Below are 41,723 nucleotides of genomic sequence, written 5' to 3' on the forward strand. Positions count from 1 at the left end.
ACAGTGGGGAATCGATGTCGTCGGTGTCGTGTTCTTCTGCGCCCTGATCGTTGTGCACCCGCTTCAGGGAGATTCCCTCTAGGTAAGACGGTACGGGAGGATCCTTCTCTTCATCACTTGTCATGCGCCGAATTCTAGGGGCTCTAGATTCGAACTGGCGCAGTAATGCGTAAGGCAAAAGTTCTCGGACGGCGGCTTGTGGTCGAAGAGTAACCGCCAATCATATGCGATCGCGGCTAACGATATTTCGGCCCCCTGACGCCGGATGTCTCTCTATGACTGATCCCTCACCGGGCACTGCTCACTGAAATGTATACACTCACAAAGGGGCAAGAACTTGACGGCTTAGCACCGCGATGTCTTTTCGCGGGAAAAACCCGGACCCGCACTGCCGTTGCCGTCCAGGCCGCGACGTGCGCTTGCACCAGGTACGCCTGCCAAGGGCAGCGTATCCACACAGCACTTTCCGGGGTTTGGCGGCGACGATAAAGTTGCCGGTACGCTGACTGATTCCCGGATACGAACTCTCGCGGGCGGTTATCGAACCGACGCCAAGAGGGGAAGGCGCTCTCGTCCCGCCAAGCCATTTTTTTGCTGGTCGACTCCGGACTCGGCAGGGCGCAGGGAGGCGATGACATTCTCCAACGCGGTGCGGAGATCCTTATCGGCCAGGCCAGTGGACCGATCGAATTCCTTTTCCTCCGCCTCGAGGATCGACAGGAGATGCCGGCCAACCGCGGTGAGCTCCACCAGGACGACGCGGCGGTCAACATGGTCTCGCACCCGGCGGACGAAACCCCGCAGCTCTAGCCGCTCCACGGTCTTCCCCACGGTCTGGGGTTGGATGTGCAGCACGTCGGCTAAGCGGGCCTGGGCGATCGCCTGCCCGACAGTGAGCACCCGCAACAGAGTCAGACCGGAAAGGGTGATCCCATGAGATCTCAGCCGCTCGTTCTCGTAGCGTTCGTTCAAGCGGGCCGCCGTATTGAGCAGACGCCCGATCGACCATGAGCTGATTTCCACTGTTTTCCAACTTCCCTAGGTGCCCCTGCCCGGGCGGATTGCACACCGGAGGCTGATAGGTAAGCCTACTGACCGTTGTCAGATTTCACCCGGTGTTTATCGCGTAGTTTTCCTCAAGAAACGGTCACCCGTGGATGAGCCGAACCGCGGGGGTGTCCGGTTCCTTCTGCTCAACGTCGCGACGGTCCAGCTCTTCGGTGAGTTCTTCTTTCCGAATCTCTGTCTCGAACGCCGGTATGCCGTCACGGACGTACTCAAGATCGAGCTCACGGTGTACCTTGCTGTTGAGGATCTCGACCTCGGCAAGATCGAGGTGAGAGAGATCTTCGGGGAACGGATCAGAGGGGTCGAGTCTGGTACTCAAGTATTCGCCTATCGAACAGTATTTTCAGGCCTTCTGCTAGACCCCGGCCCTGAGGAAGAAACCCCGTGGCAGTCAGTATCATAACTGTCCACCGCGTCCGGGCGGCTCAGTGACGATTGGAGTCGTTACAGTACTCGGCTTTCGCCGGGATTCGACGAGCCGAGGGCAATGGTGTCCGTGGTGGCGGGGAAGAAGCTCAACGGTGGCTCCATGAAGAAGCAGCTCTTCAAGCAGCTCGCACCGACCCTCCCGGGGCCAGCTACCGCACGTCCAATGCCTGCAACGGCGAGTAGATCGAACACATTGAAAGATGCCATCCGCTTCCGGGCCAGGATCTTGGTACCTGCTGCTTCGTGCAGGTCCGGAAAATTGGTGAGATCCTTGCCCCGCAGGGACCGCAGCTCGGTGGCGTCCTGGACAGCTGACGATGACTATCCGGTAGTCGTCCCATTTCCGGCTGATGTACGCACCCTCCGGGCAAGACATAATGCCGGGATCGACGCACCTCACGCGCCAGCGCCAGTTGCACCGGTGGGGCCAAACCGGGCGGGCACCCTCTCACCAAAAAACCCTTGATGTCAGGGGGATCGTGTCCGTAGGAGTTGCGTTCACCAATGGTCCCGTCGAGGTTCCGGATGACGTGCTCGACCTTTTCGGCTTTAGCAACCTGCCGGCCGCCGCGACTGCTTCCTCTTTGGTGTCCGCGTAACCCCAGGGATGATCGTCGATGGTTTCGCGGCAGTTTCCCCACCGCCCGTCCTCGTGGAATGTTTCGGTGTCCCCTCTAGGCATGTCTGGTTCCTTTCATAGTGGACTATGTGCGGCTCCACCCACCTACGGCCAACACCCTCCGACGCTGGGCGATCCAGGATGGGGTTCGCTCCGAAGCATGAGGAGGGAAATACGTAACCGGAGAGTGTGCAGGGAGTCAGGCAATGTGTTGGGACACTAATTTCTGACCCCCCGCACACACCGGGACCGAGACGTAATGCCCTTCTGCTCTATGGGCGGGTTGTCCCGTGTCGGCAAGACATCGCTGGGATAACCCGGAGCAGATAGCCCGGTCCGCACCAAACAGCGGAGCGGGCTATCTGCTTAACCAGCTTCACTGCTCATTAACAATTCGAGCACGGATGGCAGAACCGTGTAAACCGCCACGAGGTAGCCCAGGCACACCTGACTGGGGCAGGAACTCAGGCTTTCGGTCGCGCATCCAGGCCGTGGTCTGCTGGTTGCCCTCCCGACCGGCCCGGACCTTCTGACGAGTAATTGGAAGCGGTCCGGTCGGGATGGTGATTGCTCGCGGCCGTTGAAACCCGTACCGAGAAGCGTCCGTGAAAGAGGACTGGACCGATCAGGTGCTGGTTATCCAATGATTGGTAGGGCACGAGGAACGCTTTCAATTGTGATCGCCGTTCCTGCACCCGCTGATCTAACTTCCCCGTCGATCTGGTACGGGATCGGCTTCAGCGTAGAGAATTCATACCTCTGTACGCTGGGTTGGTCTCCCAGCCCCTGCGTCGTCGCGCGGACGGCTCTGAGAAGGATGCGCCATTTCGCCATGTGGGGGAACGTGATGACCTCGAACTTCCCGTCTGCCGGGTGATCATCGGCTTCACTCAGTGTTGCGTACTTGGCCATCTGGGAGATATTCGCGAAAATCAGACTGTCGAATTTCCTGCGCACGCCGTCGTTCTGCCTGATCTCGAAAGGCCTGAACTTGCGGAAGGTCCGCACCACGGAGAACATTTCCTTGATCGCTCCCTTGCTTCCCTTCTCCAGATCAATGGCCATGATGGGTGTCAGACCGAAGCCGATGTAGGAGTGGGCGTACACCGGTTCGGTGCCAATACCAGCCGTGATGCGCAGCAAGTCGATGCGGCGAGCGGCTCCTTCGGTGATCGCCTCCGCGAGTGGTTTCCGGCCAACCACCCGGCTGTGGTCGTTCGCGTTCCCCGCTGCCAACACAGCACACGCCGCCTCTGGATTGCCGCTGGCCATGACGCCGTTGATAACCTCGTTGTAGCCACCGTCACCGCTCACCGACACCACGAGTACATGTCCGTCTGACGCAGCTTCACGGGCAAGGTCCACCGCATGTCCTGCTCTTTCGGTAGGTTTCAGGTCAATGACCGCGAGCCGGCCGGCAGGACAGAGGAGAGTTCCTCGCGGAGGCCCTCAGCCAGTTCGGGGGCATCGCCGGTGCTATTCGGGTTGTAAATGATCGTTATCGAATCAAACCGCCGTGGTGAATCCATGGAGGACCTTTCAGGATCGCTACTCATCAGCAGCAGTGGGTGCCCACCAACCATCATAAGCGAGCTGATCTTCTCATGATTTCCGGGTCGATGTCGTCGCCGGGAGCTTCCGTTCGAAGGCTTGGATGACGGTCCGGGCGTGGTCTCGGAGGGTGGTTTCGCGGGAGGCACCGGCTAGTTTGAGCTTCTCGTCGAGTGACTTGCTCTGTTCCAGAAGGTGTCGGCCGTTCGGAGTGATGTCGACGAGTTGGCTTCTTCGGTCCAGCCAGTGACGGGAGCGGGTCACGAAGCCTTTCCGGGCGAGCCCTTCTACCGTTTTGCCCAGCGTTTGGGATTGTATTTTCAGTTCCGCGGCCAGCTCGCTTTGACCGAGTGCCCCGCGGATGGCCAGGACAGACAGGATCGTCAGCCCTGCATAGGTGATTCCGTAGGTGGCCAGGTCTTCGTTGTACGCGTTCTCCACTAGGCGTCCGGCGGTGATTATCAGACGCGCGGTGGGCCATTGATCCAGGTTCGACATGGGTTGCGCTTTCGTGTGATTCCAGGGTCGGGTGAGGGATGCGTGTCCGGCCGGTTAAGAAGCGTCGGCCGGTGCAGGGAACTGGTTGTACCCCATACCGGCCGAAGCAGTCATCTCCCACTCAGTGAGCGGTGTGGGTCCTGTCGCGGTTGCGGCTCAGGAGGAGACCGAGGGCGATCATGCCGATTCCGAGGAACAGGTGCAGCCAGTTATCGGCGTCGTTGACCGGTACGAAGTTCGCGGCCGAGTCGTGGTCGATGATGAGGCCGTAGATCCAGAGGATCAGGTAAACCGCACCCCCGTAGATGAGGTAGCTGCGCGCGCCTGAGATGGTGCGTGCCATCGCGAGGCCGGCGGCACCGAAGAGCAGATGGACGACGTTGTGCAGGACGGAGACCTGGAAGACGCCGAGGAGCAGCGCTTCGGAGTCGTGTCCGGCGAAACTCATCTGGTCGTACTGGCTGGTGACGCCCGGGATAAAGCCCAAAACACCGACGAGAAGGAAAACGGCTCCGACCGCGGTGGCGGCCTTCTGGATGTTCGTCCTCGTTCTGTCGCCTGCGGCTGAGTTGTTTGCTGTTGTCACGATGGTTTTCCCTTTGATGAAAGTGAATGGATCGGCCCCGGTTAGGAGCCGCTGCCCTGGACGTTGTCTTTGGCGTCGCTGGTCTTGTCCTTCAGGTCCGAGGCTGCTTGCGTGCCTTCGTCCTTGACCGTCTGGGCCGAGTCGGTTGCGGTCTGCTTCACCGACTCGACGGCGTCGCTGACCGGTTCCTTCATGTCTTCGACCACCTGCTTTGCAGCGTCCGTGGCCTCAGTGACGAGCGGTTGGGCCTTTTCTTTCAAGGCCGACGCGGCTTCTTTTTCTTTTGCGCTGGCCGGAATGAGGGAGGCCGCAAGCAGGCCGGCACCGAAGGCGATGAGTCCTGCCGCGAGCGGGTTGCCCTGTGCCTTGTTTTTCACGGTGTGGGGTGCGTCGTGGATCGCTTCACCGGCGCTGTGCAGCGCGCCCTGGTCTTGATCGGCTTCATCGGTGCTGACGGTGGGGACGGTTCCGGCTGTCGCGTCGACGGGTAGTCCGAGTTCGGCGCGGGTCCGCTCGACGTCGGCACGGATCTGGTCTGGTGATTGGCTCATGGTGTGTGCTCACCTGGTTTCAGGGTCGGAGGGATTTCTTTGACGGTTGCGACGGTGTCTGGCATGCCGCGGATTGGTTTCATTTCCTTCTTGCCCTGCAGTGCCAGGACGGCGGCCACGATGCCCCAGATGACGGCGACAATTAGTGCTGCCCATCCGAGGCCGACCAGCTCGGCCAGTCCCCACATCAGTGCAAGGGAGAGGAACAGCAGGACGAAATGTCCTGCTACGCCGGCGCCGCCGAGGAGGCCTGCGCCTTTTCCAGCTTTACTGCCGGATTCGCGCAGTTCGGCTTTCGCCAGTTCCAGCTCCAGGCGTATCAGGGCGGACAGGTCCTGCGTTACCTGGCCGAGCAGTGATCCCAGCGACGTCTTGTCGGCGTCGTCGAAAGTCTGTGAACTGGAGGTGGCACTCGGGCCACGGACCGAGGAGCTCATGGCCGCAAGCCCGTTCCGGGCTGATAGGGGTCTACCAGCTGGGGATCGGAATAGGCACTTACAGCTGCGGGCGGCTTGGTGGAAGCCGGTGCCAGTTTTTGAGGTTTCGTGGTGTTCCCGCCGCCTGTGGTTCCGCGGGTGAACCGGCCGGCCAGGACGCCGGTTGCAGCGGCCACGAGCAGGAACGTGCCCGGACGCCGACGGGCGAAGGTGGTTGCCTCGTTCAGGAGCGAACCTGGATCGCGGCCCTCGAGCCAACCGGCCACATTTCCGGTGCGCTGTGCTGCTTGCTGCACCAGGTTCCGGGCGGGGCCTTCATCGGACTTTTCAGCCATGGAGGACAGTTCGTCGCTGAGGGACCGGATGCCCTCGGTGACTTTTTGCTGCTGCGTGCCGGCTTGGCTTTTCAAAGTTGAACCAACCTCACCCAGGAGGTTCTTGGCCTGCGTGCCGGCTTCCTGGGCGACGTTCTTCGCTTCAGCGCCAGCGGTCTGCGCGACGCTCTTCGCGGCGTTGACACCTTCATGGCCTACCTCCGCAGCTTGTTCCTTCGCCGCGGACGTTGTTGAGGATGGTGGCTGATCACTGCCCGTGGCGGTTGTGGGTGCGGGTGTGGCTGGTGCGACCAGTGGGTCGTTCGACCAATCTGTAGTCATCGTTTTCCTTCAATTCTGTCGGGTGCTGAACCGGGGGAACAGCATAATCTGCACGTGCGACCGGCGACCTGAACCGGAAAGTGAAGCTACCTTACTATCTCCAAAGACAAGCATGCTTAGCATCTGTGCACAAGGAGCAGGAGTTAGTCGAAGCGCTTCTGGCTGTGAGGGCTGTGTTTGTGCTTCAAAAACAAGTTGACCGGGGCGAGCGTCGTGCTCCAATCCGGTCAACTATTCAATATGCGCCCAAGTGGACCCGCTCAGACAACATGGCCGATCCGACCCTGACCGCACAATGAGGATGGGTCAGCTCCGGCGAGCCTAATGATTGGCGGGAGCTAGCGCAGCTCTACTTGGAGTCGGTGTAGTGCTCGCGGCTGCCGGACTTCGCCAGGCCACGGGCAATCATGTAGCCGATGGTGAGGTAGGTGATGTACTGCATGGCCTGGTTGGCGTCGAACAGGTCGCTGGCGTCGGAGCCTTCAGTGCCGTCACCGACGACCGCAGCCGTGATGATGACAGTCAGGACGGCCGCGATGTAGACGAAGAACTCGGTGGTTCTCGTGGAAGCCTTGGTTTCGGTGCTGCGCCTGGTGGTGTGATCGGTGGTGGTGGCAGCGTTATTGGAAGTGTTTGTAGACAAGGGGTGTCTCCTGTGAATGGATTTGGCGTCAAAGCCGGTGGCGGGCGCTAGAGATGCGCTCCGGCGGGGAGGTTCAGATTGCCGCAGTTTGCTCCACGGGTAACCTCTGCATTCTCGACAGTACCCGCCGGCACCCTCGAAAGCAAAGCAAGCTTACTATTTGTTTCTTAAGGAGGCGCCGGGATGAGCCTGCCGTCTTGCGCTCATCCCTCACCTTCCAGATGGCACTTATCGGATGGCGGGCTCAGGTGGCACTGCTCCCTAGCATGAGAGGCTGCTGAACACTCCGGGGGCCTGTTCGTTGTCCTCACGCCGGTCCAGTTCCTCGGTGAGTTCTTCCCTTCTGAACTCGGTCTCCATCTCGGCGCCCCCGCGTAGGATCCCGTAGAGCAAAAAGCCTCCGGTGAAGCCCAGCGGCCGACGCGGAGCAAGCAGAAGCCTCGCTTGAAGAACTGTCGAAAACTCCCGCTCTTGAAGAGGACGAAGACAGTCTGGCTAAACCCTACAACAGCTGAAACCACAAGTACCCACACCCTCGGCCCCGCCGGGGGCATCCAGCAGTCACCAGTCTTCAGCCAGTCTGATGAAGACATATCGGTGGATTCCGCCGATTGGTGCAAAATTGTCAGCTGCCGGGGTACTTGGGCTGACGCCTGCGGCGCTGGCTCGTGCCAGGGTAAGTCCTTACCTGAGGTGATGGCTGCGGAGGGTTACATTCCGCTGAACTCCTTGATGAGGAGCGGTAGTAGTGGGCGAAGGTGCGCGGCAGCACGTCTCGGGACCATCGGTACTCCGCAGTGGCATACCATTGGCGCCCGGAGAGTCATCGAAAAGCGCCCGGCAAGGTGATGATGTGTCCCCGGAGCGGGATGCGCTCGCTCGCTTAGAAATGAGGGTGGATTTCAGCCGACATCGTCCTTGGGCCCTGGCTAGCCCGCTTCAGTCTCTAACTCGGACCTGTTTGAGCAGCTGATGTCGGGTGGGTTTCGGTGCGGTGAAGGAGTGCGGTGATGGCGGTGGTCACGAGGTCAGGGGCGCTGTGGTGTGCTGCGTGTGGGGCACCATCGATGGTGCCTGCTTCGCCCTGCAGGGAGGAGCTGGCGAGACGGTCGGACCAGGCGGCGCCGGCGACGGCATCGCGTGAGCCGCGCAGTACGAGGACGGGTTGCTGGGCAAGGGGTAGCCGGTCTTCGAGCGGGTAGCTCATCGCTTGCTTTAGTTGGGCCAGGTACCAGCGCGGTCCACACCGTAGGACGTCGAGGGATTGCAGGAAGTTCAGTAACGGTTTTTCGAGGATGGAATTGAGGCCCAGGGTCAAGACTTGCTGGTGGACGGTGCGGCGTTTCACGTCGACGGCGGCGCCGATCAGGACGAGGTGGGACACAAGGTCGGGGCATTGGATGGCGAGTTCCGTGGCGCTTTGGACTCCCATGGAATGGCCGATGACCACGCAGGAAGACACGCCAGCTTCCTCCAGGAGTAGCCCGAGGATCTCCGCGGTCGCTTTGGTGGTTGTTTCTTGCGCCGGCCGCTTCGTCCACCCGTAGCCGGGCAGGTCGATGAGGTGGACATCGCCGTAGACAGATAGCAGGGCGCCGAGGCGGCGGAAGTATCGGTGGGACATTCCAATGCCGTGGATCAGCACAAAGACCGGAGCCGGGGTTCCATCCACAGGGTTGATCCGATCAGAGGCACCGCCGTGGTCGATGAAGTAGGACCGACATTGCCGGTCCTGGACCGTGATGCTGCGCAGCTCAAGGACCTTCGTCGCAGAGTGCAGCTCTGAAACGGTGGATTTGACCGTGCGATCCGAGTAGGTAGGCGTAGAAGAGGGTGAGGGTAACTCGACCACGCCCACGGAAGCGGGCAACTGCGGCGAGGCCGGATAGTCGCGCATGAGGTGGAGGACTGCTGCCGTGATCGGGGCAGCGCCTCCCCGGTGCGCGGCGTGCGGCTGGCCAGGTATTTCCACGAGGTGGCCGTTTTGGGCGTTGCGGCTGAGCTTCTCGCACCAGTCATGCCCGGCGATGATGTCCCGGGTCCCCCGGATGACCAGGACGGGGCGGGGGATCAGGGGCAGCCTGTCATCCAGGCGATACCCCAGCATGACCGGCAGTTCCTGCAGGTACCAGGGGATCCCGCATTGCGCGTACGCGGTGGCGACCATCAGATTCGTGACGGGTCGTTCGATGAGCGTGTCCGCGGCGAGCATGAGGGTGTGCTTGAGCGCAGACCGGTGCTCGGTGTCAGTGACAGGACCGATCAGCACCACATGCGAGACCAGGTCCGGACGGATGATGGCAACCTCCGCCGCGAACTGCGCACCCATGGAATGGCCGACAAGTACGCACTCCTGCACACCTTCCTCATCGAGAGTGTGCGCGATCAGAGTTGCGTAATCCCCGACGCTGAGTTGGCGGTCGGGTTTGGGTGTTCCTCCAAAACCTGGCAGGTCCAGGATGAGGGTGTCACCGTAGTCAATGAGCGTGCGCTGTAGCTTGTCGTAGTAGCGGTGGGACATCCCGATCCCGTGCACCATCACAAAAACCGGTCTGACCGTCCCCGGGTTCGGAGCTCGCCGGGACCTGTGTGCTCGACAGGACAGACCGTCCTGCGCAGCCTTGTCATCGATTGCGGGAAGGGGTGGCGTGATCTGTGGTTGGCTCATTGTGCTTTCAGGATTGGAGACGCGGTTGATCATGGGGCAGTCGACTGGTTACGGGCGGCGAGGTTCACCCGGTTCAGGTAGGACACCGCGACGCCGTAGGAGGTCGCCACGGCGTGTCTCCGGAGGTTCCCTCAACGCGACGGAGCTCGCTGGCCGTTCGGCTTAGGTGCCATTTCTGGAGATCGCGACACTAGGGTCTGTGTATAGAAGCCGGGGTGCACGTCTGCGGCGGGTGCACTGTTTTGGAGGAGAGGCGTTAGTCCTGCCGCAGGTCGTACACAAATTCCGCCTTTCGGCGCTGAGGCAGGTCATCGATCAGTTCATTGAGTGCCAAAACGACGATGTTCCGCTCTCCTACCGGGAGCGGGTATATGCCATTCAGATAGGCGTCCAGCTCGAAGGCTTTGAGGTTGCCGCCGACACTGAAGTAATGCAGCCAGAGATCATTGGCGGTCAAATTTGCCTCGTGTGCTGCCAGCCAGGTGCTGTGTTGTTGGGTTTGCTGCGTCATAGAAAAGGCCTACTTAGCGTGCGACGGGAAACGATTCATGTCCGTGCTCAGGGAAACTCCACTGGGGAACCGGATTAGCCCCAGGCAGACCCTTATGATAAGCAAGCTTACCTTCTGTTGTGATCATGGGAGAAATCCCGCGACGACACCAAGGATCATGTCAGATTCCAAGCTTCGATCAGCAGCGCACAAGGGGAATTTTCCAGCCTCTGCGTCGCCTGATTGCGCGGGGCAGTGGTTGCCCTTCGGTCGCGGGGATCCCAGATAGAAAGCAGGCTGATGATCAGGCCTTCAGTAGAGGGTCATTCCGAAACCTAAGGAGAGCAATGATTCGTAAGACTGCAGCCACTGCCGCCCTATCCCTGGCCGTACTGATGGGCATGGCAGCTCCTGCCACTGCCGCGGAAGAGACGCCACCCGCCACTGAGCAAACCCAGCAGAGCGACGAAGGCAACGGCGACGCGGGTCTGTGGGGTCTACTTGGCCTTCTGGGCCTGGCGGGCCTGCTCAAGAGGAACAAAAAAGGAACACGTCGATCATGGCACCCGCACTGGGACTACCGGCGTGAACGAACCCACCCGCCCCGGTCACGAAGCCCCAGGTTCCGGAGTCAAGGGCCCACTCGTCCCGAGTGGGCGTTTGCGCTGTCCAAGCTCACCGAACCCGGAACCTGCCCGGGACTCGACCGCAATCCCCGTCGTAGAACTCGTCAAATTATCCCCAACCTTAGCCTTCACCCTGCTCACCACGGACAGTTCGCAGGCGCACCTCAACTGCACGACGTCACCCAGCCGACACCGACGCAGGGCTGATCAGCCTTGTGCGCGGACGTGGGTTTTGTCGCTGAGCGTGAAGCAGCCGGCCGCAGAGACGAGATCAGTCGGCCACTTAGACTGTCACCACCGGTGTGCATGTGGCAGTGCTCGCCTGCGGCAAGCATCGAAGCTCGGCTTGAAGCACGAACGGCACGCTCAATCTCGTGCCCGCCAATGTCCCTTTAGTCGTGGTTTCAGCCTGCCGCCGCGGCCGCTACAGCTGCAGTCCTAATAGCTCGGCGAGATGATTTCAGGTACCGAACCGCTCGAGGATCGTCTTGTCCATGATCTCGGCAAGCTGGTCCTGCTGTGCGCTGGCGCGATCCTTCAGACGTTGCAGGTCCTCCGGATCGAACCGTTCATCCGTCCGGGACGAAGCAATCAATGATGCCCACAGGCCCTCTTTGCCCCGGACAGCTGCCTGTAGGGCCTCGAGTTCGAGTTGGCCGCTCATGCCACCGCTTTTGTGGAACGGATTCAGCGGACCGGCTTTGCTGAGCTGCGCACCGACCCAAGCCAAACCCATTTTGGTTTTACCCGGGCTATAGCCAAGGCGTTGTATCAACGTGGAGAGAGCGTCCCGGTCAGCTGCGATGTCTCGGCGCAGCTGATCGAACACGGACTGGTAGGAACTGTCCTTCCAAGTACGTTCTACCGATTCGAAGAGGCGCACTCCGGATTCGGCGGCCAGCAAATGATCGCCGAGATAGTCGGAGAGCTTATCGTCGTCAATGGGCATCATTGCCTTTCCGCAGTTGCGCTGCCGGTTCCGTCGGCACCTCCCCGGCCCAACAGGTAGAGAGTTTGCGACTCGTGGTCAATCTATCTCGCTGTCGAGTACCTTCCGTGCCTGCGAGTCGACAGGTCCGAACAGGATAGCTGCGTCGGCGAGGCTTTGAATTTGGACCCCTGTCGAACGCTGGTTCACGTCGGAACGAACAATCCAGACTTCGGGCACGTCCTTTCCCATCCGATGCTCAATGGTTAGATCCGGAAGTGCATCCCAGCCGGTCGTAGCAATCCCGCGCTTCACTCTCGTTGTCGAACATGAACGCTACCCGGTGCGACAGATCAATCAGAGGCATGCCCATAGTTTCCCACGGGACCAACCTGTGCAACAGATATGAACGGCGGAGCCGCCAGCCTCTCTTCATGCACCCTGGGGAATCCCACCGAGACGGCGGCGTCTCGCTACGGTCCCGTACATTTGCACACGAGGTCTCACCAGTAACCGATTAACGGGCTTGTTAGCGGGTCCTCACCGGATACTTGCTCGGGATGGTCAATCACGAAAGGGTGGGGGGTCGATCGGGGGTCAAGCAGTGAATTCCGTCCAGAGGGGGTAGTGGTCGGAGATCCGCCAGGACACCTCGTTTTTCGTCAGGTTCGTGAGTATGTGGGGCAGGAAGTCGATGTGCCCGGCGCGGCCGGTGTAGGTGAGGGTTTGGAGCATGCTGGTTCCGTCGGGTTCTGAGAACCAGGCGATCTGGTCGTAGAAGTGCCGGGTCTTGTCGTTGTCGAAGATGGTGCGCGGTACCGTGTCCAGCTCGGTGGGTGGCCACAGTCCGGTGGACACGAACGCCTCGTACAGGGGGTTTCCGATGCGGTCGAGGTTGAAGTCTCCCAGGACGAGGAGGTTCTCGTTCCAGTCGTCAGGGCGTTCGGCCCAGTCCCGCATCCATTGGGCGAATGAGGTCAGTTCGGGCAGCCGGTCAGCGGCCTTGGCACCCCAGAGGACGTGCACACTGGTCAGTACGAACCCTGCCTTGCCGCGGGTGAACCCTGCTGCGTACGGGGTGCGGGCGAATTGCGGGACGGGCCCGTCGGTTCCGGGCGGCAGGACGATCTCGCCGATCAGGCCGGAGGGTTGGACCCGGTCCGTGTCGTACAGGTAGGTCAGGCGTTCACCATTACCGGCATCGCCTTCGGTGACATCGGAGGTGATGAACCGCCATCCAGGCCCCAGCAGGGCCATCAGATGGTGCAGGGCGGTGGTGTTCCGGCGGACCTCCTGCAGGGCCAGCACGTCGAACCGGCACGCCATCTCGGCAATGCACGCCATGGCATGCAGATCCCGTTTGGGCGAATCCCGGGGTCCAGCTGTCCACTTCTCGGTCAGATCCCCGAACGCACGGACGTTCCAGGTCCCAATCAGGAGATTCGACGCATCCTTGCCCGGCACAGTCTTATCCAGTGCCGCCGACAGCCGGGTAACGTCCTGGGCCATACAGCGGTGGACTGGACTCTGGCGTCGCACTAGCTGCCGCCCGGGTTCGGTTGACCTCGGCGAACGGCGGAAAGCAAATCCCAGGCGCATACCCCGGTGGCGCCGTGGGGGGAAGGGCTGCGAGTTCAAGGCTGATGTTTGGCTAGGGAGTAGATAAGCTCGTAGGTGCGGCCTTCGGATTCTGCTCGGGCTGCATTTCGTTGCGGGTCGCATCTGAGAATCGGCTTGTATGCTCGGTCATTGCATTGTCAAGATCCTGAAAGTACGCCGCGTCGTCCTGTGTGTAGCTCGTCAGTCGCTTCATTGCTTCGTCCAATTTTCCGCAATTATTTGTTTGGCATCCCAAACCGGTTTCGTGGCCATGATGTCAACCCGCCACGCTGCGGAGACCGCCTCGTCGTAGTCCGCCTGCGCCTCCACCAGTGCGGCTTGTGCCTCTGCTGAATCCTCGCCAGCCACACGCTCCGTGAGGAAGAAAGATTGCCGGCTTCGTTCCGATTCGGCCGAAATCGTCATCACCGCAGCTTGAAAAGAGAACAGCCCCCCGATCAGCGCCCCTAGTAAAGCTCCGACAGCACCCCAAAGCCCGTTGTTGTCCATCAACCGACTGATGGTCGTACGCCCCTCGGTCTCGAAGGGTCGGTCAGCTTCGCTTGCCATGATCTCGTGGTGAATCTCTTCAAAGTTCGAGCGATCGCGGGGTGACCCTGATTTCGATACCTGCGTTGCGGCCCAGCAAGTCCTGAGACAATTCTGGGACGGCTATGCGGCCAACCCAACGAAATTCTGTGCCGTCTTTGTCTTCCAGCTGATCCTTCTGCGCCGGATTCCAGTCACGGAGGGAGGTTGGAATCGTGGAGTTCCAGGCAGCCCATGCTTTGGGTAGGGGAGCGTTAGCGGAGGGAGGCTCAATGTCCACGAGTAGCGTGTCCTGCCAGTCCTCCGTCTGCTCCAGATGATCGTCGAAGAAGAAGTGCCCTTCTCGTTCTCTGATGGACATGAGCCGCAGCTTGACGGCGTGACGCAGTCGCGGTAACTCTTTTCCTCCCACTCGAGGGCGTGGTGCTGTCGATGAGAGGAAGGTCGTTAGCAAAGGTATAGGGGAGTCGATGGGGTCTCCTTCTTTCCAGCGCTCAATCCGCACGGGACAATAATGGGCTGCGCTTTGCTCGTGGAGGAGGACTGGAAGTCCGCGGATTGCCAAGGCGACATCGAGTTGGAACTCGATGTCCGCCGGAGCTGCCTTTCCTACAGCGAACCCAAAGAGCTCGACTTCGATCTTGAGGTCGCCGAAGAGGAAGCGCTGGAGGTTTTGGTAGCCCTCTTCGGAGTTGACGATGCCGTAGCGTCCGCTGTGGCTGCGGTGCACTATCGCGAGTGGTGCGTCCTGGACTGCTGCATTGTCGATTTGTACCAAGCCGTCGCTGCGGGCCCCTACAGCTGCGGAGGACAATCCGAAGGCGACGTCGTAGTCCTCTGGGTTCGAGCCGATGAGGCAGAACAGTTCACTTACCGGGAATCCGTTTTCTGGCATGACGGTCGGTATGAAGTCTTCACGGGATAATTTCTGCCTCAATGCTGGCGGCGTCAGGTAGTCATACATGCGGTCGGGCCCAAAAACATCTGCTTCGTTGATCCCAGTTGCGTCTCGGATGCGCTCTAACACCCCGAAACCCCCGGAGAAGTGAATTCCGCCGTGTGGGGTGGCGTATGTGAAGACTCTTGCGACGTAACGCGTTCCTGCAGCGGGGTCCAGCTCACTCTGGTTGGCGGTGAGGCTTTCTGGGATTACGCGTTGCAGGAGCGCCCGGCAGATGAGCCCGCCCATGGAGTGGGCAACAAGGAATACTTTGGGTGCGCCTGTCTTATAGAGCACAAGCTTGATCAGTTCGAACAGATCTCGGGCGGCATCCTCAAACGAGAAGCTCTCGGCGTCCTTGGCGAACGTGTCCGCTGAGTCGTCGTAAAATCGGTGAATCCAGACTGATGCGGAATTAACGGTGCCTGGGTTCACTCCGTTCAGAAAAGTCCACTGGTCCCCATGGACTAGTACTTCGTACTTGTGGTCGGTGACAAGCCGGAGCATCGGTGATTCAAACTGGTGAAACGCAGCTCTTCCGCTACTGCTGGCCCGTACGTGAACAGAGCCCTGACTGAAGCCGTAGAACGGATCGTCGACAGCGGAATTGATGGCAGAACTCGTGCCTGCAAATCCTCGGACGTAAATGACTGGAAGCCTGCCATCGTCGCCAGGAATTCCCATTTTCTACACCCCGTCCAAAGCGAAAATCACTTCTTGGACACATGAATATCCTCAGATTCGGTGGGAGTGTCAAGGCCTTCGTCCCCGCGCGACTTGCCTTGGACTCCGTTGGAGTGCACTGATGGATCTTCAGGGTCTTCAACAATTTCGTTCAATGAATCTTGCCCAACTTCTAGCCGATTCTGGCGGCGCGACGGAACCCTACCAACACCTCGAGCGGGCATGCAAGCAACTGATCCGGCGTCCACTCGGTCGGAAGTTTCCGTGCGTCCGACTTCTTGATGGGAAGCGGCCGCTTGATGCCGCACGAGGGAAAAATGAACTAGCCGTCCAGGCAGCCAAGAACGGTGGCAGGAGCATCGCACCTGTGAAGGCACGGACGTCTCGACCCCGAGGGCTGGGAGCTGCCGAATGCGCTCGGACTCTACACCGAAGCCGACAGTCTCCGCCTGGCCGGCCAGCTACGGGACGCGGGCCGCGCTCGACTGTGAAGGGCAGACAAGGCATCGACCAAATAGAACAGTTCAGATCTGGGGCCGCCGTTATCCCGACTCTCGGTTCGGATCTAGAATCGTCACCGCGGGGAAGTCCCCTTGTCTTCCACATCATCTACGAACGCTGCTTGAATCGTGTATTGCTGAAAGAGCGGAATGGCATCTTGCAGGGGCAGGTGTCCGAGGTCCAGCGCCGCTTTCAGCCCCTCAAGTTGGGCATTGCATGCCTCTGCTGCGCTCACCTTTGTGGCCACTGAGTGCGAGTTGGCCAAACCGGTCGATATGGCAGCGACGACGGACATCAGCATCGCTGCGAGACAGAGCGCCTGCCAAACTACGGAGCTTTGTTCCAGCGTCAGCGCTTCTTGAACCCCCGCAGCGAACTCGGTGCCGCCGAAGGCGGGGCCTGCTGTGAGACCGGCAGCTAGCGCGCTACCAATGACGCTTGTCGTGGCCAGCCTGTTCCGGCGAGGTCGTGCATGACGCAGGAACACCCTGATAGCTGACTGCCGCTGCTCGATGTTTGCGATCAGTTTCTGACGAGCCTCTCGTTCCTTCATGACTTTCTCCCTAAGGCGGCGGTTATGGGCGATCTACCCGCCCTGAGAGGATGATCGCCGAATACTCGTGGGCGGCGCCGACACCTCGAAAGCTTACGGCGTCCCCTGTTGAGCTGCATCGGAAACCGCGCCTGAACCATATCCAATCGAGGCCTTGTGGTATTCCCGACGCGTTACTACCAGGACGTTCACACAAGGATGTGGGCTGCCCAGGGATTTCGGACAGTGGGCACCCTTACCCTGGGTGCTACTGAATAAGAGCTTTGCGGGATAACTCGGTGACATCGAGGTAACACCAAGGATGCCCTCTGCAGTTCCGGCGAGCAGTGCCTTACGGACCGAAGATCGGGTACCTTCTGGTTTGCGGATTTGAGGATGTCAGGTTGAGGTTCAACATAGCGCTACCTGACTGGAGGCGCACGAACCGATCGTCTGCTAGTTGGCGGTTTTCGTTATCAAGCCAGCAATCCCATATCTTCTATGGGATCCGGTCCAGGCCTTCCGATGGCATGGATCGGCGTTGTAGTGTGACGGCGTGATCGTCCCTAACATTTCGCAGAACGCCGTGGCGGTAGCGGATCACTACGACGAGCTCGATCCGATTTATCGTCGAGTGTGGGGTGAGCACGTCCATCACGGGCTATGGACGACGGGTCGCGAAACTCCGGTCGAGGCGGTCGAGGCGCTTGTCGACGCGGTCGGCGATCGGCTGCGGCTTATGCCTGGCGAGGCGTGCGTGGACATCGGCTGCGGCTATGGCTCCACCGCGAGGCAGCTCGCGGTGACACGCAGCGCCCGCGTTACCGGCTTCACGCTTTCCTCTGAACAGGCCCACTACGCCGCCGCACATCCCGCACCCGACGTGGACATCCATCTCCGCGACTGGCTCGTCAACGGGCTGACCGATGCTTCGGCCAATGCCGCATGGGCGATCGAGTCGAGCGAGCACATGGTCGACAAGCCCGCGTTCTTCGCCGAGGCGCATCGCGTACTGTCGCCCGGCGGACGCTTCGTCGTCTGCGCGTGGCTCGCCGAGACTGATGCTAGCGGTTGGAAGGTCCGCCACCTGCTCGAACCGATTTGCCGGGAAGGACGGCTGCCCTCGATGGGCACGCGCGAGGAATATGAGGCGATGGCAATGGCTGCGGGTTTTGCGATCGTTGGCTATGAGGATGTCAGCCGCCGCGTCGCGCGCACATGGACGATCTGCGCCCGTCGACTTGTGAAGGCGATGTTCGTCGATCGTGAGATCCGTCGCCTAGCCCTTGGCGGACGCAATCGCATCTCCGTTCTGACCTTCCCCCGCCTGATCCTGGCGTACCGCACCGGTGCGATGCGCTATGGGATATTCACTCTGTCGAAGGCGAGGGAGAACGGGGCGCCAGACGAACCCGGCAGATTTCCTGAGCCGAGGCTTTAGGCAACTACGTCCGCATCAACCCCAAGTCGTGGATGCCTGTAGCCATTCACTTAGAACAATGGCCAGGGCACCGCCGTCATCCCGCTGCCCGGAGCGGGAAACCGCCCTCCCGCGCACAAGCGGGCGCAACGCGCGGCGAGCGCGCCGACCTCTTCGGCTGTGAGCACTTCCGCCAGGTCTCGGCCGAGTTCACCGTGCAAGCCCTCGCTGACGCGATCGACGCCGTCGAGTTCCTCGGCGCTCAGAGGGTCGCCCAGCCACCCCCAGAGCACGGTGCGCAACTTGTGGTCACTGTGGAAGGTGAGCCCGTGGTCGACGCCATACCGGTGTCCGTCCTCCATGGCAAGGACGTGATCGCCTTTGCGGTCGGCGTTGTTGACCACCACGTCGAACACGGCCATGCGTCTCAGTGCCGGCGTGTCCTCGTGAACGAGGGCGACCATCCTACCCTTCTCGTCCTGACCCTCGAGGACCTTTTTCCAACCGGTCTTGGGTACGTCGTCCGTCGGGACTAGGTCCACCGCATGTTGGTCGGGGTCTGTCTCCTGCCAGAGCTGCACCATGCCCTCGCCGAACGGACCGTCGCGCAGCCACGTGCGTGGCACGAGGTTCCAGCCAAGGGCCTCCGAGACCAGATAGGCAGCCATCTCGCGGTGGGCAAGGAAGCCGTCGGGGAAGTCCCACAGTGGACGTTCGCCTGCCATCGGCTTGTACACGACCGTCGTGGCGCCGATGCTGCCCAGAAAGGTGGCGTTCGACGCCGTCGTGATGCGGCCCGTGAGCGTCAGCTCGGCGGTCATCAAATCTGGCGCCGGCATCAGACTTCGGGAATGGCGCAGGTGTGCCCGTCTGCGTCGATCGGCTGACCGCACAGCACGCAGATTGGACGCCCGGCACCCACCACCTCCCGGGTCCGCTTGGCGAATGCGCGGGCGGTACCGACCGGCATGCGCACCCGCAGCACTTCGGAGGCGTCAGTGTCGTCGTCGTCAGGGAATGCGTCTTCCTCGGCATCGACGTCGGTGAGCGGATAGGCCTCGACGACGATCTGCGCCGTCGTCGGGTCCCATCCCAAGCTCATGACGCCGGTTCGGAACTGTTCCTGAACCGGCTCAAGCTGGTCATTGTCGACGAGTTCGATGGGCGTACTCGTGGGAACGCTGAACGGGTTGCCCTCGATCGTGATGAGCTGATCGAGGACCTCGTCGATCTTCTCGGCGAGCTGGGCCGACTGCTGCTTCTCCAGTGCAATACTAACGATCTGCTTCCCTGCACGTACCTGCAGGTAGAACGTGCGCTGCCCCGGAACGCCGATGGTTCCGACGACGACGCGGTCAGGCCAGGCGAACTCGTGAACAGTTGTAGGCATAGGGCTATTTTAGGGTCATCGGGCTGATGGCGCCGTGTGGCCTGCGCCACCACCCACCGGGGCATCGTCGGCGTTGACAGAGTTCGCCAACCACGACAGGTCTCCGGCGTCGGTGTTGGTTGCGTAGACGCTTGGCCGGCTTGTGCCATAACGCACGATCGATACAGAAGCCGGGCCCACGTTGATGCGCTGGAACATATCGAGGTGCATGCCGAGCGCGTCGGCGAGGATCGACTTGATGATGTCACCATGACTTACCGCCACCCACACTGCCTCTGCCCCGTGCTCGGCTTCGAAGGCTGCATCGCGGTGTCGAATCGCTGCCACGGACCGGGCTTGCATCGCGGCCATGGATTCGCCGCCCGGAAAAGTGACAGCGGACGGTTGCGACTGCACGACCGACCACAGATCCTCGGTCGCGAGATCACTGAGCGTACGGCCCTGCCACTGGCCGTAATCGCACTCAGTCAGACAGGAGTCGAGCTTGATATCGATCGGCTCCTGTGCGGTGCCGGCCTGGCGATCGAGGATGAACTGAGCGGTCTGCCGACAACGCTCGAGGGGGCTCGAGACCACTCCGACGATGGGCACGGTCGCAAGCCGGTCAGCGGTCAGTGCCGCTTGGTCGCGGCCGATCTGGTCCAGGCCGACGCCATCGGCTCGCCCGGCCAGCAACCCAGAGGCATTCGCTGTGGTGCGGCCGTGCCGCACGAGAAGAACTGTCGCCATTCACCCAGCGTAACCATCTGCCCGACCCGCAGCCCTCGACCAGATTGAATCGAGCAACGGATATCCCGATCGCAATGGCCTAATAGCTAGTTCTGTCCGCGAACGAGATGCACTTCACCCTGGTGCGAGTCTGTGGCGGCAGGCGCTGTTGGGGAGAAGGATCCATTGGATGCCTGCAAGCTGCTGCTCTTGTTGTTGCTTTCCAGCGGGCAACAATTGGCAGATGGGGACCTCAAGAGAGCAAGCCGAACTTCGCCACTCCAAAGCATTGCTCGCGGAATACAGGGCTAGGGCTGTTGAGAACATGAGCGCTCTGAAGTGGCGGCCAGAACCACGATCGATCAGTGCATAAAACCGCCCTCAGGAGGATGATGTGTGATATGCGCTACCGCAGCGCAGGCACATCAGAACCCAGGGGGCCGTCATGTCACCCAATTCGCAAGCGGCGCGCTGTTGCCTCGCCACGGCTGTTGTACTGTTTGCCAGCTCCTGTACACCGGCGAATAACTCACCGGGTGAAGGTCCGGCCAGCAGCGTTGACGGTGCGGCAACCGTCGGTCCGGCAGCGTCGAGCGAGGCGGAACCGGACCCAGCTGCGAGCGCTCCGGCTACAGGGGATCTACTGCCGGATCTGGCTATGTTGCCGCTTGATTCGTTTCACATGGCCTACGAAGGCGATCGCAGGGTCCTCCGCTTTGATGCGTCCATAGTGAACAAAGGAGACGGCCCCTTGGACGTCATTGGCGTTAGGCCGAGCGTGCTGGCACGCGAACTGCAGGTCACCCAGAACATTCTCCAGGCTGACGGCAGCGTGCGGGAAGTTGAAACGGAAGCCATCATGCAGTACGAAGTCGAAGACGGTCACAACCACTTTCACGTACAGGAATTCCAGCGCTATCAGCTCCGCCCGGCGGACAGCACCGAGTGGCGCGGATCGCGCAAGGAAGGATGGTGCCTGCGCGACGACGGCAACCTCGGTGGCGAGCAGCGAAGGTACGACGACGAGAATTTCGACTGCGGCGCGGAAGAGGAAGCTGAAGCCTTGGAGGTACGCCAAGGGCTCTCCGAGGGGTGGGTCGACGTCTATGACTGGTATTTGGAGGGCCAGTACGTCGAGTTGGACGGGTTCACCCTGCCCGGTGATTTCTGCGTCGCTGCAGATGCGGACCCTGAACAGTTGCTGACTGAAGCATCGAGGGAAAACAACGGTACGTCCACTCTCGTTCACATCACTGAGACCGACGTATCGGTCATTCGGCAAGGCTGCTAACCGGCAGCTGTGCCGATGGCGCCGCCGACGACGGCAACCGAGTCCTCGCGCTGTCACGCCTGCCCGGTAAGCTCGGCACGTGCGAACCACTACCGATCACATCCAACTCAAAGCCCACATGGCCGGGCTGTTTGAGTGGAAATCGTCACGCACGTCTGATTACCGCTACTACGACCTTTTCCCGTGGTGGCGGGACTCAACGGTGCTCGCAGGGGTCGGCTCGCTACTCGCCGAACCGTTTCGATCGAACGACATCACACTGGTGATCGGCCCATCCGCTAGTGGCTACCTGGCAGGAGGCCTCGCTGCTAGTCACCTCGGCGTCGGTTTCTGTCCGATCCGCAAGGACCCGAGCCAGCTCTTCGACGAGGACGCGTGGATCACATCGACGAGCCCGCCCGACTACCTCGACCGCCACATCGTGTTCGGTATCCGAAAGGGACTCATCAAAGCCGGGGACAAAGTGCTGGCGGTCGACGACATCGTGGATACGGGTGGTCAGTTGTTTGCCCTCCAGTCGCTGGTACACAAGCTCGGTGCGACATGGCTTGGAGCTTCCGTCCTGGTCGATGCGCTGCACGAACACCAAACCCGCCGCAAGCTCAACCTGCGGGCGGTTTTCCATGAACGTGAGCTTTGAGCAAAGTCCTATTGAAGTATGTTCGGACGTGCGCTTGGGTGAGCGGTTACTGCAAGGTAACTTCAAGAGTCTCTCAACTAACTCTCACGAATGGACAAAACCCTTGACGCCTAAACCATTCGACAGGATGCTGAGAGTGTTGCAGCAGAGCGGGACTATCCGGGGGCGGACATGGGAACAATCAAGTGCAAGAGCTGTTCTGGCAAATGGACAGTATCGACGACCAAGACTGAAAAGGTCATCGCTGACAACCACACCTACCTGAACCCCGACCATCGGTTGGTCACGGAGTGGGAGAACGCAGAGCAGGACATGAATGCGTCCTAGCGCTTAGGCAGGTAAGTGCTTCCACGGTCCGGACAAAATGGGCTGTTCAGAGCTCCATCGGCCTTCAGTTGGGCTTGATGTTCTGGTTGAGGGTGAAGAAGTTTGTGGGGTCGTACTTGCGCTTGAGGGCCTTGAGTCGGTCATACTTGGCGGCTCCGTAAGCCTGCCTGACCCGTTCCTCGCCCTCTTCCATAAGGAAGTTGACGTACACGCCGGTGTGGTGGGGCGAAAGGGCGGACCAATAGTCGCGGGCCCATCTGCGCTCAGCGTCGAAGCCCTCGGCGGTCTTACTGTTGCCGTTGATATTGAAGGTGAACCCGGCTTGGCGGCCATTGAACGCGGTGGCACTATTGTCCACTCGCCCCACCGCTCCGCCCATTTGCCATAGAGCCACGCTCGCGACCGGCGAGGTGATACGACGGCCGTGCTCGATAACGATGTCGATGACATCGTCGGTAAGAGTTGCGACATCACAGGACCGGACGTAGTAATACCAGCCGTGAGGGAATGACGGGTCGAACATCTTCTGATGATCCAGAAACGGCTTCGGCTGACAAAGGTCGAGCACAGGGGACCCGAATTCCTTCAAAGGCCGGAGAATTCGTTCACCTTCTTCTACCAACCCCGCGTAACAAGCAGCAATCGCAAGCACGCGCCTTCCGACAAGATCCGGGGGAACAACCGGCAAAGCCGGCGCCCTGCGCTGCACGGCGATCGTCATGAGCTCATCAGGGCAATCCTCAATCCAGTCTCGGTAGAAGCGCAGCACTTCGGAAGCATCCTCCATGGCCCAGAAGACGGGACCCGCCATAACCTGGGGGCCCACATAGTTGAGCCGGAACTCAAACTCCGTGACGATGCCGAAGTTCCCCCCGCCTCCCCGTACGCCCCAGAAAAGGTCAGCGTTCTCGTCCTCGTTCGCCCTGACCAGCTCACCGTCGGCGGTGACCATATCCACGGACACAAGCTGGTCGATTGTGAGTCCGTACTTCCGCATCACCCACCCGATGCCACCACCCAATGTGAGGCCGGCAACGCCGGTATGAGTGACGATTCCAGCGGGAACAGCGAGCCCGTACTCCTGGGTTTCACGATCGAGTTCGCCAAGTAGGACACCCGCCTGGACTCGTGCCGTTCGCGCCTCCGAATCCACTCGGATCCCTTTCATCGGCGCCAGGTCGATGAGGACGCCGTCGTCGCACACTGACAGGCCGGGAAAGCTATGACCACCGCCCCGCACGGCGACCAGCAGATCCTGCGAGCGGGCGAGTCTCAGGGCAGCACGTATATCTGCGACGCCGCTGCAGCGCGCGATAAGCGCGGGGTGACGATCAATCGATCCGTTCCATACCTTGCGATGGTTGTCATAATCGACGTCACCGGGACGGACGAGTTCACCCCGAAAAGATGATTGAATTTCGTCGACAGCGCGACCGTCGACCTCCGCGCCCTGTGCCATGGACCCTCGGATCTCTCTTCTCCGAGCAGGTTCCCACTTTTGTTATGAGCTGGCAAGAGGCCGGCACCAAAGGAGAGACTGCAAGGGCGAAACCGTCTAGTTGATCCCGAACGCGTGCCGGCCAGACGTCTGCTCCAGGAGGCGAGCCGGCTCTCGGAGAGTGATCCCGTTTCGCCTCTCCTGACGGACCGGTCGTTCCGATCAGACCCTCGTGATGCTCAGCTGCATGGCGGCGCACTTGTCCGCCCACTTGATGAGCGCGGCCTTCTCCGCCTTATCGACGGTCATGCTCCAGCGTGCCTTTACGACGGTCCACTGGGCGATGTACGCGCACTGGTTCGCCGGTGGCATCCACTGCTCGGGCCCGGAGGCCTGTTTGGAGGAGTTGAGGCTGCTGGTCTGGGCGTTCAGCGAACCGGCGTAGGCGAGGTCGTTGTAGAAGGCGACCCGACGGGCTTGGGTCCAGTTCCTGGCACCGGATCCCCAGGCTTCGTGGACGGGCACCATGTGGTCGATCTGGACGGTGCTGGCTGAGGTGTGAGTCTTGTTGTCGAAGGTGGTCACCCATTTGCCGCTTGCGACGGCGCAGGGCTTGATGGTCGTGTACTTCGGGGCGACCCTGCTCTCTGTGATGAGAACCTCGGCGCGGGTGTTCTGGCAGTCCTTGTTCTGGTCGATCCACTGGCCGAAGTAACGGTTCCGGTCATAGCCAGCATTGTTCTCCACCGCCAGGGGCAAGGCACGTACCGCGGCCCTGAGATTAGTCGTGTAGGTGGTGGCGGCGTCGACCGGTGCAGCGAGCCCGGTGAAGAGAAGGCCGGTCGTAAGCGCGGCGACAAGCGCGGATTTCAATCTCATAATGTTCCCTGCAGTGCGGCGCGCCCCGAGCGGGCGCTGAAATGAGTGTGGCAGCCGGCGCTTGGGTTTTAGGCGGAACTGCGGGGAAGCTTGGGAAGAATTTCGCTGAAGACCATATGGACCGAAAGTACAATCTCAGAGCTGCCCGCGTGTGGCCTGGAGATGGCCGCTTTTCCGGATTCCGGTCGGACAGTTGTAGACGGCGGCGGTCTCAAACCTTCCGTCTGGCGTGAGGAGCCAACCGTACTCGGACGGCTATCCCCGCGCACAGGATGACCGCAATCCCACCAACGATGGTTGGGATTGTCAGCTTCTCCCCGAGTATGAGCCCGGCCCAGCAGATGCTCAAAACGGGTTGGACGAGTTGGATCTGACTCACCTGCGCCATGGGCCCGATGCCCAGTCCTCGATACCAGGCGAAAAACCCCAGAAACATGCTGACCACGCCCAGGTAGGCGAAAGAAATCCACTGGCTGCTGGTTCCTGTGGGTATTTGCTGTACTACCGAGATGACCGTGAGGAGCACCATGAGCGGTGATGCCAGGACCAGTGCCCACGAGACGGTCTGCCACGCACCTAGTTCCCGAGCGAGGAGACCGCCCTCGGCATATCCGAGGGCAGCCGCCAGGACCGCTCCCAGGAGTAACAGGTCGGCCCAGCTCAAGGGCCCGGGGCCGCCCGACTGGGTGAAGGCGAAGGCAAGAGCCGCGACCGCCCCGGCAGCAGTGGCGACCCAGAACAAGGTTGGTAGCCGTTCCCGACCGCGGAGGACTGCGACCGTAGCTGTGGCTGCCGGCAGCAGGGCGATCACCACGGCGCCGTGACTGGCGTCTGCGGAGGTCAGGGCGAACGACGTCAGAAGTGGAAAGCCCACAACGATTCCACCGGCAATAACTCCGAGCCGAACCCACTGCTGCGGTAGCGGCAGTCGCTGGCGGGTAAGGAGAAGGGCGCCAGCGGCCAGAACCGCGGCGACAACGGCCCGCGCTGAACCAATGAAGAGTGGCGATAGACCCTCCACGGCGATGCGGGTGAACGGAACTGTGAAGGAAAACGCAGCGACACCGAGAAGGCCCCACCATACGCCGGAACCTCGAAATCGCGATATCACTGGCGAATAAACTGCAGTAGCGCTACTCTTGTCTCTCATGTCTGACGATAGCAGTTCACGAATCGCCGTGCGACTCAGGGAATGGATCGCTGGCGCGCCGCCCGGTTCCCGTCTGCCGTCAACGCGTGAGCTGGTGTCCCAGTATCAAGCAAGTCCTGTCACCATTCAGAAGGTCCTGCGAAAGCTCGGCACCGAGGGGCTCATCGAGAGCCGGCCGGGCGTGGGAACGTTTGTCCGGATAGCCCCCTCCGCGCGGCCATCGGATTTCAGTTGGCAGACTGCCGCTTTGGGTTCCTTGCGCTTTCCTGTTCGTCCGACCACTGCTGCGATGCGCACCGCCCCCAACGACGTCGTCGCCTTCCACTCCGGATACCCGGACCGGGAGCTGCTCCCCGAAAGGCTCGTCCGCGCCGCCCTAGCGAGGGCAGCCAGAAGCGACGCGGCCCTCTTCAAACCGTCTACCGCAGGATTGCCCGAACTCCAGTCCTGGTTCGCGAATGAACTACGTAGTGCTACTCCCGCTGGAGTTACGCCTCCTGCCTCCAGCGATGTGATCGTTGTGCCCGGGAGCCAGAGCGGACTGAGCTCTATTTTTGGCGCTTTGGCCGGCAGCGGGCGTCCCGTTCTCATGGAATCGCCCACCTACTGGGGTGCCATCCGAGCAGCAGAACACACCGGCGTCGAGGTGACTCCCATTCCCAGCGATGCAGACGGCCCGAACCCGGAGGAGCTTGGTCGTGCCTTCGAGGAGACCGGCGCGCGCCTGTTTTACGCGCAGCCCAACTATGCCAACCCCACCGGGGCACAATGGTCGCGCCAGCGAAGCGAACAGGTGCTGGAAGTGGTACGTCAGCATGGTGCGTTCATGGTCGAAGACGACTGGGCCCATGACTTCGGCATCACCACGACCTCGGTTCCCGTCGCTGCACGAGACGACGCGGGGCACGTAATTTACCTCCGCTCGCTCACCAAGTCTGTTTCTCCTGCCATCCGTGTCGCCGCGATAATCGCGAGAGGGCCTGCGCGCGATCGTATCCTCGCCGACCAGACAGCCGAATCCATGTACGTCAGCGGCATCATGCAATCGGCTGCCCTCGACGTCGTCACGCAACCAGCCTGGCAAACGCACCTCCGCGGGTTACGGCACCAACTCCAGTCACGCCGCGATCTGCTCGCGACCAGTCTTCGGCAACACGCCCCGCGCCTTCACGTTGCGCACCTGCCCAAAGGCGGCCTCAACCTCTGGGCACAATTGCCCGACGGAACGGACCTCGAGCGATTCACCCGGGACTGCGAGTCTGCTGGTGTGCTCATCTCACCGGGTACTGAATGGTTCCCAACTGAACCACCCGGACCGTACATTCGCCTCAACTACTCCGGACCCAATCCCGCTTCGTTCGCGGACGGCGCGCGCTTCCTCAACCGGGCACTCGAAAGTTCCGCCAACTAGCACCTTGTAACGATGCCTCGTGCAAGCATGGCCCTTTCGTCAGCTCGACACTGGCTGTCCCGCGCGCAGCCCGATACTTTTGGAAGGAAAACCCCTGAGTTGAGGAGTGCACGATGACCCGAGCCAATCAGCAGTCACCCACCATTGCGACGTCGCCGCTTTTCGGCGTCGTATCCACCGCTGTCATGGGGGCACTTACCCTCATCGATCCATCAAAGCTCAACACCACGCAGCGGCGCGATACCCACGTTGCAACAGCGGTCGTGACCGGGGCTTACGTGGCGTTCACGGTTGGCGGTGCCCGTAGAACGAGCGCCCTTCTCAGGACCGTAGCCGGGCTTGCAGCGGCAGGTGTCACTTTGCGCTTCGCAGAGGCTGGGGACTCGATCGACGCGCGTCTGGAGCAGAAGCTGCGTGCGGCCGGAGTGAAGCACCCGCGCCGTTGGATGGCAGCGGGCGCGGCAGCGCTTACTTTCGCCGGGTTCCTCGGTGACCGTATCGCAGCCAGGCAAGACCTGTTCGAAGCCATGCCGCTCGATGAGCTGGAGCAGATGCGGCCTGTCGATCCTACGGTTCGGCGCCTGGTCGAAGGCATTCTAGGAGCAGCGGAGATAGCAGGGGCACCTGAGCTTCTCGCACAACTGCAGACCGCACAGGAGGTCTACTGGGATGAAAGGTTCCCGCAGTCGGTGCAGTTCCAGGTTCCGGATGAGTTGCCGCGCGCAGTCCCACACGATCACGTGTTCCCGATCCGAGGCCGATTCACGGGTAGGAAAGGGATTCCGCTCGAGATCCGGTTACAGGTATTCGACGGCAAGCTCGACCACGTCGCCATAGACGCCGCGGACCCGGAAAACACCGAAGACATCGAGAGTCTCCTGGACGGGTGGCCTGAGCCGCCGGAGGTCACCTACGTCCTTGACGGTCCGGACGGAAAGACGGCGCCCATCGGCCGCTAGGGGAAACTCCGGTCGTTCGGGCGGTCGACGTCCTCTGCCCTGGTGCTACCCAGGGAAGGGCATGAACGGAACGTCCGGCTTCCCGTCGCCATCACTGTCGCCATATGCCCTCATGGCGAGCTCGTCGGCCTTTTTCTCGTTTCCATGGACAAGGACGTACCCCTCACGGAAGTCTTTGTGGCGGGCGGGTGCAGCGTCGGTTTCCTTGTTCTCTGTATCCTTGCCCTTCCGTCGAAAAATGGACATCTCCGGCTCCTTTCCGGTTCCGTATCCCAACGGCGCCGGGCGGACGGCCCATCGCCGACATAATTCCAAAATACGCCCGGCCGATGAGGAAAGCGATAACGAAAAGGCACCGTCTGCACCGCACCACGGCGAGCGCTCGCCGGGAACAATCAGATCACCGTTCCTGTTGTCGATAGGGTGACTGTTTCAACTGCGCCAGCCATCACCCTCGATAATCACTTCGCCCGCCACCTGCCCGAAATGGGCATGTCGTGGCAGGCTGCAGATGTCGCCGATCCGGAGCTGCTTGTGTTCAATGAGCAGCTCGCAACGGAACTTGGCCTTGACGTTGATTTCCTTCGGGGTCCCGACGGCGTTCGTCTGCTGACCGGCAATCTCGTGCCTTCGGGCGCAACCCCCGTCGCACAGGCTTACGCGGGCCACCAGTTCGGCGGGTACAGTCCTCGCCTCGGCGACGGACGCGCACTGCTGCTCGGTGAGGTGACCAACCCCGCGGGTGGGCTCCGGGACATTCACCTCAAAGGCTCGGGCCGCACTCCGTTTGCACGCGGCGGCGACGGTTTGGCCGCTCTTGGCCCCATGCTGCGCGAGTATATTGCTAGCGAAGCGATGCACGCGCTCCACATCCCGACCACCCGCTCACTCGCCGTCGTCGCGACCGGCCGTCCCGTCCAGCGCGAAGAGCTGCTGCCGGGTGCCCTCCTGGCCCGGGTGGCAGCCAGCCATCTTCGCGTCGGTACTTTCCAGTACGCGCGGGCGACCGGCGATATGGCACTGCTGGAACGCGTCGCGGATTACGCCATCACACGTCACTACCCGCAGGCTGCGGAGTTCCCGAATCGCCATCTTGCCCTGCTGGAGTCGGTCATCTCAGCACAGGCGTCACTCGTGGCCCAGTGGATGCTGGTGGGATTCGTCCATGGGGTCATGAACACCGACAACATGACCATTTCCGGTGAAACCATCGACTACGGTCCGTGTGCCTTCACGGACGCCTTCAACCTTTCCGCCGTCTACAGCTCCATCGACACGATGGGCCGTTACGCCTATGCAAACCAGCCTGCAGCCGCCCACTGGAACCTGACCCGCTTCGCCGAAACGCTCCTGCCGCTGCTTCACGAGAACCAGGACGACGCCGTGAAACTCGCCGAAGAGGCGCTGAGCCGGTTCCCGTCCCAATACAGCGGCGCCTGGTCCGACGGCATGCGCGTGAAGCTGGGTCTCAGTGACGACGTCGATGCCTCCGACATCGCAGGCAAGCTCCTGACCCTGCTGGAAGAGGGTCAGATTGACTACACGTCCTTCCTGCGCAGTCTCAGCGCTGCCGCCCGCGGCAACGCTGAGACCGCGCGCGCGTTCTTCACCGACACCGCCCGTATCAATGCCTGGCTGGGGGAGTGGCGTGCGCTGAACCCGTCAGCCGACGTGATGGATCGGGTCAACCCGGTCTATATCCCGCGGAATCACCTCGTGGAGGAAGCACTTGCAGCGGCTACCGACGGAGACCTGGAACCCCTTGGGCAACTCCTTGCCGCCGTTACGGCACCGTTTGAGGAGCGCGAGGGGCTCGAGCGGTACGCCGCCGGGGCGCCCGAGGACTTCGGCTCCTACCGGACATTCTGCGGCACCTGAGAATTTGTCATTGTGCCGCTGGCCCTGCAGCGGGACAATGTGCCTACCGGCTTGGAGCACATGTTCCGACCGGCCAAGCAGCGGAGACACCGACCCAGCCTCCGCACTACCCGATGAGCCCCATCCAGCTAGGGGTTCCCGTCGGCGCAGGCGCGCGGACTGAGGCCCGCGCCACCGAGAACAGGCTTTGGGACCCTTGCTAGTCCCGTTATTCGAAGGATTACGGTCATGGCCGAATTCATGGACGTCCATCACAATATGAAAGGCATTACTGCGGAACAGCTGAAGGCTGCGCACAAGGCCGACCTTGATATTCAGTCCGAAGAGGATGTCGTATTCAAGCAGGCATGGGCAGATCCGGACAGCGGAGTGGTGTACTGCCTGTCCGAGGCACCGTCAGCAGACGCCGTGCGCCGCATCCATGAGCGTGCAGGTCACGCGCCGGACGAAGTGCACCCAGTGCCGGTTGTCGTCTGACTCTCGGACTTTGTCGACACTGCGGGTAGGGGTTATCCAGACCTGCAGGAACCACGCCTGACGCTGCTCGCTGGAGCCGTGGGTCCCCTAACAAATCGCAGTGCTCAGTCGTGTACCGGCTCGCCCGTGACGCGGTGATCGGCGTGGTTGAGGCCTTCCCGTACCAGCCGCGCAAGGTGCCCGTCCGCGATGCTGTAAATGACATTGCGGCCGCTCTTCCGGGTGGTTACCAGGCCAGAGAAACGAAGCTTGGCCAGATGCTGGCTGACAGATGTGCGGGTCGCTCCGGTGCGTTCAACCAGTGAGCTGACGTCGCCCGGTTCCTCGGAGAGTAACCAGAGGATGTGGAGCCGGGTGGGGTCGGCGAGCATTCGAAAAAGGGCCGCACCGACGTCGAGCCGGGCTTCATCCGGATTGTTCGGGTGATTCAGGCTTGGACGCGGGCCGATCGGATCATCGCTCAACGATGTACTCCTAGTCGACGATCGACGTGCCCGCCGGATGTTGCCGGCGGCTCGGCAGTCCAGAGACGTAATGCTGCTACTGCGCCAAGTGTAGCCAGTGCCGCCAGAATGAACGCCGCCGCAGGCTGGCCGGCGGCGGCTCCGACCCATCCCGCCACCGGGTAGGTGGCAATGAAGCAGGCGTGGGAGAGGGAGAACTGGGCGGTGAACAGGTAGGACCGGGTCGACTCGCTCGCTGCGCGGCGCAGAAGGCGCGCGGATGGGGTATTGATCATGGAAGTGCCGGCCCCGAGGAACGCCCACAGCAGGAGCATCACCGGCCACGGCGGCTGCACCATGGCGACAACGGCTGCTGAACAGACACCTGCCGAAACCAGGATGCTGCCGGTCACCATGAGTGTGCGGTCCCGGTAGCGCTCCAGGAGGGCCGGCGTCGTCAGCGCCACAACCATCGATCCGGCGCCGTAGCAGGCGAGCGCGATTGCCACTTCAGCGTTGGTTCCGCCGTACAGGTCCCGGACGTAGACAACGGTATTCACCAGCACGAGCGCGGTACCGCACGCCACAACCAGGTTCAATGCCAGGAGTCCGCGAAGCGAGGGTATCCGTAGGAAGATCCGCGCGCCAAGCGTAGTCCGGTGAAGCAGGGAGCCAGTTCGATCGGCCTGTGCGGGAGCGGGCAGTCTCGTCGTTATCACCAGGAGGGCAGAGACCAGGAACCCAACGACCGTGCCCACGAACAGATTGTGGTAGTTCATGACCACCAGCAACGCAGCCGCCAGCAGGGGGCTCACCAGGGACTCAAGGTCGTAGGCAAGCCGTGAGAGCGACAGCGCCTTTGTATAGTCGCGCTCCTTCGGCAGAAGCACGGGAATGACGAACTGGAACGCGGGGGTGAAGGTGGCAGAGGCCGACTGCAGTACGAAGACCAGAACGTAGATCTGCCACACCTCGTCAACGAATGGCAGCATCAGGGCAACTGCTGCACGAATGACATCAGCTGTTATCAGGACGGTCTTCTTGGGCAGACGCTCAACGAGCGCGGCCACGAGGGGCGCAACGAACACGTACGCCAGCATTTTGATCGTGAGTGCGGTACCGAGCACCGCACCGGCCCGTTCGGCGGCAAGATCGAACGCGAGGAGTCCCAGCGCTACTGTCAGCAGGCCTGTCCCAAGGAGCGCGATAGCCTGCGCCGAGAACAGGTTGCGATAGGCAGGAACCCGGAGAACCGTCAGCACAGTGCAAATATAATCCTTGAGTGCGCACGTGCGCACGCATCGACACGGGATGACAACATTGACAACTATCGATATAAAACCGGATACTCATATCGATAAAGATCAATATAGATCGCCCTGCGGATACGCGGAACGGAAGGACCATCGATGTCGGATCAGCACCACCTGCCCGTAGCCATCATCGGAGCCGGCCCCATTGGCCTGGCAGCCGCTGCACACGTGCTCGAACGAGGACTCACGCCGCTGATCCTTGAGAAGGGCGCCGCCGTGGGCGCCGCCATCCGCCAGTGGGGCCATATTCGATTGTTCTCGCCCTGGCAGTACAACGTCGACGACGCCGCCCGTCGCCTCCTGCAGTCCACCGGCTGGCAGGCTCCACGCGGCACTGCGCTTCCCTTCGGCGCCGAGCTGGTGGAGTCCTATCTCGAACCGCTCGCGGCAGTCCCCGCCATCGCGGCAGCGCTCCGCCTCAACACCGAGGTCCTGGCAGTCACGCGGCACGGCATGGACAAGACGCGGAGCACAGAACGCGAGAATCAGCCTTTCCTGGTTCGGGTCCTGGGCCCGGAGGGACTCGAGGATCATCTGGTTCGTGCCGTCGTCGACGCTTCCGGCACCTGGAGCCAACCGAACCCGCTCGGTCAGGCGGGCCTCGCCGCACCGGGCGAAGACGCTGCGCAGCCCTTCATCACCGGCCCCCTTCCGCACGTCACCGGCTCGGACCGCGCCACCTTCGCCGGCAAACGGGTGATGGTTGTCGGTGCCGGGCACTCGGCTGCAAACACCCTGCTGAGCCTTGGTCAGGTTGCCAAAGCCGAACCAGGAACCCGTCTCTTCTGGGCCGTTCGCGGGGCCGGATCTGCACAGCGGCTGTACGGGGGCGGTGACCTCGACGCGCTCCCGGCCCGAGGCGCCCTGGGCAGCCGCCTGCGCTCGTTGGTGGAGGACGGCGTCGTGGAGCTGATCACCTCCTTCACCATCACCTCTCTGACGGCCGACGACGGCGCCCTTACCGTTCACGCCTCAACCCCGGACGGCGCCCGTACTGTCAAGGTGGACGTACTCGTGCCTGCAACCGGCTTCCGTCCTGATCTGGGTATGCTCCGCGAACTCCGGCTGGAACTTGACCCCGCCGTGGAAGCGCCTCGGGCGCTCGGACCCCTGATCGACCCCGAATTCCATTCCTGCGGAACCGTTCCGGCGCACGGGGCCGATGTGCTGGCGCATCCGGACAAGGACTTCTACCTCGTTGGCATGAAGAGCTACGGCCGCGCACCCACCTTTCTCCTGGCCACCGGATACGAACAGGTCCGGTCCGTGGTCGCCGCCATTGCGGGGGACCAAGCAGGCGCCTCCGCTGTTCACCTCGAACTACCCGAAACAGGAGTGTGCAGCACCGATCTCGGCGGCTGCTGTTCCGAACCGGAGCTGGTCACTTTCGGCATCCCTACAGGGCAGGCCCACGGGCGCTCCAGCGATCCGGACTACTGATCCGCTGAGCGGTGCGCACGCCGCAGCAGGGATTAGGTATCCTCGCACCAGGGCCGTCCTGTGCGCGCCCTTTCGGATCATCCCCTGAGGAGCGTGTTCATCAGCACTATGGCAGATTCCTACTATCGTCCGCTGGGCGACGGGCAGTTCGAGGCAACAATCCACGCACAGGGCGCCTGGAACGAGCACGAGCAGCACATGGCGCCGGCCTCAGGGCTTCTTGCCCACTGCCTTGAGCAGTTCGAACCGCGGGCAGAGCTGCAGATGGCGCGTATCTCCTACGAGATACTCGGTCTCATCCCGCTGGAAACCGTCGAGGTAGCGACCCGCATGGCGAGGCCCGGGCGAACTATCGAATTGCTTGAGGCGGAGATGAAGCACGGCGGCCGGACGGCGATCCGCGCCCGCGCCTGGCGGCTGGCCACCAGCGATACGTCGTCGGTCGCTGCGCTGGAAGACACACCTATGCCGGGGCCTGACGAGGGCACGGAACACGACGCCGTAGCTGAATGGCCCGGCGGCTATATCCAGTCCATCGAAGTCCGGAAGGTTGAGGGCCACCGAGCCGGCCGTGGGAGGGTATGGCTCAGGACGCCGCACCCACTGGTGGAGGGTGAACCGTCGTCGGGTTCGGCGCGGCTCGTCGGGCTCATTGACACTGCCAACGGCATTGCCACGCGGGTTCCTCCCGGACCGGGAAGCTGGGCGTTCCCCAACGTGGATCTGCAGGTGCACCTTCACCGTCAGCCCGCAGGCGAGTGGCTGGGTCTGGACACCCGAGTGACATTCGGACGGGATGGGATCGGTCTGACCTCGTCCGTCCTCCACGACCTCGACGGACCGTTCGGGCGAAGCGAACAGATCCTGACTCTGCGGAAGCTGTCCTGAGGCTTCGCAGGGAATGCGGCAGCCGCCGTCGTCGTTGGCCATCTGTGTAACCGTGCTCACAGTGCGACAACCCAAGGAGTGTTGATGGAGTACAGGAACCTCGGCAGCAGCGGTACATCGGTCTCGGCGTATGCGCTGGGCACCATGACGTTCGGCGCTGAAGCCGATGAAGCAACGTCGCACGCCATTCTCGATGATTACGCGGACGCCGGCGGCAACCTCATTGACACCGCCGACGTCTACACCGCAGGAACGTCCGAGGAAATCATCGGGCGATGGCTGGCGAAAAGCTCCTCCGCTTCAGAGATGATCCTGGCGACCAAGGGCCGCTTCCCGATGGGGAAGGGTGCCAATGATCTTGGACTCTCCCGCAGGCACCTTCGCCTGGCGCTCGATGCCTCGCTCAAGCGGCTCAACGTAGACCACATCGACCTGTACCAGATGCATTCCTGGGATCCACTCACTCCACTTGAGGAGACGCTGGGATTCCTGCACGACGCCGTCAGCGCCGGCAAGATCAGCTACTACGGCTTCTCCAACTACACCGGATGGCAGCTGACCAAGGCGGTCGGAATTGCGAAGGCGCGCGGTTGGGACCTCCCGGTCACCCTTCAGCCGCAGTACAGCCTGCTGGTGCGCGGGATTGAGCCGGAGATTGTTCCGGCTGCGCTCGACGCCGGGATGGGGTTGTTGCCCTGGTCGCCTCTGGGTGGTGGTTGGCTGACAGGCAAGTACAAGCGGGACACCGCACCCGAGGGTGCTACGCGGCTCGGTGAGAATCCCAAGCGCGGCATGGAAGCGTGGGAGAAGCGCAACGCGCAGGAGCGCACATGGGCGGTCATCGACGTCGTACTGGAAATCGCAGAGACGCGTGGGGTCAGCGCATCCCAGGTGGCGCTGGCATGGGTCGCGCAGCAGCCCGCGGTGACCTCCGTCATCCTCGGTGCGCGCACCACGGAGCAATTGGCGGACAATCTTGGGGCGGCGACGCTTACGTTGAGCATTGACGAGATCGCCCGGCTCTCCGAGGTCAGCGCTCCGGAGCTTGCCGACTATCCGTACGGGACCCCCGGAGTGGAGCAGAGAAGCCGGAACATCGACGGCGGACGCTAGCCCGTTGGACCTGCATGCGGTCCACCTGGACGGCCGGAGCGTGGGGTACGTGGACGCCGGTGAACGCGCACGCGGCGCGATGATCGTGCATCCGGCGGTACGTCACCGATTCCTCGCCGGACGCTCCTGGCTACGTCATCTGCTGAGTGAAGCTTCGGGTATCGACGGCAGGCGCCTGGATGCCCGGTTCACGTGTCCGGCCTGCAATGCGGTTGACCATGGGCAGCCGGGCTGGACTATTGATGGGGAACCGTTGCCCATAGCTGCCAGTCTCAGCCGCAGCAGAGGCTGGGCAGCGGCGGTCGTGGACACGTCCCTCTCGCTGCCCACCGTGGGAATCGACCTTGAGCAGATCGGCCGGTTCGGCGGCTCGGAACTTGATGAAAGCGTCTTCACTCCGGCTGAACAAGCGCGGATTCAGGGCGTACGGGAACCTGACAGGCCTGGCCTCCGCGCCGCCCTGTGGTCCCGCAAGGAAGCAGTGCTCAAGGCAGCAGGGACCGGATTGATGGTGAATCCGGCCGCCGTCGATGTCCTGATGCCCGTCGCCCGGGTGGGCGCCCGCGACTATGCGGTGAGGGACGTGCCGCCCGCTGACCTGAAGCTGCCTGACGGCTTCGTTGTTGCGCTCGCACTCAGCCGGTGACTGATTGCGTGAGCTTTGCACCGTCGAATTCGGAGATCGCAACGGCAGCGATATAAATGGGGTGGAAGCCTCAGGAAAACCATGGACAGGAGCTGGGCTGGATGAGTACCCACCCCTGGTCGTACGCTCAGCTTGCGTTGATTCGCGATCCGTCCACTGGCGCTGCCGCGGATCTTGAACGAGGCCTTACGCTGTTGCGTTCCGCCGCGTCCGGGCAACTGCCGCCGACGCTTCGCCTGTACCGACCGTTCCCGACCCTTGCCTTCGGCCAGCGGGATGCCCGGCTACCCGGCTTCGGCGCGGCCGCCGACGCGGCCCGGGCGGAGGGGTTCGAACCCCTGATCCGCAAGGCCGGCGGACGGGCGGCGGCCTACCACCAGGGCTGCCTGATCGTGGATCACATAGAGCCGCACGACGACGCGATCGCCGGATCGCGTTCCCGCTTCGGGCTGCTTGGCGAGATCCTGGCGGAAGCCCTCCGGCGGGTCGGCGTCGACGCCGCCGTCGGCGAAATCCCGGGCGAGTACTGTCCCGGAGAGTTCAGTGTCCACGGGAACGGGCAGGTACAGGTGAAACTGGTCGGCACAGCCCAGCGCGTCATTTCGGGAGCGTGGCTGTTTTCGTCGGTCGTCGTGGTCGAAAACTCGCCGCCCATCCGGGCCGTACTTGAGAAGACCTACGCTGCACTGGACCTGGAATGGAACCCGACAACGGCCGGAGCGGCGGACGACCTCGTACCCGGACTCACTGTGGGTGAGGTGGCGGACGCCGTCGTCGCCGTCTATGGCGATACGGTGCAATGAGCTGACTCTGCTTCCGGTCAGCGCCCGGGTGGCGCCTTCGAGCGAGAACGTGCCGCATCGAAAGGCAGGACACGTCCCCACCGGAATGGGCCCGGTCCTGCCTTCTCGTGAAGGGGCTTAGACGCCTACGCGCGCCTTCACTTCGGTCACCGACGGGTTGGTGGCCGTGGTCCCGTCCGGGAAGATCACGGTGGGTACGGTCTGGTTCCCGCCGTTCAATGACGCAACCAGCTCCGCGGTTCCATCCACTTCCTCAATGTTGATTTCCTGGTAGCCGATGCCCTGCGCGTCGAGCTGCGACTTCAGCCTGCGGCAATAGCCACACCAGGTCGTGCTGAACATGGTGATGCTGCCGGCAGGGGGTGTGTAATCCACGGTGCTCCTTCGGTGAATCGCGGACTCGTCGAGTTCGCTGGATAGTCAGTGTTTCTGTCCGCAGATGTAACGCCTGGGGGCCCGCCTGCATTCCCTGCCCACGTCGTAATCAACGGTGCCGCCGGGCAGGCTCTCGCGTAGTCTCACCGTATGCCAAGCCCACAGACGCCCGACCCTGCAAAACCCGGATCGGTCCACGCCGAACAGTTGAAGGCTGTCCGTATTGCCATAAACGAGGTCGACGAGCAGATGGTCGGCCTGATCTCCCGCCGCGAGCGGTTGATACGCCGGGCCGGTTCCCTTAAGGACGACGACGAGTCCGTACGCGCGCCTGCCCGGGTGGAGCAAGTCATCGCGAACGTGCGTGCCTTCGCCGAGAAACAGGACGTCGATCCCACCGTGGTTGAGCGGACCTACCGGGCGATGATCGACGCGTTTATCGAGTATGAACTGAAAGTTCGCCGAACGCCTTAGCTGCTGTTGCCACTGAAGTTGTGAACGCGGCGCAGCGGGTGGGTTGGTTGGTTGGCCGCTCACGCAACGGATACCATCGAGAAGACCGCGGCAGGAGTGTTGGGCACTCATTCGTCCTTGCCCGCCGGTACGGTTGATCGATCAGCTATCCAACCAGTTCACCCTTATCAAGAGGAGACCTCAGTGTCAGCGCCCCCATCAATCACCCTCATCGTCGACGGCGAAGAGCAGCGGGTGACCACAGGGACGACTGGAGCCGACCTCTTCAAGGAGCAGCGCGACGTCGTCGTAGTCCGTGTAGATGACGAGCTGTGGGACCTGAGCCGCGAACTGGAAGACGGCGCGAGGGTGGAGCCGGTCACCATCGGTTCGGCGGACGGTCTGAACGTCCTTCGTCACTCCGCCGCCCACGTGATGGCGCAGGCTGTGCAGCAATTGCGGCCGGACGCGAAGCTTGGCATCGGCCCCTACATCACCGACGGTTTCTACTTCGACTTCGACGTCAACGAGCCCTTTACTCCCGATGACCTGAAGCAGCTCGAGAAAATGATGCTGAAGATCGTCAACACGAACCAGCTCTTCCAGCGCCGCGTCGCGAGCGAGGACGAAGCCCGCGAAGCCATGAAGGACGAGCCCTACAAGCTCGAACTGATCGGCCTCAAAGGCGGCAATGGGGACATCACCGACGACGACGGTGCTTCCGTCGAAGTCGGTGCCGGTGAGCTGACCATCTACGACAACGTGGACCGCAAGTCCGGTGACGTCGTCTGGCAGGATCTCTGCCGCGGCCCCCACCTGCCCAACACCAAGCTGATCTCCAATGCGTACGCGTTGACGCGTTCAGCCGCGGCGTACTGGCGCGGCAGCGAGAAGAACAAGCAGCTTCAGCGGATCTACGGCACTGCGTGGCCCACCAAGGATGATCTCAAGGCCTACCAGGAGCGACTGGCCGAGGCGGAACGCCGCGACCACCGCAAGCTCGGCAGCGAACTGGACCTGTTCTCCTTCCCGGACGAGCTGGGATCAGGCCTGCCGGTCTTCCACCCCCGCGGCGGCATCATCCGCAAGGCTATGGAGGACTACTCGCGCCAGCGGCACGTTGAGGCCGGCTACGAGTTTGTGTACACCCCACACATCACCAAGGGCCACCTCTACGAGGTCTCCGGCCACCTGGACTGGTACCGCGACGGTATGTTCCCGCCCATGCACGTGGACGCCGAGCTGGACGCCGACGGCAATGTCCGCAAGCCCGGCCAGGACTACTACCTGAAGCCGATGAACTGCCCCATGCACAACCTGATCTTCCGCTCGCGCGGTCGGTCCTACCGCGAACTTCCCCTGCGGCTCTTCGAGTTCGGCTCCGTGTACCGGTATGAGAAGTCCGGCGTAATCCACGGGCTGACGCGAGTTCGCGGCATGACACAGGACGACGCCCACATCTACTGCACCCGCGACCAGATGAAGGATGAGCTGACCGGCACGCTCAACTTCGTTCTGGGGTTGCTGAAGGACTACGGTCTGAACGACTTCTACCTGGAACTCTCCACCAAGGACCCGGAGAAGTACGTCGGCGACGACCAGACCTGGGAAGAAGCAACACGGACACTGGCCGAGGTCGCCGAGGCATCCGGTCTGGAACTCGTTCCCGATCCCGGCGGCGCCGCGTTCTATGGACCCAAGATCTCCGTCCAGGCGCGCGACGCGATCGGCCGCACCTGGCAGATGTCCACCATCCAGTTGGACTTCAACCTACCGGAGCGCTTCGAGCTTGAGTACCAGGCGGCAGATGGAACCCGGCAGCGGCCGGTCATGATTCACCGCGCGCTGTTCGGCTCCATCGAGCGGTTCCTCGGCGTGCTGACCGAGCATTATGCCGGTGCGTTCCCGGCCTGGCTGGCCCCTGTCCAGGTGCGCGCCATCCCCGTCGCCGACGCGTTCAACGACTACCTGTTCGACGTCGTTGACAGGCTCAAGGCCGAGGGCATCCGTGCGGAGGTCGACATCAGTTCCGACCGTTTTCCCAAGAAAATCCGCACGGCGAGCAAGGAGAAGGTTCCCTTTGTCCTCATCGCCGGTGGAGACGACGCCGACGCCGGTGCGGTTTCCTTCCGCTTCCGGGACGGAAGCCAGGAGAACCAGGTTCCCGTCGACGAAGCCGTGAAGCGGATTGTGGAAGCCGTCCGCAACAGGGAACAGTAGCCGCACATGCAGGACCACACAGAGGCTGTTGGGCAGGAACACGACGGGGAAGTGACGGACAGTTTTGAGCTGGCCGGAGTCCCCGATGCCTTTCAGCGGCTGTGGACCCCCCATCGGCTCGCTTACATCAAGGGCGGCCAGAGCCAGTTCAGCAAGCAGGAGGACTGCCCTTTCTGCGCCGCACCTTCCCGGACCGACGAGGAATCCCTCATCGTTCACCGCGGCCGGAACGCTTACGTGGTGCTGAACCTGTTCCCGTACAACCCGGGCCACCTGTTGGTGTGCCCGTACCGCCACGTGCCCGACTACACCGACATCTCCTCTGCGGAGACGGTCGAAATCGCACAGCTGACGCAGTCCGCCATGCATGCGCTGCGCAGCGTCGCACGGCCAACGGGGTTCAATCTCGGGATGAATCAGGGTGTTACCGGGGGAGCGGGAATCGCAGCGCACCTACACCAGCACGTGGTCCCACGGTGGAGCGGGGACGGCAACTTCTTTCCGATCATCGCCCAGACCAAGGCGATCACGCAGACCCTCGACGAGGTGCGGGCCCAACTCGCAGCTGCGTGGGATGAAGCTGCCGCCTCGACAGACGCCGGGGCGACCCATGCTGAATAAGTACGCACGGTCATTCTTCACCTCGCTCTTCACACCCCTGGCCACGCTGCTCCTGAAGTGGAGGGTGTCACCGGACACGGTCACCATCGTCGGGACGCTCGGTGTGGCCGGAGGGGCGCTCATCTTCTACCCTCAGGGACAGCTGTTCTGGGGCACAGTCTTCATCACCCTGTTCGTGTTCTCGGACGTCATCGACGGGATCATGGCGCGGATTCAAGGCCGCAGCGGATCCTGGGGGAGCTTCCTCGACTCGACACTCGACCGCATCGCAGACGGCGCCCTTTTTGCCGGTGTCGCTATCTGGTTCTTCATGGGCGGGAGCAACAATGCGATCGCCCTCGCAGCCCTGGCATGCCTGGTGCTCGGCATGATCGTTTCCTATGTGCGTGCCAAGGCCGAATCGCTTGGGTTTACCGCGAACGTGGGAATTGCCGAGCGCGCTGAGCGTCTGGTTTCAGTGCTGGTGGTGACCGGGCTCACCGGACTCGGCCTGCCCGAAGTGGTTCTCCTGGTTGTCCTGATCCTGCTGGCCCTGGCGAGCATCATCACCATCGTTCAGCGCTTCATGACCGTGCGGCTGCAGGCCACGGCTTCCTGAACGCCGACTCCTGTCCGGATGCACAACCGCGCTGCGGCTACATATAGTCGCTGACCGGCGATTCCGGGGTCCCGGCGGGCGTATCATGGATTGTTATCTTTTCTCTACCCGAGGGGCCAAACTGTGTCCACTGTTGAAGAAGCTTCCACCACCGCGCCAGTGACCGGCAGCAGTCGTGTTAAGCGCGGGATGGCGGAAATGCTCAAGGGCGGCGTCATCATGGATGTTGTCACCGCGGAGCAGGCCCGCATCGCCGAGGATGCCGGCGCTGTTGCCGTCATGGCGCT

At 62.0% G+C, this 41,723-nt stretch carries 45 protein-coding genes and 1 pseudogene; 19 read left to right on the plus strand and 27 right to left on the minus strand.

Annotated elements, in window-relative coordinates; all coding sequences use genetic code 11:
* Positions 1-537: 537 nt before the first annotated feature.
* From AC4D1W_RS16290 to AC4D1W_RS16345, 12 genes are all read right to left on the minus strand, one after another.
* On the minus strand, positions 538-1,023 hold the full coding sequence (locus tag AC4D1W_RS16290) for a MarR family winged helix-turn-helix transcriptional regulator (RefSeq protein ID WP_490892307.1): 486 nt from the start codon (positions 1,021-1,023) through the stop codon (positions 538-540).
* Positions 1,024-1,147: 124 nt separating this feature from the next.
* Positions 1,148-1,387: a hypothetical protein gene (locus tag AC4D1W_RS16295; RefSeq protein WP_490892306.1), complete on the minus strand. Its 240-nt coding sequence runs from the start codon at positions 1,385-1,387 to the stop codon at positions 1,148-1,150.
* A gap of 1,365 nt (positions 1,388-2,752) precedes the next feature.
* Positions 2,753-3,481, minus strand: coding sequence for a diacylglycerol/lipid kinase family protein (locus AC4D1W_RS16300; RefSeq protein WP_490893037.1), 729 nt, complete (start codon positions 3,479-3,481; stop codon positions 2,753-2,755).
* Positions 3,482-3,507: 26 nt separating this feature from the next.
* On the minus strand, positions 3,508-3,672 hold the full coding sequence (locus AC4D1W_RS16305) for a hypothetical protein (protein WP_490893038.1): 165 nt from the start codon (positions 3,670-3,672) through the stop codon (positions 3,508-3,510).
* A gap of 46 nt (positions 3,673-3,718) precedes the next feature.
* Positions 3,719-4,165: a MarR family winged helix-turn-helix transcriptional regulator gene (locus AC4D1W_RS16310; RefSeq protein WP_490893039.1), complete on the minus strand. Its 447-nt coding sequence runs from the start codon at positions 4,163-4,165 to the stop codon at positions 3,719-3,721.
* A 121-nt stretch (positions 4,166-4,286) separates the two neighbouring features.
* Positions 4,287-4,751 (minus strand): DUF4383 domain-containing protein, encoded by a 465-nt coding sequence (locus tag AC4D1W_RS16315; protein ID WP_490899440.1) that lies wholly within the window; start codon positions 4,749-4,751, stop codon positions 4,287-4,289.
* A gap of 41 nt (positions 4,752-4,792) precedes the next feature.
* Positions 4,793-5,302, minus strand: a complete 510-nt coding sequence (locus AC4D1W_RS16320; RefSeq protein ID WP_490899441.1) for a DUF3618 domain-containing protein — start codon at positions 5,300-5,302, stop codon at positions 4,793-4,795.
* Positions 5,299-5,739, minus strand: coding sequence for a phage holin family protein (locus AC4D1W_RS16325; protein WP_490899442.1), 441 nt, complete (start codon positions 5,737-5,739; stop codon positions 5,299-5,301). The genes AC4D1W_RS16320 and AC4D1W_RS16325 overlap by 4 nt, the downstream gene beginning before the upstream one ends.
* On the minus strand, positions 5,736-6,395 hold the full coding sequence (locus AC4D1W_RS16330) for a hypothetical protein (protein WP_490893043.1): 660 nt from the start codon (positions 6,393-6,395) through the stop codon (positions 5,736-5,738). The genes AC4D1W_RS16325 and AC4D1W_RS16330 overlap by 4 nt, the downstream gene beginning before the upstream one ends.
* Before the next feature lie 349 nt (positions 6,396-6,744).
* Entirely contained in the window at positions 6,745-7,038 is a 294-nt protein-coding gene (locus AC4D1W_RS16335) for a hypothetical protein (protein ID WP_490899443.1), read from the minus strand.
* Between the two features lie 946 nt (positions 7,039-7,984).
* Complete coding sequence (locus tag AC4D1W_RS16340) at positions 7,985-9,706, minus strand: alpha/beta fold hydrolase (protein WP_490899444.1); 1,722 nt, start codon at positions 9,704-9,706, stop codon at positions 7,985-7,987.
* A 256-nt stretch (positions 9,707-9,962) separates the two neighbouring features.
* Positions 9,963-10,217: a hypothetical protein gene (locus AC4D1W_RS16345; protein WP_490899445.1), complete on the minus strand. Its 255-nt coding sequence runs from the start codon at positions 10,215-10,217 to the stop codon at positions 9,963-9,965.
* 326 nt (positions 10,218-10,543) lie between these two features.
* On the opposite strand from AC4D1W_RS16345, the gene AC4D1W_RS16350 reads away from it, so the two are divergent.
* Positions 10,544-11,029: a WGxxGxxG family protein gene (locus tag AC4D1W_RS16350; RefSeq protein ID WP_490893047.1), complete on the plus strand. Its 486-nt coding sequence runs from the start codon at positions 10,544-10,546 to the stop codon at positions 11,027-11,029.
* A 253-nt stretch (positions 11,030-11,282) separates the two neighbouring features.
* On the opposite strand, the gene AC4D1W_RS16355 is transcribed toward AC4D1W_RS16350, so the two are convergent.
* The 5 genes from AC4D1W_RS16355 to AC4D1W_RS16375 all read right to left on the minus strand — a co-directional run bounded on the left by AC4D1W_RS16355 (position 11,283) and on the right by AC4D1W_RS16375 (position 16,576).
* On the minus strand, positions 11,283-11,774 hold the full coding sequence (locus AC4D1W_RS16355) for a hypothetical protein (RefSeq protein ID WP_490899446.1): 492 nt from the start codon (positions 11,772-11,774) through the stop codon (positions 11,283-11,285).
* A gap of 573 nt (positions 11,775-12,347) precedes the next feature.
* Complete coding sequence (locus tag AC4D1W_RS16360; RefSeq protein ID WP_490899447.1) at positions 12,348-13,259, minus strand: endonuclease/exonuclease/phosphatase family protein; 912 nt, start codon at positions 13,257-13,259, stop codon at positions 12,348-12,350.
* Between the two features lie 300 nt (positions 13,260-13,559).
* Positions 13,560-13,919 carry a hypothetical protein gene (locus tag AC4D1W_RS16365; protein WP_490899448.1) on the minus strand — a complete coding sequence of 120 codons (360 nt, stop codon included), beginning with the start codon at positions 13,917-13,919 and terminating at the stop codon, positions 13,560-13,562.
* A 19-nt stretch (positions 13,920-13,938) separates the two neighbouring features.
* Entirely contained in the window at positions 13,939-15,345 is a 1,407-nt protein-coding gene (locus AC4D1W_RS16370) for an esterase/lipase family protein (protein WP_490899449.1), read from the minus strand.
* 751 nt (positions 15,346-16,096) lie between these two features.
* Complete coding sequence (locus AC4D1W_RS16375; RefSeq protein ID WP_490899450.1) at positions 16,097-16,576, minus strand: hypothetical protein; 480 nt, start codon at positions 16,574-16,576, stop codon at positions 16,097-16,099.
* A 535-nt stretch (positions 16,577-17,111) separates the two neighbouring features.
* Between AC4D1W_RS16375 and AC4D1W_RS16380 the strand changes: the two genes are divergently transcribed.
* Positions 17,112-17,996, plus strand: a complete 885-nt coding sequence (locus tag AC4D1W_RS16380; protein ID WP_490893053.1) for an SAM-dependent methyltransferase — start codon at positions 17,112-17,114, stop codon at positions 17,994-17,996.
* Between the two features lie 50 nt (positions 17,997-18,046).
* On the opposite strand, the gene AC4D1W_RS16385 is transcribed toward AC4D1W_RS16380, so the two are convergent.
* Genes AC4D1W_RS16385 through AC4D1W_RS16395 form a run of 3 tightly spaced genes read right to left on the minus strand, consistent with a single transcriptional unit; the run spans position 18,047 to position 20,094 of the window.
* Positions 18,047-18,814 (minus strand): SCO1664 family protein, encoded by a 768-nt coding sequence (locus tag AC4D1W_RS16385; RefSeq protein WP_490899451.1) that lies wholly within the window; start codon positions 18,812-18,814, stop codon positions 18,047-18,049.
* On the minus strand, positions 18,814-19,365 hold the full coding sequence (locus tag AC4D1W_RS16390) for a DUF3090 domain-containing protein (RefSeq protein WP_490899452.1): 552 nt from the start codon (positions 19,363-19,365) through the stop codon (positions 18,814-18,816). Before AC4D1W_RS16390 ends, AC4D1W_RS16385 begins: the two co-directional genes overlap by 1 nt.
* Before the next feature lie 15 nt (positions 19,366-19,380).
* Positions 19,381-20,094, minus strand: coding sequence for a histidine phosphatase family protein (locus tag AC4D1W_RS16395; RefSeq protein WP_490899453.1), 714 nt, complete (start codon positions 20,092-20,094; stop codon positions 19,381-19,383).
* Between the two features lie 730 nt (positions 20,095-20,824).
* Between AC4D1W_RS16395 and AC4D1W_RS16400 the strand changes: the two genes are divergently transcribed.
* From AC4D1W_RS16400 to AC4D1W_RS16410, 3 genes are all read left to right on the plus strand, one after another.
* Positions 20,825-21,364 carry a lysyl oxidase family protein gene (locus tag AC4D1W_RS16400; RefSeq protein WP_490893057.1) on the plus strand — a complete coding sequence of 180 codons (540 nt, stop codon included), beginning with the start codon at positions 20,825-20,827 and terminating at the stop codon, positions 21,362-21,364.
* Positions 21,365-21,443: 79 nt separating this feature from the next.
* Positions 21,444-22,004 (plus strand): phosphoribosyltransferase family protein, encoded by a 561-nt coding sequence (locus tag AC4D1W_RS16405; RefSeq protein ID WP_490893058.1) that lies wholly within the window; start codon positions 21,444-21,446, stop codon positions 22,002-22,004.
* A gap of 171 nt (positions 22,005-22,175) precedes the next feature.
* The gene (locus AC4D1W_RS16410) at positions 22,176-22,331 is read left to right on the plus strand and encodes a hypothetical protein (RefSeq protein WP_490899454.1); all 156 of its coding nucleotides are present in this window, start codon (positions 22,176-22,178) and stop codon (positions 22,329-22,331) included.
* 64 nt (positions 22,332-22,395) lie between these two features.
* Here the strand turns inward: AC4D1W_RS16410 and AC4D1W_RS16415 are convergent, their stop codons facing one another.
* From AC4D1W_RS16415 to AC4D1W_RS16425, 3 genes are all read right to left on the minus strand, one after another.
* Positions 22,396-23,790 (minus strand): FAD-binding oxidoreductase, encoded by a 1,395-nt coding sequence (locus AC4D1W_RS16415; protein WP_490899455.1) that lies wholly within the window; start codon positions 23,788-23,790, stop codon positions 22,396-22,398.
* 201 nt (positions 23,791-23,991) lie between these two features.
* Positions 23,992-24,648 carry an HNH endonuclease family protein gene (locus tag AC4D1W_RS16420; protein ID WP_490899456.1) on the minus strand — a complete coding sequence of 219 codons (657 nt, stop codon included), beginning with the start codon at positions 24,646-24,648 and terminating at the stop codon, positions 23,992-23,994.
* A gap of 211 nt (positions 24,649-24,859) precedes the next feature.
* Complete coding sequence (locus AC4D1W_RS16425; RefSeq protein WP_490899457.1) at positions 24,860-25,798, minus strand: DMT family transporter; 939 nt, start codon at positions 25,796-25,798, stop codon at positions 24,860-24,862.
* Between AC4D1W_RS16425 and AC4D1W_RS16430 the strand changes: the two genes are divergently transcribed.
* Positions 25,797-27,209: an aminotransferase-like domain-containing protein gene (locus AC4D1W_RS16430; protein ID WP_490899458.1), complete on the plus strand. Its 1,413-nt coding sequence runs from the start codon at positions 25,797-25,799 to the stop codon at positions 27,207-27,209. The two genes, AC4D1W_RS16425 and AC4D1W_RS16430, sit on opposite strands and share 2 nt — an antisense overlap.
* A 113-nt stretch (positions 27,210-27,322) precedes the next feature.
* Positions 27,323-28,168 carry a hypothetical protein gene (locus AC4D1W_RS16435; protein ID WP_490899459.1) on the plus strand — a complete coding sequence of 282 codons (846 nt, stop codon included), beginning with the start codon at positions 27,323-27,325 and terminating at the stop codon, positions 28,166-28,168.
* A gap of 45 nt (positions 28,169-28,213) precedes the next feature.
* Here AC4D1W_RS16435 and AC4D1W_RS16440 read toward each other — a convergent pair whose 3' ends face one another.
* Positions 28,214-28,414, minus strand: coding sequence for a hypothetical protein (locus AC4D1W_RS16440; RefSeq protein WP_490899460.1), 201 nt, complete (start codon positions 28,412-28,414; stop codon positions 28,214-28,216).
* A 177-nt stretch (positions 28,415-28,591) separates the two neighbouring features.
* Between AC4D1W_RS16440 and AC4D1W_RS16445 the strand changes: the two genes are divergently transcribed.
* Positions 28,592-30,046, plus strand: coding sequence for a protein adenylyltransferase SelO (locus AC4D1W_RS16445; protein WP_490899461.1), 1,455 nt, complete (start codon positions 28,592-28,594; stop codon positions 30,044-30,046).
* Positions 30,047-30,274: 228 nt separating this feature from the next.
* Complete coding sequence (locus AC4D1W_RS16450; protein WP_490893066.1) at positions 30,275-30,523, plus strand: SCO4226 family nickel-binding protein; 249 nt, start codon at positions 30,275-30,277, stop codon at positions 30,521-30,523.
* A gap of 104 nt (positions 30,524-30,627) precedes the next feature.
* Here AC4D1W_RS16450 and AC4D1W_RS16455 read toward each other — a convergent pair whose 3' ends face one another.
* Complete coding sequence (locus tag AC4D1W_RS16455) at positions 30,628-30,987, minus strand: ArsR/SmtB family transcription factor (protein WP_490893067.1); 360 nt, start codon at positions 30,985-30,987, stop codon at positions 30,628-30,630.
* Positions 30,984-32,228: an MFS transporter gene (locus AC4D1W_RS16460; protein WP_490899462.1), complete on the minus strand. Its 1,245-nt coding sequence runs from the start codon at positions 32,226-32,228 to the stop codon at positions 30,984-30,986. The genes AC4D1W_RS16455 and AC4D1W_RS16460 overlap by 4 nt, the downstream gene beginning before the upstream one ends.
* A 147-nt stretch (positions 32,229-32,375) precedes the next feature.
* Here AC4D1W_RS16460 and AC4D1W_RS16465 point away from each other — a divergent pair, with 147 nt between their 5' ends.
* The 5 genes from AC4D1W_RS16465 to AC4D1W_RS16485 all read left to right on the plus strand — a co-directional run bounded on the left by AC4D1W_RS16465 (position 32,376) and on the right by AC4D1W_RS16485 (position 37,169).
* A complete protein-coding gene (locus tag AC4D1W_RS16465; RefSeq protein WP_490893069.1) occupies positions 32,376-33,719 on the plus strand; it encodes an NAD(P)-binding domain-containing protein in 1,344 nt (447 codons plus the stop codon).
* Between the two features lie 108 nt (positions 33,720-33,827).
* Positions 33,828-34,607: a thioesterase family protein gene (locus AC4D1W_RS16470; RefSeq protein WP_490899466.1), complete on the plus strand. Its 780-nt coding sequence runs from the start codon at positions 33,828-33,830 to the stop codon at positions 34,605-34,607.
* 84 nt (positions 34,608-34,691) lie between these two features.
* Positions 34,692-35,720 (plus strand): aldo/keto reductase, encoded by a 1,029-nt coding sequence (locus AC4D1W_RS16475; protein ID WP_490899463.1) that lies wholly within the window; start codon positions 34,692-34,694, stop codon positions 35,718-35,720.
* 4 nt (positions 35,721-35,724) lie between these two features.
* Positions 35,725-36,366 carry a 4'-phosphopantetheinyl transferase family protein gene (locus AC4D1W_RS16480; RefSeq protein ID WP_490899464.1) on the plus strand — a complete coding sequence of 214 codons (642 nt, stop codon included), beginning with the start codon at positions 35,725-35,727 and terminating at the stop codon, positions 36,364-36,366.
* 101 nt (positions 36,367-36,467) lie between these two features.
* Complete coding sequence (locus AC4D1W_RS16485) at positions 36,468-37,169, plus strand: lipoate--protein ligase family protein (protein ID WP_490893072.1); 702 nt, start codon at positions 36,468-36,470, stop codon at positions 37,167-37,169.
* 117 nt (positions 37,170-37,286) lie between these two features.
* On the opposite strand, the gene AC4D1W_RS16490 is transcribed toward AC4D1W_RS16485, so the two are convergent.
* Positions 37,287-37,544, minus strand: a complete 258-nt coding sequence (locus AC4D1W_RS16490; RefSeq protein ID WP_490893073.1) for a mycoredoxin — start codon at positions 37,542-37,544, stop codon at positions 37,287-37,289.
* Positions 37,545-37,694: 150 nt separating this feature from the next.
* Between AC4D1W_RS16490 and AC4D1W_RS16495 the strand changes: the two genes are divergently transcribed.
* The 5 genes and pseudogenes from AC4D1W_RS16495 to AC4D1W_RS16515 form a co-directional block, all read left to right on the plus strand.
* Complete coding sequence (locus AC4D1W_RS16495; RefSeq protein WP_490893074.1) at positions 37,695-38,018, plus strand: chorismate mutase; 324 nt, start codon at positions 37,695-37,697, stop codon at positions 38,016-38,018.
* A gap of 183 nt (positions 38,019-38,201) precedes the next feature.
* Entirely contained in the window at positions 38,202-40,217 is a 2,016-nt protein-coding gene (gene thrS / locus AC4D1W_RS16500; RefSeq protein ID WP_490893075.1) for a threonine--tRNA ligase, read from the plus strand.
* 6 nt (positions 40,218-40,223) lie between these two features.
* The gene (locus AC4D1W_RS16505) at positions 40,224-40,838 is read left to right on the plus strand and encodes an HIT family protein (protein WP_490899465.1); all 615 of its coding nucleotides are present in this window, start codon (positions 40,224-40,226) and stop codon (positions 40,836-40,838) included.
* Entirely contained in the window at positions 40,828-41,436 is a 609-nt protein-coding gene (gene pgsA / locus AC4D1W_RS16510; protein ID WP_490893077.1) for a phosphatidylinositol phosphate synthase, read from the plus strand. The genes AC4D1W_RS16505 and pgsA overlap by 11 nt, the downstream gene beginning before the upstream one ends.
* Before the next feature lie 123 nt (positions 41,437-41,559).
* Positions 41,560-41,723: pseudogene (locus AC4D1W_RS16515) on the plus strand (pyridoxal 5'-phosphate synthase lyase subunit PdxS); the annotation flags it as partial.

It is taken from the genome of Arthrobacter sp. TJ-170 (assembly GCF_058269305.1).

Bases quoted from the DNA above. Each gene is read 5' to 3' on its own strand.
- AC4D1W_RS16305 (WP_490893038.1), bottom strand. From the start codon at position 3,672: ATGAGTAGCGATCCTGAAAGGTCCTCCATGGATTCACCACGGCGGTTT.
- AC4D1W_RS16310 (WP_490893039.1), bottom strand. From the start codon at position 4,165: ATGTCGAACCTGGATCAATGGCCCACCGCGCGTCTGATAATCACCGCC.
- AC4D1W_RS16320 (WP_490899441.1), bottom strand. From the start codon at position 5,302: ATGAGCCAATCACCAGACCAGATCCGTGCCGACGTCGAGCGGACCCGC.
- AC4D1W_RS16325 (WP_490899442.1), bottom strand. From the start codon at position 5,739: ATGAGCTCCTCGGTCCGTGGCCCGAGTGCCACCTCCAGTTCACAGACT.
- AC4D1W_RS16330 (WP_490893043.1), bottom strand. From the start codon at position 6,395: ATGACTACAGATTGGTCGAACGACCCACTGGTCGCACCAGCCACACCC.
- AC4D1W_RS16340 (WP_490899444.1), bottom strand. From the start codon at position 9,706: ATGAGCCAACCACAGATCACGCCACCCCTTCCCGCAATCGATGACAAG.
- AC4D1W_RS16345 (WP_490899445.1), bottom strand. From the start codon at position 10,217: ATGACGCAGCAAACCCAACAACACAGCACCTGGCTGGCAGCACACGAG.
- AC4D1W_RS16350 (WP_490893047.1), top strand. From the start codon at position 10,544: ATGATTCGTAAGACTGCAGCCACTGCCGCCCTATCCCTGGCCGTACTG.
- AC4D1W_RS16355 (WP_490899446.1), bottom strand. From the start codon at position 11,774: ATGATGCCCATTGACGACGATAAGCTCTCCGACTATCTCGGCGATCAT.
- AC4D1W_RS16360 (WP_490899447.1), bottom strand. From the start codon at position 13,259: ATGGCCCAGGACGTTACCCGGCTGTCGGCGGCACTGGATAAGACTGTG.
- AC4D1W_RS16365 (WP_490899448.1), bottom strand. From the start codon at position 13,919: ATGGCAAGCGAAGCTGACCGACCCTTCGAGACCGAGGGGCGTACGACC.
- AC4D1W_RS16370 (WP_490899449.1), bottom strand. From the start codon at position 15,345: ATGCTCCGGCTTGTCACCGACCACAAGTACGAAGTACTAGTCCATGGG.
- AC4D1W_RS16375 (WP_490899450.1), bottom strand. From the start codon at position 16,576: ATGAAGGAACGAGAGGCTCGTCAGAAACTGATCGCAAACATCGAGCAG.
- AC4D1W_RS16385 (WP_490899451.1), bottom strand. From the start codon at position 18,814: ATGCCGGCGCCAGATTTGATGACCGCCGAGCTGACGCTCACGGGCCGC.
- AC4D1W_RS16390 (WP_490899452.1), bottom strand. From the start codon at position 19,365: ATGCCTACAACTGTTCACGAGTTCGCCTGGCCTGACCGCGTCGTCGTC.
- AC4D1W_RS16395 (WP_490899453.1), bottom strand. From the start codon at position 20,094: ATGGCGACAGTTCTTCTCGTGCGGCACGGCCGCACCACAGCGAATGCC.
- AC4D1W_RS16410 (WP_490899454.1), top strand. From the start codon at position 22,176: ATGGGAACAATCAAGTGCAAGAGCTGTTCTGGCAAATGGACAGTATCG.
- AC4D1W_RS16415 (WP_490899455.1), bottom strand. From the start codon at position 23,790: ATGGCACAGGGCGCGGAGGTCGACGGTCGCGCTGTCGACGAAATTCAA.
- AC4D1W_RS16420 (WP_490899456.1), bottom strand. From the start codon at position 24,648: ATGAGATTGAAATCCGCGCTTGTCGCCGCGCTTACGACCGGCCTTCTC.
- AC4D1W_RS16430 (WP_490899458.1), top strand. From the start codon at position 25,797: ATGTCTGACGATAGCAGTTCACGAATCGCCGTGCGACTCAGGGAATGG.
- AC4D1W_RS16425 (WP_490899457.1), bottom strand. From the start codon at position 25,798: ATGAGAGACAAGAGTAGCGCTACTGCAGTTTATTCGCCAGTGATATCG.
- AC4D1W_RS16435 (WP_490899459.1), top strand. From the start codon at position 27,323: ATGACCCGAGCCAATCAGCAGTCACCCACCATTGCGACGTCGCCGCTT.
- AC4D1W_RS16440 (WP_490899460.1), bottom strand. From the start codon at position 28,414: ATGTCCATTTTTCGACGGAAGGGCAAGGATACAGAGAACAAGGAAACC.
- AC4D1W_RS16450 (WP_490893066.1), top strand. From the start codon at position 30,275: ATGGCCGAATTCATGGACGTCCATCACAATATGAAAGGCATTACTGCG.
- AC4D1W_RS16465 (WP_490893069.1), top strand. From the start codon at position 32,376: ATGTCGGATCAGCACCACCTGCCCGTAGCCATCATCGGAGCCGGCCCC.
- AC4D1W_RS16470 (WP_490899466.1), top strand. From the start codon at position 33,828: ATGGCAGATTCCTACTATCGTCCGCTGGGCGACGGGCAGTTCGAGGCA.
- AC4D1W_RS16475 (WP_490899463.1), top strand. From the start codon at position 34,692: ATGGAGTACAGGAACCTCGGCAGCAGCGGTACATCGGTCTCGGCGTAT.
- AC4D1W_RS16485 (WP_490893072.1), top strand. From the start codon at position 36,468: ATGAGTACCCACCCCTGGTCGTACGCTCAGCTTGCGTTGATTCGCGAT.
- AC4D1W_RS16495 (WP_490893074.1), top strand. From the start codon at position 37,695: ATGCCAAGCCCACAGACGCCCGACCCTGCAAAACCCGGATCGGTCCAC.
- AC4D1W_RS16505 (WP_490899465.1), top strand. From the start codon at position 40,224: ATGCAGGACCACACAGAGGCTGTTGGGCAGGAACACGACGGGGAAGTG.
- pgsA (WP_490893077.1), top strand. From the start codon at position 40,828: ATGCTGAATAAGTACGCACGGTCATTCTTCACCTCGCTCTTCACACCC.